This is a genomic window from Acidithiobacillus acidisediminis (assembly GCF_023277115.1).
Classification (GTDB): domain Bacteria; phylum Pseudomonadota; class Gammaproteobacteria; order Acidithiobacillales; family Acidithiobacillaceae; genus Igneacidithiobacillus; species Igneacidithiobacillus acidisediminis.
Genome location: NZ_JALQCS010000001.1, coordinates 1588783 through 1645038 on the forward strand (window position 1 = coordinate 1588783; position 56256 = coordinate 1645038).

Sequence of the window (56256 nt, forward strand, 5' to 3'; positions counted from 1 at the left end):
GTGGCGTTGACGTGATAGACGCCAGGCAGGGAGAGCAGGGCGGGGCGTAAGGTAAAGGCGAAGGTCGGCATCATGGCCGAACTGTCCAGGTGCTGGGAAACCAGGGCGTACTCCAGCAGGGGATAGATGTTGGGCGTCATCAAACGGACCGTCATCTTGGCCCCGGGGGGCAGCGGGATATGGGAAAGACGAGCCTGCAGGAGGAGATAGGCCTGCTCAGGGTTGCTCTGGGGATTGAAGTAGACGTGGAGCTTGCTCAGACCATTGCCGGTCTGGGAACGCACCAGGGTGACGCCTGGTTCGCCCTTGGCCGCCTGTTCCAGGGGACGAGTGACCTCTAGGAGCATGACCCGCACGGGCAGATCCTGGGTATGGACCAGGACTGCCACCTTGGGAAAGTCCACCGGCGGAAACACACTCTCTGGCATTCCGCGCAGGGTATAAACCCCCGCGGCCAACAAGATGGCCACCAAAAGCAAAAGTGTGGCGCGGGTTTCCCAGAGAAAGCGCAGATAGCGATGGCTCATTGCTGCGGATCCAGGGGGGAGCCGTTTTTCAGATGGGTGTTACCGCGCAGGACGATCTGCTCTCCAGCAGGCAGATTCCCCGTTACCGTGACTGTGTTCGGCGTGCTTTTCAGGACAGTGACAGGAATGGCAGCAGCGCGCCCCTGGTGATCCACCCAGACCTGGCTCTGCGCGCCTACCATGACGACGGCACGGCTGGGCAGGAGATAAGCCTTCTTGCCGACTTCCGCCCGAGCAAAACGCAAGTCTACCCATTGCCCGGGAAGCAGGGGACTATTGGCGGGTAGATGCAGAATCACGGCCACCAGGCCGGACTGCCGCGCATCCTGGCCGATGGAATGAATCATCGCGGTTCCCGCCCAAGCGTCGCTGTGGACCTGAACCTGGGCGCCTGCCGAAAGGCGTTGTGCCTGCTGCGGCGGCAATAGGGCCTGTATCCAGGGATGGCCGCGTCCGGAGATGCTGGCAATGGGCGTACCCGCAGCCACTACGCTGCCCGGCTGCACCTGATAGCGCAGTAGGCCCGTGATTGGGCTGCGTAACTGCAGCTGAGCGGCCTCCGCCTGCAGGGCCTGCAGCGACGCCCGGTTGGCTGCCAGGGTAGCCTGACTGGTCTCCAGGGTTTGCTGGGAAATTACGCCGTCCCGAAAGAGTTGGCGATCGCGCCGGCGATTTTCGGCGGCGAGATGAAGCTGCGCCTGCGCCGCCTGGGTCTGGGCCGCCAGGCCCGCCGGTACGATGCGGGCCAAGGGCGTCCCAGCCTGTACCATGCCAGTTGGGGCAAATGGGCCGAGAATAGTGCCGGTCACCGGCGCCGTCAGGGTCTGTGCAGGTATGCCCTGTACTTCACCCAAGGCAGAGAGGGTAATCGCCGGCGTCGTCGGCGCAGGGAGCGTGAGCAGGGTAATGGGTACACCGGTGCTGGCAACGGCTGCTGTGCAGCAGAACAGGCAGGCTATGCCGACGCTACCCAAGAAAATGTTTTTCATGGCAGTTTCCCTACATCGAGAGCAAGTTGGGTGGCCGCCATCTGTGCCCGGATCTGGGCGCGTATCAGGGCGAGGCGAGCCTGGACCCAAGCCTGATCGGCTTGCGCAAGATTCAAGGCATTCAATGCCCCCGCACGAAAGCCGGCACGCGTCATGTGGTATACGGCGCGGGCGGCGGCCAGGCTGTGGCGATCCTGCTGCAAGCGGGTGGATTCCTGCTGGTACACGCCATAATCCGTGTTGATGCGCGTTTGGATCTGCAAGAGCAGGGCGCGGCGGGCGGAGCGCAGGGCGGCCAACTGTTCCTGCGCCGCAGCAATACGGTCGTGCCGGCGGCCAAAACCGAAGAGTGGGAGATTCAAGGTAATACCTGCCTGCCAGCCCAGGGACTGGGGCCGGGGCACTTGGGTGCTGTCGAGTCCGTAAGCGGCCTGGACGTCGATATTAGGGGCGAGGCTGGCCCGCTGCACGGCCACCTGGGCACGGGCGGCATGCAGTTGCGCCTGGGCGACCTGCAGTAGGGGTTGCCTTTGACTGGCTTCTTGCCAGAGTTGCGGGAGTGGGGCCGGAGCCGCTAGCAAGGTGCTGGTGGGAGCCAACTGGACTGGGCTCCCAGCAGGCAACTGCAATTGCAGACGCAGATTGCGTCGCACACTGCCCAGAGCTTCTTGCGCCTGGGCCCTGGCACTGCGTGCTTGCAGCAGCAAGAGCTGGGTTTGCACCAGATTCAGGCGCGCCGTGGCACCGCTGCGGAACTGGTCGCGGGTGTCGTGGTAGAGCAGACGGTCTTGGGCGAGCACGCGTTGCCAGAGCGCGCTGGTATTCTGTGCCAACAAGACCGCATACCAGGCGTTGCTCAAGGTGGTGGCTACTTGTAGACGCACGGATTGGGTCTGGCTTTTGGCAACGGCGCTCTGGTCTTTGGCCAGCTTGGCCAGGGCCGACAGTTGTGGGGCATAGAGCGGGGCGGTCAGCACCGCTTGACCGATCACTTCTCGCTGCCCATTGGCGGCGGCAAAGATGGGTTGGCCATTGCGACTCTCGGTCCAGATACTGCCCGCGCGCAAGGATAATTGCGGGAGTCGATCCGCCTGGCTGGCCTGTGCCGTGTCGGCGGCGCTCCGTGCCAGCGCCTGTGCGGACTGCAAGCTGGCCTGCACCTGTATCCCCCGCTGCACAGCCTGCGCTAAGGACCAGTCTTCTGCCGCAGCAACGCGACAGAAGAGCAATGCGCTCATCCCCAGGGAGACGAGCCACCAGGCTGGTTTTTTGCGGGAGGTGGGTTGTTTTCTACTTTGGATTATCAAGCCGGTAAAACCGTAAATTGGCCCATCATGCCGTTGTCTTCATGTTCTAGCATGTGACAGTGATACATATAGGGGAAATCGTCGGGGGCGGTATAGCCATAGTGGGCAATAAAGCGCACCGTTTCATTGCGACGGATGAGCAAGGTGTCCTTCCAGCCCCGCTCTACGGCGGGCGGCTGGGCGCCATTGCGGGACAGGATCTGAAAGGAGGTCCCGTGGACGTGGAAGGTGTGCGCCATCTCCGCGGCATTGTGGATTTCCCAAATTTCCGTGGCGCCCAGCTGCAAGCGCTGGTTGATGACGCTCATGTCCATGTATTGATCATTGATCGAGAAGAGTTTCATTCTCCCCACGCCCATGGACATCTGCCCCGGCCCATTGTGTGCTGCCTCCGCCGACTGGTGGCGGATTGCCCTCATGTCGCTCATATTCATGCCACGCAGGACAAAGCGTCGTGGACCAGCGTTGGGATGAAGTGTGGGGATGCTTTGTAGACGATCGGGCAGGCGCCCAGCTGGCCCCTGCGCTGACCCCACGCGAATTTGCAAGAGATTGAAATTGCTGCGATCGAAATGGTCGCTGTCCATGGGTCGTAGACTGAGCTCCGGGATGACACTGGCGGAATCGCTGCGCAGATATAGGGTCTTGCCCGCGAGTCCGCGCAGATCCACCAGGATTTCTACTCGCTCGGCAGGGGCCAGGAGCTGCCGTTGGACCTGCACGGGCGATTCCAGATACCCGGCGTCACTGGCCACCACATAGAACGGGCGATCTTTAGACAGGGCAAAGTTGTAGACGCGCGCATTGGAAGCGTTCAATAGGCGCAGCCGTACCCACTGGGCTGGCGCCTCCCATACCGGGGACTCCCGACCATTGATCAGAAAGCGATTGCCCTTCATCCCCATCACATCCATGGGGGCTGGCATATAGTTCAGAATGCCCTGAGGGTCCAGAAGCCGGTCTTGGACGATGACGGGAATATCGTCCACGCCCCAATGTCGAGGCAATCCCAGGGCAGCGTCGGTCCCGTCCTGCACCAGATAGAGCCCGGCCAGTCCGGCGTATACATGGGGTCCCGTGCGCCCATCGGGATGGGGATGATACCACAGGGTGGCCTCGGGCTGATCGATGGTATACCCATAGGTCCAGGTCTTGCCGGACTCGATCAGACTTTGGGGGCCGCCATCCATGGTTCCGGGCACGTGGGCACCGTGCCAATGGGTCGTTGTCGTCTGAGACAAAGCGTTGTGCACGAAGATGCGCAAGGCTTTGCCGCGGGGGATTTGCAGGGCGGGCCCCAAAAGATTGCCGTTGTAGCCCCAGGTAGGGGTGCGTAGACCGGTGCTCAGAACGCTTTGTCCTGGGGCCATGCGCAGATGAAATTCGCGTACACCATCACGTCCGAGTTGCCCGGAATATAGGGGTGGGATGGGTAATGGGCTGGCGAAGGGGGGTGTCACCAGGGTCCCGCTCGACGCGCCCATCTTCATTCCCGTGCCCATACCCATCATCCCACCCATGCCGGCGTAGGCGGGTAGGGCAGCGACTGCCCCGAGGGCACCCATGCCGAGGGCCAGAAACTCCCGACGAGAGAGGGGGTGGATAGGTTCCTTTGAGCGGTCTTTTTCGGTGCTGTCGTCCATCTTGTGTTTTCTCCTTAAAAACGGGGGGCTGGGCCCCCCAAGCGCCTCAGAAATGGGCGGAAATGCTACCGTACACCGTGAGCGGCGCGCCTGGCAAAGCCAGCACCTGTCCGGCAGAATCTCCACCCAACAGACCTCCACCCGTGATGTACTGGAACTCGTTGTAGTGGTTGTTGGTCAGGTTCAGGATGTTCAAGCTCAAGTCTACCCGCTTGAGCATCGGGACCATACCGTGCATGGGCAGTTTGGCATCCACACCCAGATTCAAGGTGCCGTAAGCAGGCATCATTTGGGCACTCGGCGCGCCCGTATTGTTATTGAACATGCCCTGGGCACCCACGTACTGATACCAGAGTCGCGGCTGCAGGAGATTGCCAGCCAGAAGCGCGCGATAGGTCAGACCAATGTTGAAGGTCTTGTTGGGCACGTTGGAAACGGGTAGACCATCGTAGCTCACCCCACTGGTCACATAGTGGGCAAAGACCGCCTTCTCGAAATTCGCGTTCAAGAAGACATCCAGGTTATAGAGGAGGTTGTCTTCCAACGCCAGATTCACGCCCTGATAGATGGAATCACCATTGGCATCGCCAATATAGTTGCCATTACTATCATACAAAGGAATGTACTGATTGGTGTAGTGCAGGTGATAAAAACTGGCGGTAAACAGGAAGTGGTGCAAAAACGCCGCCTGCTGAAAATGAATCTTCACGCCGGCATTATAGTCTGCACTATGTTCCAGGTTATAGATGGGGGCCTTTTTCTGATACAGACCGCCACCACCGCCCACTTGCGGTTCCTTGTATGCCTGGGAGTAACTGGCAAAGAGGGCTAACCAGGGCATCGGCTGCCAGTTGAAGTCCACCGACGGCTCCACTTGGGTGAAGCTGGTATGGGCCGCCGGCAGTACGCCCTGATTGTTGAGCGGGTACAGTTGATAGGCCTCGGCAAAATCCGCCTGGGCCGCTGGGGTGTATTGAGTTTGGTAGTTGATGACGCGCACACCCGGGGTGATATGCAGATTGCTCATGGGACTGATGCGGTCCTGAATGAAGGCGGCCAGGTCAGTCTGATCAAAGTAATCGCTGCGATAATGGGCATTAGGCACAAGACGCGAGCCATAATACGGCGCATTGGTGTTGTAGAAGGCGTTGCGCGTATTGTAGCGACTGTTTAGAAAGAAACCCCCAAAGCTCACGAGGTTATAGGGTAGCTTTGCCGTAAAGAACAGCTTATCGCCATATACCGCATCATGGGGATTGTTGTACTCGTACAGGTTGCTGGGATTCGACAGGCCATAATTGTTGTAATGGAAATGCAGTCGATGACCATAGCGGTACCAGATCAGGTTGTGCACGGCCCAGGTCTTGTCGAGATCCACATTCAATTTGCTGTAGAGCAACCAAGTGCTATTACTGTCCTGCTTGAACCACACGCTCTCTGGCAGGGAAGAGTAGTAGCCGCTGCTGGTCTGGCTGTAGAGGGGCGAGTTGGCGGTGCCGTCCAGGGTTACGCCGGAAATAGGATTCACGGGGATCGGAACCGGGCGATAGCCAGAGCCTTTGGCCAGATAGGCGCCCAAGGAGAAATCACCGTTGCTGAAGGTCTTGCGGGTTTTTAGGAACCACGCATAACTGTAGCTGGGGTTATTGAAACCATCGGGGCTTTGTCGATAGCTGTTGGATGAACCGGCGCCGCCCGCTAGGATAGTGGACCAGCCGTCGATATTGCCGGTGCGGATGTTGAAGACAATATTTTTGGCGTTATAACTACCGTAAGTGAGTTTAACGTCGCCCCCCGGCTTGGCGGTGGGCTGCAGGGGAACAAAATTGATTTGACCCCCGATATTGTTATACCAGCGCTGCTCCGGGTTGCCCGGACCATAGGTGATGCCAATGCCTTGCAGGATGCCTGTTTGTGGCACCTGGGGCGATTCCCACAAGCCCGTGGACGGGTCGACCATGGGCACACCGTCAAAGGTCACCGAAAGACTGCCGTTATCGATCTGGCCGCCGGAGAAACCGCCCCAGCCCTGCTTGACCCCGTTGATGCTGATGGAGGTTTTGGTGGCACCAGAGGAACCATAGCCAGATACACCAACGCCGGGCGCATAGCTCAGGGCCTGGGCACTACCGCCCATGGGGCCAGCGGCCGCCATCTGCGCCTTGTCCAAGACCTTGATGGACTGACCGGACTGAAAGTTATGTTTCTGGGTCAATGACTTGGCCTCTTTGCTGCCGAGGTAGCTGCTGGCTTCCACCGCGGCGCTGACTTCGCCGATGGATACAGCGGACTGAGTAGGTGCCGTCACGCCATCGGCGGCATAGGCCGAGCCGGACAGCAGGACGCCGGCGGCCAACAAGGAACACTGTAGGCGCGACAGGCGCAAGTATTGCGGTAGCGCAAAAACAGAATTGCTCATCACATTCATCCTCTCGTAGGCGGTTGTAAAAAATAGGCCAATTTGGTGTGTTTAAGACCAAAAATGGCAACCCACGATAGCAAGTGAACGTGACACTATTATGGCAGTTTAATTACACTTTTGTGACATTACCCAATTGGGCATAACGCGTATCCATCTGCCCATAGTCAAGGATAAGGCCCGAGACTTTGCACAGAATTAGGAACGCGTTTCCCATTGCGGACCGAGTGGATAGGGTGCCCCGGAGATGCGCGATCGCTTCGTCCTCCGGGGCAGGAATTTACTGGGACGTCTTGGCTATACCGCCCAGCACAGGTTGGTAGACGTATACGGCATGTGCTTCGCCGGTATAGACAAAAATCCGGTGATTCAGCAGATCCACGGCCCCGGTATGGGTCTTGCCGTAGCCCGTGGAGACAAAGGTCACCGGCTTCAGGGTTTGGGCATTGTAGACATTGAAGCCCTTGGCATCGCTTTCAAAGGCGTACACCAGGTGATAGGTTGGATCGTAGGCCACCTGATCAATTCCCGCACGCGCCGGCAGGTGTGCCAACACCTTAAGGGACTTGGCATTAAAAACGAAGATTTGCCCACGATCGGTCCCAACCCACAGGGTATTGGTCTGGGGGTCGAATATCTGACCCTTGGTATTCACATGATGACCGTTTGGCGACGCCGGAAAATAGGGCGCTATATTAGTTTTGGCTTCGATATGATCATTGCGCAAGTTGATCTTCTCTTCCCAGGAGTCGTCTGGCATGTACAACACCTGTTGCGACGGAACGAGGACACCCAGATCCGGTCCGTCTCCGACCTTGGGGAACAAAGGAATGGTGCCCAAGAACTTGGGCTGTGCAGAAAGCGTGTATTTATCGACCCGATTGTTGTCGTCCATAGCTATGTACAGCCGATGTCGTGCCGGGTCGGTCCAGATGCCATCGGGACTGGTAACGACAGTCGAGAACTGATGGCGTACCTGCCAGCCCTGCTTGGCAATGACTACAATCCGGCCGACGCTTTTGCCGTTGACCTTGGGATTTGAGGTCCAATACACGTAATGTGCGTCAAAAGCCTGCCCGTCGGGATGACTGATACCCTGGCGAATGACCTTGACGATCTGGTCCGTGTCGGCGTTGATCACCACCGCTCCAGCATCCGCCTTGCCCATGGATACGTAGATCCGATGGTTGCCTGGATCATAGCTGACCGCATCCCCGCCCTGGTCGGTGGTGGGCAGGGGGATGACCTTGGTGAGCTGGAAGGAGACACCAGACGCAAGGGCCGTGATTGGCAGAAGAGATGCGACGGCGAGGATACTGAGTATTCTCTTTTGCACCATATGAAAATCTCCAAGTTTTTGCAGATAGGAATGTTACGCTTGCACTCAAATAACATGCACGACAAGCTCCCGCGTACGCGAGAGCGTTTCCAACGACAATAGTCTGAAGATTGGTGTATTCTCCAGTTCCATGCGCGCCACCATCCTCTCAGGCAGTTATAAAAACAGACCTGTTTGGCTTTTTTAAGACCAAAAGTGGCCCGTCACTATAGCAAGAGAATATGACACTATTATGACACTTTTGTGACGATTATCGGCTCGGTGTAACGCGAATCTACTTATCTATTGTTGAGCATAAGGCCCGTGACTTTGCGCATAATTAGGGGATGTTGCGATTCAAGTCATCAGGCGCGGGCCAGGAGCCGGTCCAGTGCATTCGCAAAGGCTTGGCGGTCCGCTTGACTCAGGGCAGCGGGGCCACCGGTGCGCACACCGGAGTCCCTGAGTTGCTCCATCATGTCACGAATCCGCAGGCGCTCGCGGATGGTTTCTGGAGAATAACGCTCCCCGCGCGGGCTGAGGGCGTGGCCGTTTTTTTCGAGTACGGCGGCGGCTAGCGGGATATCTGCAGTGATGACCAGATCACCTGCCACGATTTGCCGAACGATTTCCTCATCGGCTACATCAAATCCTTTTGGCACGACCATGGTGCGGATATAAGCGGAGCGGTGTGCGCGCAGGGCCTGATTGGCCACTAGGGTCAAAGGCAATTTCAGACGATCGCTGGCGCGGTATAAAATCTCTTTAATGACGTTGGGACAGGCGTCGGCATCAACCCAGATATGCATGGGACGGCTCTTGGGAGTCATTTGCGTGGCACCACCATGTCACAGTTGGGACTTCCCGACAATGGGTGGCCCCATGGCGGACATTCCTCAAAACAGACAGGAGAAGTCATGAAATTACATATTGATAGTCGCCTTCATCTGCGCCCAGCTCGGGAGTTTCACCTACGTCTATTACGTTATCTGGGGGCCGCGTTCTTGTTTTTGGGCGTTTCTCTGCTGATGGGTGTAACCGGATATCACAGCATCGCGCATTTGAGCTGGGTCAACAGTCTCTTGAACGCCAGCATGATCCTGAGTGGTATGGGTCCGGTTTCTAGCCTTCATGACACGGATGCCAAGTTGTTCGCCAGTCTTTACGCCTTATACAGTGGTGTGGTCTACTTGGCGGTTTCCGCGGTCATTCTATACCCCCTAGTAGAGCGTTTCCTGAAAGTTCTGCACTTGCAGGCTATCAATACCATGCAGGATTCGGGCGATTAATCTCCCTGAACCGAGGGACTGATGAACGCTTCGGCCTTCTGCGCTTGCGGCGCCACGGATTCGGGGACCGACATCAGAGCAGGCACCCTCATGCTTTCCTAAATCTTTGTAGGTAGGCTACGCAGAGATGGCATAGCGATTCTTGCTGGCGCAGGAAGGGAGCGGGGCGATGCGGGTGCTCTTGGTGGAAGACGATCGGATGTTGGCCGAGGCGGTGTTGACCGCCTTGCGCGATGCCGGCCATGCAGCGGACTGGGTGATGGATGGGCGTTCGGCCCGAGGGGCCCTGCAGCCCGTGGAGCACGAGGTCCTGCTGTTGGATCTGGGTTTGCCCGATGACGATGGCTTGCAGTTGCTTGCGGATCTTCGGCACAGCGGGGCATCTCTACCTGTATTGATCTTGAGTGCCCGCGACGCCCTGGATGACCGGATTGCCGGCCTCGATGCGGGGGCCGACGACTATCTGATCAAGCCCTTCTCAGCCCGGGAACTGCTCGCGCGACTGCGTGCCATACAACGTCGTCAAGGCGGGCAGGCGGGCCCGCTGCTGAGCAATGGCCTGATCACCCTGGATTTGAGTACCTATGAGGCCTGGCGGGAGGGTGAGGAGGCGCAGCGCCTGACGCCGCGGGAGTTCTCCCTACTCAGTGCCCTGTTGCAGCGCCCCGGGCGCATCCTCAGCCGGGAAGAGTTGGAGGGTCGCATCTATGCCTGGGGTGAAGAAGTGGAAAGTAACAGTATCGACTTTCTGATCCACGGGCTGCGCAAAAAGTTAGGTGCCAATGCCATCAAAAACCTCCGTGGTGCCGGCTGGCTGGTCGAGAAAGGGGCATGAGGCGCCAGAGTTTTTCTCTGCAGAGGCGGCTTCTGCTCACCCTGGTGGTTTGGGTGCTCGGGATCGGCGGGATAGCGACCGTCGTTATCTACTACCTGAGCTATCAGGATGCACGGAATTTTCAGGATGCTGACCTGGTGCAGGTGGCAGCCTGGGTGGATCCTCAAGCCTTGCCCGATCATCCTCTCAGCGCGCCGTGGTTTTTGCGGGAAAAAAAGCGCTTGCCCCGGGAAGAGGACTATGGCTCCATGGTGGTAGAGGTCATGACCCCAGGGAAGATCGCCCAACCCTTGGCCATCCCCGAAGACTGGCAGCCAGGCTTCCACCAATTCCACGATGCTGGCCAAGATTGGCGGGTCTTTGTGCGGCGCTTGGCAGATGGACGTCGACTGGCCGTAGCACAACCCTATTCTTTGGTCCGTGAGGCGGCGGGCGACGGGTTGCAGCGCACTCTCTGGCCGTTTTTGGCGTTGTTGCCTATCTTGTTGTTGGCAATCGCTTGGCAATTGCACCGGGGCTTCCTCCCCCTGCGCAGGTTGGCGAAGGAGATCCATGCCTTGCAGCCCCAGCAGGAGATGCGCCTGCCTGAGCGCGCCGTGCCCCAGGAAATACAGCCCTTTTGGGTCGCCATTCAGGAACTCCTGCAACGGGTGGAAATCTTGCTGCAGCGCGAACGGCGCTTTGTTGCCGATGCGGCGCACGAATTGCGTACGCCTCTTGCGGCATTGTCCTTGCAAGTGGAGAACGCCCGCGCCGCTCAGGATTTGGGCGTTTGCCAAGAGCGGTTGGCTCAGGTGGAATCTGGTCTTGGGCGCAGCCGGCGACTACTGGACCAGCTGCTGACCCTGGAACGGCAGGTTGCCAGCGCGGCGCAGGTGCGCTGCATCGATATGGGGGAATTGCTGCGGGAGATCCTGGCGGAGCGGGTCCCGGTGGCCGAGGCACGGGAGATGGAAATGATCCTGGAATTGACGGGGCCATTGCGCATTCTTGGCGATCTTTTGGCCTATCGGGTGTTGATCAGCAATGCCCTGGACAATGCCCTGCGCTATGCCCCCGCCGGAACTTCGGTCTGGCTGCGTTGGCGCTTGGAGAATGCATCTGTTGTCGTCGAAATCGAGGACGAAGGGCCGGGGATTCCTGCCGAGCAACGGGAGGCGGTCTTTGCGCCATTCCACCGGGGCAGCCTCCAAGGCGGCGAGGGCAGTGGTTTGGGACTGGCGATTATTGCTGCCGCTGCCCAGCGCCTGGGCGGGCAGTTGGCGCTCCGGGATGGACGCTCCGGTTCGGGTTTGCGTTTACAGTATCGTCAGCCCGCACCAGAGCTTTGTTGAGGACCTATGCGCCTGTCGATCCCCACACTATTCCTACTCCTGGCCCTCGCGGGCTGTGCCAGCTATCACCCTCTTCCCTTGGCGACCCAGGTGCCAATACCGTCGTCGACGCACCAGACCGTGGCTGCCGCTGGACAGGGTATCGACTTCCAGCAGCCACTCACGGGCACGGAAGTGGCGCAGATCGCGGTCATGCTCAACCCCAATCTGCGTGCGTTGCGCGCCGAACGCGGGGTGGCCCAGGCGCAGGTCTTTGCCGCTGGCCTCTTGCCTGATCCACAGCTCTCCCTGAGTGCCGATCTGCCGAGCAATGTCAGCCAAGGGTACTTCAATGCTTACGGCATCGGTCTCCAGTGGAACCTGGCCAGCCTGTTTACCCGCAGCACGCGTCTGGCCGCTGCCCGTGCTCAGCGGCGCTCGGTGCAATATCAGGTGGCTTGGCAAGAGTGGATGCTGGCCAACCAAGCCCGTATTCAGGCGCGGCGGTGGTACTATTTGCACCGGCAGGAGACCCTTGCGGCGGCCGCTACCCAGGTCAGCACCCAGCTGTACCGGGTGGCGCAAGAGAACTTGCAGCAGGGGGATACCACCATCAGCTCCGCCACCCTGCGCCAGATTGCCTATCTGGACAGCCAGGACCAGCAATTGGCCCTGCAGCGACAGCTGAGCAAGGCGCGTTTGCAGCTCAATCAGACCTTGGGTTTGCCGCCGGATTTTCGGGTGCAGGTGGCGGCCCCTCGGCCTCTGGGCCCAATCCCTCCGGTGTCGCAGCTCGTCGCTTTGGCCATCCAGCATCGCTTGGATTTGCGCGCCTTGCGTGCCGGTTATGCCGCCCAGGAGGCCCAGGTGCGCACCGCCATCCTCGGGCAATATCCGGCCTTCAGTATTGGCGTCAGCCATGCTGCGGATACCTCCAACATCCAGACCTTTGGGCCCAGCATCAACCTGAGCATTCCCCTCTGGAACCGCAACCGGGGTGCCATCGCCCAAGCCCGGGCTACTCGCGCCCAGCTGCACGCGGCCTACAGTGCCCGGCTGTTTCAGACCCGGGCGGAGATCAGTGCCCTGGTGCGCGATCTGCAGCGCCTGCAGGCAGAAATTACGCCCCTGGCGCAACAGGTCCCGGCCCTGCAAAAGGCGGAACAACGACTGCGGGTGGCTGCCAGCGAACATGATGTGACGCTGCTCGATTACGAAACCGTCCGTAGTCAAAGTTTGGCCAAAAGCCTGCAACTCCTGTCCTTGCAGGAGGCGCAATCCACCGAAGAGGCGGCTCTGGAAATGGCCGTGGGCATCCCTTGGCAAGAATGGAAGCAAACACCATGATCTCGTTTATCCGATCCGTGCAGTTCGCACTGCTGGCCATGGGCTTGCTGTTGGCGACAGTTGCTTGGGGTGGGGTGTCGGCCCTGGTACAGGTGACCCCGGCGCGCAACATGCACTTTGTGCAGCAGTTACGGGCCTATGGCAACGTGGAATTTGCCCCTGAGGGGGGGCGCAGCGTCAGTGTGCAGGCCGAAAGTCAGGTGCAGCACGTTTGGGTGGCTGCGGGCCAACGCGTGCGGCGGGGCGAACGTCTGCTGCAGGTGCAGCCGTCCGTTGCGGATCGGCTGCAATATCGGCAGGCGCAGATCGATGTGCACTTCGCCCAATCCGATCTGGATCGGCTGCAAACATTGCGGCAACGGCAACTCGCGACCAACGCCCAAGTACAGGCCGCGCAGCAGAGTGTATCCAAGGCCCAGGCCGTTCTGCAGGATTGGCGGTCACGCTTGGCTTCCATGGGAACTGGTGTATTGCGTGCGCCGATCGATGGCGTGGTGACTCAGGTTCCAGTAGAGGAGGGCGCGGTCATCGCTGCCGGTCAGCCGCTGTTACGCTTGAGTACGGGGAATGCCTTGCGGGTCGTCCTGGGTATAGAACCCGCGGACTTGGCGCGGGTGCAATCCGGTGACTCTGTGAAGCTACGGCCGGTCTATGGTTCGGGTCTACAGTGGACAGGCAAGATCAGCCAGATCTACGAACAGGTCGATCCGCAGAGTCGTCTGGCCCATGTGGTCGTTGCCCTACCGGCCAGTCCAGGGCTCTTGCCCGGCATGATGCTGCAGGCAGAAATCCAGTTGGGGCAAGAAGATGCCCTGGCGATTCCGGACCGTGCCGTTCTCTATGCGGGCAAGCGGGCCTACTGCTATGTGAATGTACAGGGGCGCGCGCAGAGGCGCTGGATCCAGATGGGCTCGCGCGAAGGGGATTGGATTGCCGTGCGGCAGGGGCTGCACGCCGGCGAATCTGTGGTGAGCCTGGGCAATTATGAGCTGCGTAACGGCATGGCGCTGCGGCTGCAGAGGGGCTCCTGATGGGCGACTGGCTGTTGCGGCATCGCCGCTCCGTACTGTTTTTTCTGACCCTGCTGGTCTTGGCCGGGGTCGCGGCGGCCCTCAAATTACCCGTGGCCCTGTTTCCCCAGGTGGCCTTTCCCCGCATCGAGGTGGCCGCAGATGCGGGCAATCTGCCCATCGCCCAGACCCAGCTCACCCTGACCCAGCCCCTGGAGCAGGCATTGCGGGGCGTGCCGGGGGTGGAAAAGATTCGTTCGACCACCTCCCGGGGTGCCACGGATATCTCGGTCCAGTTTGCCTGGGGCACGGCAATGAACACCGCCCTGCTGCAGGCCGAGTCGGCCATCAATCAGGTCTTGCCCAGTCTCCCTGCTGGAACTCAGTTCCGGGCACGGCGGATGGATCCTACGGTGGACCCGATTCTGGGCCTTGCCCTGACCTCCTCCAGCCTGAGTCCGGTAGCCCTGCGTCATTACGCCTACTACGACCTGCGTCCGCGGCTCCTGGCCATCTCGGGGGTGGCCCAGGTGGACGTCCAGGGTGGGGAGCAGGCGGAATATCAGGTGATTGTCGATCCCCTACGCTTGCAAAGCTATGGCCTGCATTTTCAGGATGTCTCCCGGGCCTTGGCGGATAGCAACATAATCACGGCGGTCGGGCGCATCCAGCGCCATTATCGGCTCTATCAGATTCTGAGCGAGAGCCCCCTGCGCACGGAACAGGAAATTGGCCAGACCATCCTCAAGAGTGGTCCCGATGGGGTGGTGGATCTTGCCGATGTGGCCCAGATCCGCCCGGGAGTGGTCCCCCAATGGACCACCGTGAGCGCCGATGGTAAGGCGGCGGTGCTGGTCAATATCAAGCAGCAGATAGGCGGCAATACCGTGGCCATTGATCATGCCCTGCGACGCTTGCTCCGGCAGGACGCCGCCAGTATTCCAGCGGGGGTGAAAATCAGTACCTGGTACGATCAAAGCCAGCTGATTACCGCTGCGGCTTCGAGTGTTCGCGATGCCATCCTCATCGGCGCCGTGCTTGCTGCTCTGGTGCTCTTGCTGTTCCTGCGCAATCTGCGCCTGACCCTCATTGTCGCCATTGTCTTGCCCAGCGTGCTGCTCGCCAGCGTCTTGCTCCTCTACGTCTTCCATCAGGGCTTCAACATCATGACCCTGGGGGGGATGGCGGCAGCGGTGGGTTTGGTCGTGGATGACGCGGTGGTGATGCTGGAACATATCATGCGGCGCATCAGTGAACATCCCGGCACACGGGTTCCCGTCCTGCACTCGGCGCTAGAGCTGAGCAAGCCGTTGGCGGGGTCTTCGGCGGCGACCATGATCATCTTTCTGCCGTTGGGTTTTCTCTCGGGGATTACGGGGGCCTTTTTTCAGGCCTTGGCCATTGCCATTGTCGCGGCCCTGACGGTGTCCTTTTTGGTCGCGTATCTGGCCGTGCCCCTGCTGGCCGAGGTACTGCTGCGCCAAAAAGATGCCGAACGTGCCGAGCACCAAGGGCCCTGGCTGATCTGGTTGGGCAAGCTCTATGGCCGAGTGCTGCACTATCTCTTGCCGCGACCGGCGTGGATTCTGGGCATCTTCATCGGGGTCGCCGCGTTGGGATTCTGGTCCTACACCCAAGTGGGGAGTGGGTTCATGCCGCGGATGGATGAGGGGGGCTTTGTCCTCGATTATCGTGCCCCGCCCGGGACCTCCCTGGCGGAAACCGACCGTCTGCTCGATCAGGTGCAGGATATTCTGGCCCATAACTCGAATGTCCTCAGCTATTCCCGGCGCACCGGCCTGCAACTGGGGGGCGGCATCACCGAGGCCAACACCGGGGATTTTTTCATCCGACTGAAGAGCCAGCGGCAAGATAACATCTGGCAGATCATGAGCGACCTGCGCCAGCGAATCCATGATGAGGTACCGGGTCTGCACGTGGAAACCGGGCAGTTGATGGAAGATCTGATTGGTGATCTCACGGCCGTGCCCCAACCCATTGAAGTCAAAATCTACGGAGGCAATCCCGAGACATTGGGCGCTGTGGCCCATCAAGTCGCACAGCGCATTGCCCAGGTGCCGGGCGTCACCGAAGTTTTTGACGGTATCACCATTGCGGGTGATGCGGTGGACATCCATATCGACCCCGTCCGGGCAGCCCTGGCAGGCATGAGCCCGGCCGATGTCACCCGCCAACTGCATACCCTGATGCAGGGGCAGGTGGTGACGCGCATCCCCACGGGTCAGGAAATGATCGGGGTGCGTCTGCGGGCGTCGCGCTCCTCCTGGTCGCAGATTCAAAAGCTGCGTCGCCTGCCGCTGCTGGCTCCGGATGGACATTACTTGCAGCTAGGGCAGGTCGCCGACGTCCGTCTTCAGTCGGGTCAGGCCGAACTCACGACGGAAAATCTCAAGCCGATGGTCGCGGTAACGGCGCGGATCGAAGGGCGCTCCATGGGCACGGTCATGGCTGAACTCAAATCCCGTTTGGCGCAGATGCGGCTCCCGGCGGGCGTCTACCTGCAATACGGGGGCCTGTATCAGGAGCAGCAACGCGCCATGCAGGCCTTGGCCCTGGTGCTGCTCGCGGCCATTCTCTTGGTGGCGCTCTTGCTCCTCTATCTGTATGAACGCTTCAGCGTGGTGGTCAGCATCCTGAGCACCGCCATTCTATCTTTGGGCTGCGTATTCTTTGGTCTTTGGCTCACCGGGACGGAACGCAACATCACCGCCATGATCGGGATGACCATGATCGTGGGGATCGTGACCGAGACGGCGATCTTTTTCTTTGCCGAGTTGCGGGATGTCACGCCCGTAGAACTCAGTCGCGCCGGTCAGGCGCGTTTGCGCCCAGTGCTGATGACAGCCATTATCGCCATTTTGGCCCTCTTGCCCCTGGCCCTGGGCTTGGGCGCTGGCGCAGAGATGCAGGCACCCTTGGCCATCGCTATCATCTCTGGTCTGGTCGCAGAGGTGCCTTTGGTCCTGTGGTTCATGCCCAGTCTGTATGGTTTTTTGGAAAACCTTCGTGGCCGCCGACCTGCGGCGCGTTTTTCGTAAAGTGAGAATGAGGAGAGCATCATGACTGCCGCAAATTCTGATAACCCCGTCCGACAGAAGGCCGTTGCCGCCGTACGCATCCTGTTTGGGGTGATTTGGCTGATCAATACGGCCCTGCAACTGAATCCCGCCTATCGCGCCCATTTTTTCGGGTCCCTCTCGGCCGACTCGGCGGCGGGCCAGCCCGCTTGGGTGGTTCATTATGGCCAATGGATGGCGGCCTGGGTGCAGCAGATCGGACCGCACGCCGTGGCCTGGGCCTGCGTGGTTCTTGATGCCCTCCTTGCTGTCTCTCTGATTACGGGATTGGGCCTGCCCTTCCTCGCCCTGGTTGGTGTTCTCTACAATCTCTGGCTGTGGAGCACCGTGGGAGGCTTTGGTGGACCCTACACCCAAGGAGCGACCGACCCAGGCACGGCGATCATCTATGCCCTGGTCTTTGTCTATGTGCTGACCACGCGCTCTTGGGAATATTGGTCGCTGGCGCCAGGGGTACGGCGGCCACTCTCGGCCCCGGCTATGCACATGGCGCGCATTCTGTTTGGATTGCTCTGGGCCTTTGACGCCTTCTGGAAGTGGCAACCCTATTTTCTCCATAACGCCCTGACCTATATGCAGCAGGCTTTGCCGGGAGAGCCCAGCTGGATTGCCGCCTATATATCTTTCTTCATTGTGCTGATTCAGGCCGTTGGCCCCGTGCTCTTCGGATACTTTGCGGCCATCGCCGAGAGTGTCATCGCCCTGTTTTTGCTTTTGGGCGTTGGATTGCGTTGGCTGATCCCGGTAGGTATCGCCTACAGCTTTGGGGTCTGGACCACCGCCGAGGGATGGGGCGCTCCCTATCTGGCCGGTAGCACGGCCAACAAGGGCGACGTCCTGGGCACGACCAACATTTACATTATTGCCTTTTTGTTTTTGGCCGCCTGGGTGTACTTCCCGCCGAAACGTCTACGCGATGGAGAGTCTTCTGCGCAATGACCTGCCCTAGATCCCCCTGGCTCGACAAATGTCTTCACCTTCCATTCCTGGAGCACCGTAGATGCTGATTCGATCGGCGTCTTTTCAGCGGCTGGCGCCGCGCCAGCGACGGACTGGGGTGGGTAGTCATGGTGTCCGCCCGGTGTGCAGCTTGGTCGTGCCTTTTCATAATGAGGCCGAGAGTATCCCCGCCCTGGTTGAACGCCTGCGCACGGTATTGGATCCGTTGGCCGTAACTTGGGAAATGGTTTGCGTGGATGATGGGAGCACCGACGATACGCTGTCCATGCTCCTCGCCCTGCATGAGCAAGACGCCCGCATTCGGGTTTTCGCGCTGTCGCGTAATTTTGGTAAGGAGGCAGCCCTGACCGCGGGTCTGGACAACGCCTGGGGGGCGTGTGCAATCCCCTTGGATGCAGATTTGCAAGATCCTCCCGAGCTGATTCCAGAACTCTTGGCCAAGTGGCAGGAGGGGTATGACGTGGTCAATGCCCGTCGCCTGAGTCGTAGCGGCGAGTCCTGGACGAAACGGAGCTCAAGCTATGGTTTCTATCGGCTCCTGAATCGACTCAGCCCGATGAGGATACCGGAAGACACCGGCGATTTTCGCCTGCTTTCCCGTCCGGTGCTTGATGCCTTGCGCCAGTTACCCGAGCGACGCCGCTTCATGAAGGGGTTATTCTCGTGGGTAGGTTTTCGTAGTACGGAGATCACCTATCACCGCCCCGCCCGGAGTCACGGTAAAAGCCGGTGGAGTTACTGGCGCTTGTGGAATCTGGCCTTGGACGGCATTACCTCGACAACCCAACTGCCCCTACAGATCGCGACATTGCTCGGTGTTGTGGTGTCGGTACTGGCATTTTTGTATGCCGTGTGGATGGTTATCAGCACCCTCATTTATGGTAACCCGGTAAAGGGATATCCTTCCTTGATGGTGGCCATACTTTTTTTGGGCGGCGTGCAGTTGTTGGCCTTGGGCGTCATTGGCGAATATATTGGGCGGATTCATGAAGAAACCAAAAACCGGCCCTTATATATCATTCGCCAACGTTGGCAGAAACGCCCTTTTCCGCAGGATGTGGAGTAAGCCGGAACAAGGTAATCGGCGTCTTACTGTAGATTTCGTAGCGCGTCAGTAAGGGTTGTATGGTAAATGCGTTGGATAACTGCGTGGCGATGGTTGAGTCGGCTTTTTGTGGGCAGACGAGATATACCGGGACCGTGGCATGCAGATCGACGATTTGCCGGAGATCTTTGGCGTGCAGAACCGTCATCGTACCGCGCCCAGCATAGAAGAGGAAGTCGGGCTGGTACCAATGCCAAGTCACCAAACGATAGGGCTCCGACCCTTGACGGTGCCGAATCAATGCGCCCATAGCCTGGGAAGGTTTCAAGACATTGAATTGCGGTGTCACCACCGCCACCAGGAGAACCGTCAAGGCAACGCAGCCGGTGCCCAAAACGAGGAGCGTGGCGGCCAGCGGCATTTTTCGGTACACCAAAATCAAGGCAATAATCCCGGCCAGCAGGTAGGGCAAACCCAAGATCCCCAGGCTAGGGATATGACTATCTTGGCTGGGAATGATCCATTGACCAAAAATCCCCAGCGCTATGCCGATGCTAGCGACAATGATCAGTGAAATCGTTGCCGTGCGTCGGTTCAGGCACGCATCCCGGGTCATCAGGTCGTCAAAATATAAGGCAAGGATGGTCAATAAGGGCGGGTAGGCCTCCCAGACGTAACTGGGTAATTTTGTGGCAGAGAGGCTGAAAAATGCGGTCCATACCACCGCCCAGATGACCAGAAAGATGCCCAGTGAATGATCAGTTTGGGACTTGCGTATTCTCTGAAAAAGATGCCTGAGCGCTTGCGGTAGAAAGACAGACCAAGGCAGCAGACCAACGCAGATGCTGATGAGGTAGTAAAAGAACGGCCCCTTGTGGCCCTGCATGCTGGCGTCAAAGCGGCCAATGTTCTGTTGTAAAAAGAATTCTGAATCCCACACCCAATGGGTCGTGAGACCGACGGCCAGGTACCAGGGCAGAACCAGCAGCAGGAACACCGGAACGCCAATGGCTAGGCGCCCTTGTTGTAGCAAGAAGCGTAAGTCTTGCTGGATCAATAGGAAAACGGTGATGATCAAGCCCGGCAATAAAAATCCAATCGGACCTTTGTCCAAGGTCGCCATGGCCATCGCACAGTAGAAGATCAGGAGATGAAACGATCTTTTTTTCTCCCGGATATAAGCGCTATAGAATTCCAAGAGCGCGACGCTGACCCATAAGATCAACAAAGGGTCGGGAGTCGTTCCGCGAAAAATTACGGTGCTATGCAACGCGGTCAGGGTCATGAGCGCCGTGATCAACCCCACGCGGCCATTACGGATTCGGCTCACGACAAGATACAGATAGGCTACCAGAGCAGCCCCCATCAGCGCTGAGCCAATACGCAATCCCAGGCTGTTCATGCCAAAAAAGTGCACACCCGCCCACATCAACCAATAATTCAGTATGGGTTTGTCCGGAAAAACCACACCATTCAACATGGGGGTGACCACGTCATGCCGAGCGATCATTTCTTTCAGGGCTTGGGCGTACATGGGCTCATCGATATCCCACAGACTGGTATTTCCGATATCGAAGGAAAAAAACACCGCTCCGACTGCAAACAAGATTATCGTTAGTAACCAATTAGTGCTCGGCGCCGGCCTATTTCTTCTCGCTAGACTGTCGATCATTTTGCTTCATTATCCGGTAGGTTTGGCGAAAATAATAACGGTAAGACGTCTCGCCAGATGATACGGGGTTCAGTGGATAGAATCCAGTTGGTTCAAGAGAGATCCTTGCACTTTTGAGCCATCTAATCGCTGGGCTCAGAATTCTGCGCCTGAGCACCTCGATGGAGGTGGCATCTGGCTAGGTTCTCTGCCTGCACCTGCTGATTTTGGGTGCTGAATAAATTTGGTATTCGATAGGTGAGCTATCGCTGGTACTCTATAATCTTCCCCGAGCATGGAGAATTTGCCGGTGTCCAAGATGCATCTCGCTCAACCAGGTGTTGTGGCCGCTCTGTTGGCCGCATTACTCTTTGGCGCTGGTACGCCCTTGGCAAAATTGCTGCTCACTGATCTTGATCCCTTGCTGCTGGCCGGCCTCTTGTATCTGGGCTCTGGGCTTGGCCTGACCCTGGTGCGCCGTCTTCGCCACGCTGAGCCGGTGCGGTTGGCTCCGGGGGAGTGGCCGTGGCTGGCGGGGGCGATTATGGCTGGGGGTATCGTTGCACCCGTACTGTTGTTGCTAGGTTTGCGCCATATGCCGGCGACGGGGGCGTCGTTGCTCCTCAATGCCGAAGGGATGTTCACCGCCCTGCTGGCCTGGTTCGCCTTTCGCGAAAACTTTGACCGACGCATCGCCCTGGGAATGGCGGCCATCATGCTCGGTGCGGTGATTTTGAGCTGGCCGGGGGAACTACGCTTTTCTGGTGTCTGGCCGGCCCTCGCGGTGCTGGGCGCCTGCTTGGCCTGGGGGATGGACAACAACCTGACACGTAAGGTGTCACTGTCCGACGCCAGCTGGATAGCGGCAGGCAAGGGCCTGGTGTCTGGGGTGATCAATCTGGGTTTGGCCTTTGCCCTGGGGGTTGCTCATTGGCCCAGTCTGCCAGACGTATCGGCGGCCATGCTGGTCGGTTTTGCGGCTTATGGCGTCAGTCTTGCCCTCTTTATTGTTGCTTTGCGTCACTTGGGTACCGCGCGCACGGGTGCGTATTTTTCCGTGGCACCCTTCATTGGTGCGGTATTAGCCGTGGCCCTGGGCGAACCGATCACCTGGCCGCTGCTGGTGGCCGGTGCCCTCATGGCCTTGGGCGTCTGGCTGCATCTGACCGAGCAACATGCCCATGTGCACACGCACGAGCCACTCTCCCATGAGCACTGGCATGCGCATGACGAGCATCATCAACACGAACATGACGTCCCGGTGGCCCCCGGCACTCGTCACCGTCATCCGCATAGCCATGCGCCCATCACTCACAGCCACGTTCATTTTCCCGATGTGCACCACCGCCATCGCCATTCGTGAGCGTCAGGAGATACTTCCGCAAGACCAAAGCGGCATTATGTTTGGCATCGTGGGCGGAGTAGAGCAGAACGAGGTCGCGGTTGCCAGCATCTTGCAGTAGCTCGCGAGCGGTTTTTTCCTGCTGCCGCAATTCCGCGTGGTAGCGTGCTTGAAATTCTGCCCAGAGCTCTGGGTCGTGGTGAAACCACTGACGTAGGGCGGCGGAGGGCGTGAGTTCCTTGGGCCAGGCGTCGAGTGCCAGATCCGTTTTGCGGATACCGCGTGGCCAAAGGCGTTCCGCCAATACGCGATAGCCATCGGGGAATGGATGATCATAGACACGCCAAGTGGTAATTTGCATGGCACGCTCCTACGGATGTGCGCGGCGCCGTTCGACCATCTTGGCACCAAGGACCTGGGCTGTCTCCTGATCCAGTAACTGGCTGGCGACCGAAAAGATCTGGTCGTTTTCGCGCTGGACATGCTGCCGGCTAAGATCGACAAAGTCTTGCTTGCGCAAACTGGAGTCAGAGAAATGGCCATCACGAATTTGGCAGAGCTGCTCTGCCAATAGTGCCCAACAGGCATCCAATGATGCGTGCTGCTCCCTGAGCTCCAGAATGGCGGTGCGCGTATTCTCTGGCAGATCTTTATGCGTCAACAGCCACGGAAACAGTTGCAATTCTTCGTCGGCATGATGGGGTGGCCCAGAAAGCGTGAAATAGCGATGGATCCGTGCCGCCGCCTGTTGCATTTGCGGATCAACAGCTTGTGTTTGCAGTTGCGCATCCAGCCAATCGAGTAGCCGACAGTGTTGCAGAATCCGCTCATGGCAGGCCCGCAAGAGCTCTATGGGGGTGTCAAAGCTCGGTGTGGGGTCGGCAAGCAGGTTCACGGTACGGATTTCCCTCTAATCGGAGCAGCGCATACATTGCACGTCATAGCGCTGAATCCAGGCCTGTAAAGCGGCTATGGCGTCGGGTCCAGTGTGCAAGTTGGCCAATGCCTCGCTGGGATTATCTGCCCGCAGGCGCGCGATCCCGGCGTCGCCGTAGGGATCGATATTGATCAGGTGCGGATTGTCCAGCAAGGATTCATTTCGGGCGACCACTTCGCCAGCGAAGGGGGTTGGGACACCGCCAGCCCACTTGCCACTTTCTAAGGTTGCCACATGACGACCGGCGTCGAGTTGCGTTCCTACTTTCTTGATGCGCGCCTTTTGTAGCCGGCCTGACATGGTTTGCGCGGGATCGGTGACACCAATAGTGAACAGTCCATCGTCATCGGGGCGAACCCAGACGTAATCCAGATCATAAAAGAGGTCTTCGGGAAGTTCACAGCCACGATATTCACTCATGTTTATTACTCCCCAACAGTGTCCATTCTCTGACGAATGATGTCCATCTGGCCCGGCAGTGCCGCGTCAAGATGCGGATATAGTTCATTTTCTTCTTTGGCATCATGTTGCTGGAGGATAATTTTCACCGTGCTGAGTAGATCCGAAAATTCTTCGGCATCGTGCTGCTGCAGACTCTCCTCGATTTCTGCAAAAAATACGCGCAGATCCTGATGCCCTTTTCGTAATAGGGAGGTGAGAGGGTGGTCTGCTTCCTGTGACCAGCGTTCAAAGGCAGGGAATAATAATTCTTCCTCTGTTTTCATGTGGGTGGACACAGTGCGGTCGCGAAATTGCGCAAACAGGCGTTCCGCTCCCTGCCAATCCTGATTTTTTAATGCCGTTTCCACGCTGAGTAATAGCGTATCCAGGTGTTCGTGATCGTTCTGCATGATCGCTTGAATGGACTTCATCGCCTTTCTCCCGCAACCATCTCGTCCAGCAGAGCCAAGACATTGCTTAAGGGCTGCACGCCAACGGTTTTCAGTGCACCATCGATGACAATGGCCGGTACGGTACGGATGCGCAGTCGACTCACGATCTCCCGTCCGGCCTTATCGCCTACGTCCAGAATTTCCAGTTCTGCCGGTCTTTTCTGCACAGCTTCTTGCCAAATCGTTTCTGCTTGCGGGCAAGTGGGGCACCACTTGGAAACCAGCAATTGTATTTTCATGAGAAATCCTCCTAGCCATTGGGCGCGAAGCTGTCAAAGTGGATCTGCCCGCTCGGCAGGCCGTGGGACAACAGGAGATCGATGGCGGCTTCTACCATGCTGGGGCTACCACAGAGGTACGCCTCATGCCCTTGCCAGTGGCTCATTTGCGCCACACTGGGTAAGAGTCGGCGTGCCCCGGTCCAGCTTTCATCGTCCTTGTCGGACAATGTGGGGATGAACTGAAAATTCGGGTAACGCTGAGCCCAGTTGGACAATAATTCTAGATGATAAAAATCCTGACGTTTGCGGGCGCCAAAAAACAAGGTCATGGGGCGCTGCCAGCCGGACTGAAAAGCCTGCTGCAGAACGGCCTCGATGGGTGCGAGCCCGGTACCTGCGGCAATGCACAGCAATGGCCGGTCATTGTCTTCCCGGAGATAAAAATCTCCTTGCGCTGCGCTGAGTTGCAGTATGTCGCCCAGCTGCGCCTGGTGAAAGAGCCATTCCGTGAAGAGGCCACCGGGAGCGGCACGGACGTGAAAGACAAGCTCATGATCATCCCCAGGAGGGCAGGCCAGAGAATAGGAGCGCCAGGTCTCGGCCTGGCCTGGAACGGCAATACGGGCATACTGACCGGCCCGATAGGGATATTCGCGCTCCAGTTGCAGGCGAATTTCCATGACCGACGGAGCAAGGCGGGACAAGGCATGGATCCTCCCCTGCCAATGACCCGGGGTGTCAATCTGCGCCTCGATGCGCATGTCACTGCGTGGCTGTAGCTTGCACAGGATGGCTTTGCCGGCACTGCGCTCCTGGGGGGTGAGCAGGAGGGGCATGAAGGGGAGTTGTTCATACTCGCCGGCGAGTACCGTCCCCTTACAGTCGCCACAGGAGCCATTGCCACAGCCATGATGGATGGCGACGCCCTGCTCGAGGGCGGCAGCCACCAAGTTCTGCTCGGCGCGTACACGTAAGGTACGCCCCGATGGCTCCAGGGTAATTTCATAGTCCATGGTTATCCTCCCGCTGTGCTGCCCCGACCCATCGGCAGGCCGAGGCGGAAGAGGTCAGGCCCCCACGGGCGGTACATCGTCGAGGGTCAGCGGGACATAACGACCCGCCGCCATGGCATCACAGGCCGCCTGGATGCAGACCGTCGAGGCCAGGTTGTAGGCCTCTACCCAGGACTCTGCCATTTCCGCGGTCCAGGCGGATCCCAGAAAATGCTTTAGGGTGAGCAATAGACTCTTCCCGACGATTGGATAATGCTCCGGGCGGGTGTCATATTGGATGTGCCCCACGCCCAATTCCTTCAGATAGGGCACCAACATGTCGGTGTTGTCGATGTTGGAGGCAATGAGGATCACCGAGTTGAACAGCCGTACCCGCTGCTCGGTCATGTCGCCGGGGAACATCTTGCGCACTTCGGGATAGTGCTGGAACATCGTTTCATAGAAATGGGCGGCGACCTGCACGCCCAAGTCCTGCACCGCCTTACCGCTGTTTTTGATCAAATCGATGTTGATGCTCATCTGCTACTCCTTGGCTGAAAGAGACTTCCAGAGCACGGTAGCATCAGCAGATGAGCGATTCCTTGATTTCGGTCAAGAAAACTCAGCCCAGAATCTCGGCGATCCGATTCTTCAGGGCCGGGAGGACGTCGTCGCTGAACCAGGGGTTACGGCGCAGCCAGAGGGTGTTGCGCGGACTGGGATGGGGCAGAGGGATCAGGGCGGGCCCATAGTGTCGCCAATCGCGCACCAGCGCTTGCAGGGAGCCTCGGCTCTCGGGCAAATGATAGCGGCGCGCATACTGGCCAATAACCAGGGTCAATTCTACCTGTTGCAGATGAGCGAGGAGGGGTGTGCGCCAGCGCGGTGCACACTCTGGGCGTGGCGGAAGATCGCCAGCGCGCGCCTTGCCGGGATAGCAGAATCCCATGGGTACCAAGGCAAAGAACTGGGGATCGTAAAATTGGCTGCGACTGACCCCGAGCCAATCACGCAGGCGATCACCGCTGGGATCGTCAAAGGGTAAGCCACTGGCCTGGGCGCGCCGCCCCGGCGCCTGGGCGGCGATGAGGATTCGGGCGCGAGGGTGGATCTGCAGGACCGGGCGTGGTTCCTGGGGCAGATGCTCTGCACAGAGCCGGCAGTGCTGCAGTTCTGCCAGCAAGGGTTCCAGATCGGTTTCAGGTCCCTTGGGACACATGGGCTTCCAGTCCAATCTGTTGTAGAAAGGCGTTCAGGGTATGGGAGCGGTAGGGGGCTTCGGGAACGGCGAGGTGGAGGGTCCAATGAATGCCTTGAGGAGCCGGGAGGCGTCGGGTGCAGAGCGCCCAATCGGGGCGATAGCGCAGCGCGGTGCTGGTAATGAAGCCGATGCCCAGACCAGCTGCCACCGCATTCCCCATGGCCTCGACGCCATTGACTTCGATGCGGATGGGCACGTCCAGGCCCTGGCGGGTGAACTCCTGCAGTACTCGCGCGCGCACGCCTGAATGGTCTTCCCGCCAGACCATGGGAAAGGCCAGCAGGTCTGCCAGGCCAATGGTCTCCCGGTTGGCCAAGGCATGATCCTGGGGAAAGATGGTGAGAATCTCATCTTGCAGCCACGGGTGCCGCTGATAATAGCGGGGTAGGGGGATGTCCTCGCTCCCCTCCTCGATGAAGAGCAGGTCCCAATCCCCCAGCGCATATTGGGTCCAGTCACTGATGCCGCCTTTCAGGATGATTTCGATATCGGGATAGCGACGACGAAACTCGACCAGGTGGGAGGGTAAAAAATAATTGGCGATGGTGTTGGTGGCGGCAATCTTCAGCACCCCCTCCTGCAGGTGCGAGCGCCGGTACAACCGATCGGACACCTCGTTCTTGAGTTCCTGCAAACGCCGCGCGGGGGCTAGATACGCCTCACCCGCAGCGGTCAGGCGCACACCGCGACCATGGGGCAGATAGAGCACCTCACCGACGATGTCGTTCAGCCGCTGCAAGCGCTCGCTGATGGCGGGCTGGCTGCGATGCAGGCGTTTGGCAGCTGCGCTGACGCTGCCGGTTTCGGCGACGGCCCAAAAGGTTTCCAGGAGTTCCAGGGAGGGGGTAGAGAGCGGCATGGCGGACATCTTATCAGATGCCTGGGGCTTGTCAGGTGCCCATGGCCTGGTAGAGGGCGACGGTATCGCTGAGGCGTTGCGCTTGGGCTGCCAGCAATCCGAGTCGTGTTTGCTGTGCCTGTTGCTGGGCGACGAGGACTTGCAGATAGCTGGCTGCGCCCAGTTGATATTGCCGCTCGACCGAATGCAGCGAACCCTGGGCAGCCCGATCCGCAACGGCCAGGGCGGCCAGGGTCTGGGCGTCGTTATCCATCGCGCGCAGGCTGTCGGCGACGTTGCGCAGGGCCTCCAGCACGACGTTTTGGTAGTTTGCGGCGGCAGCGTCGAAAGCAGCTAGGGCGGCACGCTTTTCCGCCGCCAGCCCGGGACGGAACAGCGGTTGGGTGAGCTGTCCGAGCAGGCTCCAAACTGCGGAGCCTGGCCCGAAGAGGGCAGCGCTGCTGAGGGCCTGACTGCTCAGATTCGCGCTGAGGTTGATCTGGGGATAGAACTTGGCCACGGCCACGCCGTAGTCGGCATTGGCCGCATGCAACAAGGCTTCCGACGCCTGGATGTCCGGACGGTGGCGCACCAGCTCGGAGGGCACGACCAGCGGAAGCGCCTTGGGCAGGGTGAAATCCGTCAGGGTGAAGGCGGGAATGCCGCCCGCACCCGGCGCGCGGCCAGCCAGCGCGGCAAGCAGATGCTCGCTCTGCTGCATCTGCTGGCGCAGGGTGGGCAGGCTGGCGCGCGTCTGCTCGGCCTGGGTGGTCAGGGACAGCACTTCGTCCGGTGAGGCCTGGCCGAGATGCACGCGGCCCTGGGCGAGTTCAATCTGTTCTTCCTGCGCCCGCAGTATGGCGCTGGTGGCCTTGATCTGCGCAGCCAGCCGGGCGCGCGTAATGGCGGTGCCGGCGATGTTGCCTGCCAGACTCAAGCGCGCGGCTTCCAGTTCAAAGCGCTGATAGTCGGCCTTAGCGGCAAGGGCCTCCAGAGCCCGACGGTTGCCGCCGGCAAGGTCAAGATTGTAGCGGACGCCAACACCGGCATTCAGCAAGTTGAAGGTGCGTGCCCCCGTGCTTTGCCCGAGGGCAATGGGATTGAAGCGTTGACGTTCGGCACTCAGCCCGGCGTCCACTTGTGGATACAGTGTCGATCCAGACTGAGCGGCATACAGCTCCTGCGCTTGGCGCAAGGTGGCGCGGGCGGCGGCGAGGGAGGGGCTGCCCTGCAGCGCCTCGTCGATGAAGTGGTCGAGGGCGGGGGATTGAAAGCTGCGCCACCACTGGGCATCAACTACCATGCCAGGGTCGAGGCGCTGGGCCGATCCCAGGTTGGTGGCCGCAGAAGCCGTCTGATGCGGAAGCGGAGCAGCGGTGTAGGCGGCAACCTTGGGGGGTGCCGGACGCTGGAAATCTGGCCCGGCGGCGCAACCAGCGAGCCCCATGGCGAGGGCCAACAGGACGACGGTTCGCAAAGGCCGTGGCCGGGGGTTCTGCTTCAAATCTTTACTTTCCATGATGGTGTTCCTTCAGGCGTGGGGGTCGCCCGCTTGCGGTGCGGCGGCGTGGAATTCGACGTAAAACCGCACCGGCCCGGGCGGGATGCTCGCTTCGGTGAACTCGGGGGTGCGCCGGTAGGGGCGCACATCGGCAGGCAGCTGTTTCATCGCGGGATCTCCTCGGTGTCCATCAATCGAAGTCGCGGCCTTCGCCCGCTTCTTCGTGGGTCACGCCGTCGCGGATGTGATAGATGCGCTTGAAGGTGGGGATGATTTTTTCGTCGTGGGTGACGACGATGATCGCGGTCTGGTACTTCTTCGCCATGTCGTTGAGGATGCGGATCACCGCCATCGCGCGCTGCGAGTCGAGCGGCGCGGTGGGTTCGTCGGCGAGGATCACCGGCGGGTGGTTGACCAGACCGCGGGCGATGGCCACGCGCTGCTGCTCGCCGCCCGACAACTGCGAGGGCATGGCGCGCGCGCGGTGCTGGACGTCCAGCGCGGTGAGCAGTTCGAGCGCGCGCTGGCGGGCCTCGGCATTCGGCCGCCCCGCGAGCATGGGCAGCAGCGCGACGTTGTCGGTCACGTCGAGAAACGGAATCAGGTACGGCGCCTGGAACACGAAGCCGATCTTGTCGCGGCGCAGGGCGCGCAGGTCGCGCACCTTCCAGTCCGCGTCGTAGATCACCTCGTCGCCCAGGGTCATGCGCCCGGCGGTCGGGTCGATCACCGCGCCCAGGCACTTGAGCAAGGTGCTCTTGCCCGAGCCGGAGGGGCCGATCAGTCCGACTACCTCGCCGGGCTCGACGTGCATGTCCACGCCCTTGAGGGCGTCGACGGCGGTATCGCCGCTGCCGTAGCGTTTTTTCAATCCTTCGATGCGTATGCCTTTGCCCGCCATGATCAACCTCCGATGGCTTCGGCCGGATCGACCTTGAGCGCCATGCGTATGGCGATGACGCTGGCCGCGGCGCAGATGCCCATGACAGCGAAGAAGCCTGCGACCGAGTCTTGCGGCATCAACAGCACGTACTTGGGAAAGACCGGCGCGGCGAAGGTCGCGGTGATCTTGCCGACGGCAAAGCCGATCAGGCCCAGCGCCAGCGCCTGCTGCATGATCATGGACGCGATGGTGCGGTTGCGCGTGCCGATGAGCTTGAGCACGGCGATCTCACGGATCTTGTCCATGGTCAGGGAGTAGATGATGAAGGCGACGATGGAGGCGCTGACCACGGCCAGAATGACCAGGAACATGCCGATCTGCTTCGATGACGTGGCGATCAGCTTGGCGATCAGGATGTTCTCCATCTGCGCGCGGGTGTAGACGGTCAGGCGCTTCCAGCGCCGGATCGGCTCCGCCACCTCGTCCTGGGTGTAGCCGGGGGCGACGCGCACCAGAATGGCGTTGACGTAGTTGTTGGTCGTCTGCGAGGCGATGATGGCGTCGAGCAGACCCGGCACGCCGGGGCGGTTGAGCGTGGGGCTGGCCTCGGTGCGGCGGCGCTGCATCAGGATGGCGTCGTTGTTCTTGAGGAACTGCGCTTCCTGCGCGTCCTTCAGGGGGATGAACACCATCGGGTCGCCGCTGGACGACACCATGCGCCGCGTCAACCCGACCACGGTGTACTGGTTGCGGCGAATCTTGATCACGTCGCCGAGTTTGAAGCCGGTGGCGATGTCGGCCACCGCCTCGTAGTGGCCGCGGGTGATCTGACGGCCGGCGACCAGATACGGCGGCCAGCCCGGAACACCCGGCTCGCCCGCCATGATGCCGACCACCATGGCCCGCACATCGTGATCGCCTTGGCCGACCTGCATGGTCAGGTAGGTGATGTTGGCCGCCGCCGCCACGCCGGGCATGGCGCGGATGCCGCGCCACAGGTCGTCGTACACGCTGGACGACTCGGCGTAAGGCCCCAGGGTGTCTTTCTGCACCACCCAGAGATCGGCGCCACTGTTGTTCAGCACGGCCTCTCCGTCGGCCACCATGCCGCGGTACACCCCGGCCATGGTCAGGGTCACGCCGATGAGCAGGCCCAGTCCAATGCCGGTGAAGACGAACTTGCCCCAGGCATGCAGGATGTCGCGCCCGGCCAGGCTGATCATGGCGAGACTCCGGGAATGCGCTCGACGATGTGGATGGCGCTGCCGCGGTGCAGGGTTTTTTCGCTGTACACGACGACGCGGTCGCCGTCCTTGAGCCCCTGGCGCACCTGCACCCAGCCGTTGAGGTCGGAGCGCCCCAGCGTCACCGGCGTGAAGGCGAGCTTGTTGCCGTCGAGCGTCCAGACACCGCGCTGGCCGTTCACCTCATGGATCGCCGCATTGGGAATGACCGGGGCGGCGGACAGTTCGGGCAGTTGCACCGTGACCTCGGCCAGTTCCCTCAGGGGCGGCAGCGGCGCCGGGATGCGGTCGAACACGATCCTGGCCACGGTCTCCTCGGTCACTGCGTCGGCCAGCGGATCGACCCGCAACACCCGACCTTGCAGCGGCTGGCCCTGGCGCGAGCGCAGCACGATCTGCACCGGCAGCCCGGCGGCCAGGCCGGTAGCGGTGATCTGGTCGAAGCGGGTGTCGATCCACAGGCTGTGCGGGTCGATCAGTTGCACCACGGCCTGACCCGCAACCACAGTAGTGCCGGGGTCGGCATCGCGCGCCGCCACCAGTCCGCCCACCGGCGCGACCAGCCGCAGATTGGCCCGCTGTGCCTGCAGACCTTGCAGATCGGCGCGCTGGCGCGCCAAGTCCTCGCGCGCCGCGGCCAGCGTGGCTTCGGCCACCGCCTGATCCTGCCGCTTGGTGGCCACGGTTTCCTCGCTGGTGCTGCGCAGAGCCATGAGTTGTTCGTAGCGCTGCGCCTGGGTCTGCGCGTAGGCGCGTTTGGCTTCGGCCTGACGCACGCTTGCCGTACCGGCCTGGATGGCGGCCTGCTGCGCGGCAATGCGCTGGTCGAGGTCCACCGGGTCCATCTCGCCGATGACCTGCCCGGCCTTCACCGTGTCGCCCACATGCACGTCGAGCCGCTTGAGCCGACCTGCCGCTGTGGGCCCGATCTGAAAGGTGTAGCGCGCCTGCACCGTGCCGATGCCGAACAGCGAAGGCGCCAGCGCGCGCTTTTGCACCTCGGCCACGGTGACCGCCACTGGCGCCAGCGGCCCCGAGCGCAGCGCCACATAAGCAAGCAGCAAGGCCAGCGGCACGATGACCGCAACCAGCGCCAGGGTGCGGCGCTGCATGGCAGGAAATTTCATGGTTTTCTCCCGATGCCGCGCCGATACAGGGCAAACACCCCCAGCGCCTGTTGCTGCATGAACTTGACGTCACCCGCCAGCAAGGACTGCATTACCAAGCCCTGGATACTGCCGATGAAAGACACCGTCGCCGCCTCTATATCTAGCCCTGCGGCCAGTTCCCCTTGTGCCTTGCCCGCCTCGAGCAGTTGGCGCAGCCGCTCGCCATAGCGGCGGAGTAGGGTCTGGGCCATCTTCTTGGGCAGGGAGTCGTTCTGGTTCTGCAATTCGCCAAACAACATCCGCGGCACCCCAGGGTGCTCGCTGACGAAATGGATATGGGTCATGAAGGTAGCCTCCAGTGCCGCCAGGGGGGAGGGGGCTGCAGCCGCCGCCTGATCCACGCGTGCCAGCAGGTGTTCCGCCACCCACTCCATTACGGCCTCCAGGATCGATTCCTTGCTCGGGAAGTGTTTGAACAGAGCACCTTGGGTCACACCCATGTGCTTGGCGATGGCCGCCGTGGTGATTTCCTTGGGATTCTGTGTCGCAGCGAGCTCGACGACGGCCTGAACTGTCTCGGCCCGGCGCTCGTCCGCCGGTAGGTGCTTGGGGTGCATAGGCATAGTGACCCGATTAAGTGAGTATCCGATTACTATCGTATCTGACGCTCAACATCTGTCAAGGGGTGGTCTGGAAGGCGATCTCTCGCGTTTTGTTTAAGAAGCGGTGCTTTGGCGCTTCGGACATGGACAGTGACGAGCTCCAAGCAGCCATAGAGGCCGAAGTGATGGCGGAACGTCGCTCAACATGCGAGTGATCCTGGATACGAATATTTTCTTATCTGCTACCCTAGTGCGTGGGAGCGTGCCAGACAAACTGTATGAATCGTGGAGAAAAGGACGTTACCTTCTGATTTTCTCCGAGCAGCAGATTGACAAGATCAAGGCCGTCCTCCGTCGTCCGTTTTTTCGCGATCGGGTTCTGTCACGCTATCCACCTTACCGATAGCTTGTATCCAGATAACCAATTTGTCCCGATAGCTTCGTCGCTGCTAGTCTGCGCTACGTTTTCCTAATAGTCGGATAAGGATGGGCCAGTCTGCACCTGAAGTCGCGCGGCAGTGGAGTCGTCACGGTAGCGCCAACCGCTTTCTGGCTGCCAATCTTAGCATCGGCCTGGGTCATTTCCTGGTGCTTTTCAATGGCGGGGCCTATCTGCCGATGATCCCCAAGATCGCCGGCAGCCTCGGCTGCAATCCTGGCTACGCGGATTGGACTCAGGACTTTTATTTCCTCGGTTTGGGTCTGGCCTTCCCCCTCGCTCCCTGGATGCGCAGTCGCTTGGGAGATAAAGACGGTTTGCTGCTGGCCTTTGCACTCTTTGCAGGCGCTTCTATGGTGAATGCGATCAGCACGGACTACGCGTGTTTCCTGTTGGCCCGTATTGTCGCTGCCCTGGCGGGTGGTTTGACCATCCCCTTATCCCTCAGCTTGCTGCTGTCTCACTATCACGAATCGAGCAAAAGCCGCGGTCTCTTCCTCTGGGGCTGGGCGTCCATCACGCCTTTTGCCTTTGGACCATTTCTGGGCGGACTCCTGGCGGATACCTGGGGTTGGCGTTGGCTATTTATGCTCAACATACCCCTCGCAGTGCTGGTATTCCTGGGCATCTGGGCCTGGGAAGACGCAGGTCATAATCGCGGAAAGTATGACATGGATTGGCTCGGCTATGGCTTTCTCGTCGCCGCCTTGGGATGCGCCGTGATGCTGGGAAACTTTTGGGACGTCGACGGGTGGTGGGATACCCCACGCAGCCAGTGGCTGGTCGTAGGCTTGGTGACTTCTCTGTCGGCACTGTTTCTCTGGGCCTGGCCCCATCCTCAGCCGGTCACGGATTTACGCCTGCTGCGCCAGCGGAACTTTGCCCTCGCCGCCCTGGGTATCCTACTCACAGGATTTTTCTTTCAAGGCCTGCTGGCCGCCTTGGTTGTGCTGTACCAATTGCAATTTGGCTTCAGCGCCTATCGGCTTGGGCTGCTTTTGCTCCCCATGGCCATTTTCGCCCCGCTGAGCGCGGCCTTCAGTCACTGGTACCTGCGCCGTCATGATCCGCGCTGGCTGGGCCTGATAGCCATGGCCTTGCTGAGCATCGCCGCCTTTTGGATGTCCTCTTGGGACTTGCCGGTTTCACCGGACACCCTGCACGGGCCGCCACTCCTGGTCGGGCTTGCCCTCGGCGCGGTCTTTGGCGTTTGGGCACGTATCGGGCTGCTGGGTTTGAGGATAGCTGAAGAACAGCGAGCAGCATCGCTGCTGAATCTGTTGCGTAGCAGCGGGCAGGCCCTGGGGATTCCCGCTATCGCCGTGTTTTGGGAACGGCGCAGCGACTTGCATCGGCATTTTCTGATTGCCGATCCCAGCCAACAAGCCCTGGCCTGGGATGCCAGCCTCCGTGCCTTGTCTGCTCGATTGACGCCAGCTGGTGCCCAGGACTATTTGTCCGGGCAGGTGGCGTTACATGCCAGCAGTCTGGCCTTCAACGAGATCTTTTATGTGGGGGGGTGGGCCTTTCTGGGGCTCGCGATACTGGTGCTGTTCACCCACCCCGCTCCAGCATCGGCGGAACTCATGGCGGAACATTTGGCCGTTGCGGAAATGGTGGAGCCATGAGCCGCGTTCAGAAGCTGGCCATCCTGGCCCTGATATTGCTGCTGTTGGGCGGCCTTTGGCTCTTGTGGTGGGTGCTGGTGGGCAGCCAGCGGATAGAGAGCAACGATGCCTACGTCACCGGCAACATCGTCCCCGTTCCGGCCCAGGTTGATGGCACCGTGCGGCGGGTCTTTGTGCAGAACACTCAGTATGTCCACGCCGGAGAGCTCCTGGCAGCCCTGCAGGGGGATCGTAGCACTCTCGCTATGCAGGCCAAGGCGGCGGCCCTGGGCTGGACGGTTCGCCAACTCCGCCAGGAGTTTGCCCAAGTACCAGTGGTGCAACACCGCATCCAAGCACAGCAAGCAACCCTGCACAAGCTGCAGGACAACCTGCAACGCTATCTTCAGGCCCAGGCGAGCGGCTCGGTGGCTGCCATCCAGATCAGCGATACTCAACAGGACATCCTCAGCGTCAAGGCACGAATTGCTACCCTCCAGGCCCGCTTGCGCGCCGCCCGTGCCTTGGTGGCCAAGACGGAGCTCGCCAACAACCCGCAGGTGCAGGCGGCCGCCACCGCCTTTGAGCTGAGTTACGTCCAGTGGCTGCGACGCGACATCCGTGCCCCCATCAGCGGCTATATCGCCCAGCGCGCGGTACAGGCCGGACAGATGGTGCAGGGCGGGGAACGCCTGTTTTCCATCGTCCCCCTTCAACCCCTTTGGGTGGTCGCCAATATCAAGGAAACGGAGATGGCCCAGGTGCGGCCAGGCGATCCCGTGACCCTGCACAGCTACTATTACGGCGGCAGCGTGCGCTACCATGGCAGGGTAGAAGGCCTGTTGCCCGGTGCGGGCAGTGCCTTTTCCATCCTGCCCCCGGAGAATGCCACAGGGAATTACATCCACATTGTCGAGCGGGTGCCGGTACGCATCTCGCTGCCGGCCAAGGAATTGGAAAGGCACCCTCTGCGCCCCGGCCTATCCATGGTGGTACAGATCCAGATTCATGGGCATTCTGGGCGCAGTGTTCTACAGCCCCTGACCCGCACGCCGGCCAAAGGATACGAAACGACACTGTACCAACAGGAATTGCAGCAGGCGCGACAGGCCGCGCAGAGGATCATTGCGCAGAATGCGGGAGAAGGAAAAACATGAGCTCAGAAGTTCAGGAAGAGGATCAGCAACGGCTCCGGCAAACCCCCATCTTTGCCGCATGGCCGCCGCCCTTGTTACAGGAGCTTTTGGCCCAGAGCCATCAGCGGGTTTTGTCGGACGGAAATATCCTCTTTACCGAAGGCGCAAAGGCAGATGCATTTTATTTGCTCCTCTCGGGCGGCATTCACCTCATTGCCGCTGCCGCCAGTGGTGACGAAAAAATCATCGAAATCATGCAGCCCGGCGATTTATTTGCCGAGGCCGTCGCCTTCCTGGGTGGGCGCTATCCGGTCACGGCGCAAGCGCAAAGCGCTACTTGCGTGCTGGAAATCCCTTTGGCGCTTTTCGTGCAACAAATGGAAGCCAGGCCACAATTGATGCGCCAGATGTTGGCCCGCCTGAGTATGCGCCTGCATTTTCTGGTCAAGGAATTGCGCCAATTGAGTGTCGAAAATGCCGAGCAGCGCGTCGTACATTACCTACTGGAACTGACCCCCGAAGGGCAGGGCAGGGTGCAGATCGAACTCCCCGCCAAGAAGTCCGCCATCGCCACCCGCCTCGGCCTGACCCCCGAAACCCTCTCGCGGGTCTTGCGCAAGCTGCAGAACAAAGGGCTAATCCGCGTACAGCAACGCCAGCTGGAAATCCCTGACCTGCAGGCCCTGCAGCGCGCGCTATTGACGGTTTGATGGGGGTAGTGTTTGCCAGGGGTGCTGGAATCGCTCTATTATCAAGACGATGCAATGGCGTAGCCGCGTGAGGTCGGGGATGTTATACGGCAAAGTTGGATGTTATGCTGCAACGCTTGTGCAGTTGAATATACGTTAGGAGCCTCAATTGCCGCTATCGAATATTGCAAATCTTGTCGCTCAGGGTGCATCTGAGCGAGAGCTCCAAGCAGAACTTAAGCGCGACCTCTCGATACTCGGGGCAGCATGCGCACATCCGGCGATAAAGCGCGAGTACATAGCTTTCTCCGAATTTCCAATTGCTCATGGCAACGTTGATTTCGTCGTCTTTACTGACCGCTCGCGCATGGATGTCATACTCATAGAAGTGAAAGGTGCCAATTTCAACTACCTGAACGCCGATGGTGCTGTTGCCGCAGATATCAACTATGCCGCACAGCAAATTCGAGAACGCTTCTATCAAATCCAGTCGAACTACGAACCCTTCCGCAGGGAGGTGCATATAATTCGTAAAGCTGTTGAGAGTGGCACCCAAAAATACAACTCCGTTTTGGGGCCAAATGGCTATCTCCATGTAGACCCGGAAAAGGACATTGATGTTCGCGGTATCGTTATCGGTGGGCGCACAAGGAGTGACCCCGACGAAAGCCGCGCAAGGCATCAACTAGAAATGGCGACACCTAGGGTTATGTTTGAGTCTTGGGACAGTTGGCTGCGCAAGCATGTTCCCGCTCCATAAGGCTCCTAACATGGCGTTCGAGAGGGACGCGCCAAAAGCGGCGCGCCCCTCAACTTTATGTTGGGCGGCTCATTCAAACGGGGAAGTTATATGAACAACTACTCATCTCAAGCCAATGAGGATTCGGAAGATACTGTTGAGAAAGAACATGGCGACAATTTGCCAGAAGGCGCAGAGGCCCTTATCGGTGGATTGATAGGCACCATATCAAAAAAAAAGGGGTTCGTTTCTCCAGGTCAGGTGGATTTTGATGGTGAAATTGGCTCTGATGAGCCAATTGGTGCGCCTGACATTGATATTGCACTATATCCATCACGCGAAATACCAGTCGCAGGGGAGCTTTGGTCTGTGTCTGGGCATTTATCCAACAGATCAACAAAACCCATATGGATAGTGGACCAGGCATGTACATTATCATTGGCACCAGAAATATATGGTCAAAATAGTCGAACAGGATCAATAGGCGCTTTCTTTCCTACCATTCAAAGTAGACCTTTTTCTGAAATTGTAAGAATCGACCCAGGTGCCACCTATTCTGTTGTATGGAAGATTGATCCACACTCAAGCAAAGACGGAGGATCAGGGGCCGACCTAGGTGTCGTAACTCGTGTTTATAGAACAATTAGGTCTTATTTATTTTTTTCGCCCGGAAAATTCAAAGTTAATGCCAATGTCCACATTTGGCCGTTCAAGCCAGCAATCGGCAATAGAGGGAATGTCACAAACTACGGTAGTTCATTCGTAAAGACAATTTCTACTGATATTCAGATGGACGCTTCTCCATGGGTTCTAATTCTTGGGGCTGCGATCGGCGGTATTCTCTGCTTTATTCTACAAATGCTATTCGGAGATGTACATCTAGGCCCAGACGTCTTTGTAGTTATGAAAGCCATTGCCGTTGGATTAATGTCCGCCATATTGCTTAGTGGTGTCATGACTGTGCTGTTATCAAGACTGGCTACAACAGATTTCTTGTTAGTGGTTAAAGTCAAGGATGTTTGGGGTGCAGTTGCAACCGGGTTTATCGTGCAATGGTTTGGTTTTCCCATGCTTCAAACAATAATTACTAATGCAGGCAAATAGGGGCGTTGCGCCTGTCGCCTAACAATCGCTTCGAGTGGGACGCTCCAACAGCCGGCTTCGCCGCCTGTTTCCGCGCCCCTCAAGCTAAACGTGTGCGCCGGGCATGGCGCGTTACTTCATAGGTGAAAGTCCTATGGCCAGGTTTGCAGAGCCGAAGGCAAGGAGAAGGGCAAGGGCGTCGTCGTGAGATGGGGGTCTGAAGGAAGCCCAATCCGAAACGGCAGGGCGATGAACAAAAACCGGATATGAGGCGTGATGCATTCGGGACGAGCGGGCACGTGACCGCAAAGTCCTCCATCTGCGATTGGGTGAATTTTGTAAATCCGGCGTCTATGCCGCGAAGGTAACGTGTCTTACCCCGGGAGATCTCCCCGGTGCTTCAAGAGATCGAAGCGGGGCGCCTGGAAACGGGCGCTGAATACCGTGGAGAAGTCAGCAGAGGGCATAGTAGGCGGCGCCCCCGCTGAAGGCCCGAACGATGGAAGACAAAGGACCATGAGATGAGCAACGGGACCGCATCAGACCCCCAGCGCAAGCTGGCGGCGGCCATGCCGCCGGATGAACCCGTGGCTGGATCGGATGGACCACCCGAGTCGATTCCTCCCCGCGCGTTGCTGGCCCAAGTGTTGGACCGGGCCAATCTGCAACGCGCCTTGAAGCAAGTGCGCCGGAACCAAGGCGCGCCGGGCATCGACGGCATGACGGTCGATGAATTACCGGAATACCTCAAGCACCACTGGGTGGACATCCCCAAGGGCGACGGCAAGACGCGCCCCCTTGGCATCCCCACGGTGCTCGACCGCTTTATCCAGCAAGCCATCGCGCAAGTGCTGTCCGCGCAATGGGAACCCCACTTCCACCCGCACAGCTACGGCTTCCGCCCCAACCGCTCGGCGCACCAGGCGATCCGCCATGTGCAAGCCACGATTCGGCAAGGCTACGGCTGGGTGGTCGACATGGACCTGCAAAGCTTCTTTGATCGGGTCAACCACGACCGGCTCATGGCGCGGCTCAAAACCCGCACCCAGGACGCCGACGTGCTACGCCTGATCAACCGCTTCCTGAAAGCGGGCGTCGTGGTGGACGGCAAGATCGAAGCCACGTCGACCGGGGTGCCGCAAGGCGGCCCGTTATCGCCCCTGCTGGCCAATGTGGTGCTGGACGAACTGGATTGGGAACTGGACCGGTGCGGCCACCGCTTCGCCCGCTATGCCGACGACTGCAACATCCTGGTCAGAAGCAAACGCGCGGGCGAGCGGGTGATGGCGAGCGTGACACGCTGGGTAAGTGACTCACTGAGGCTCACAGTGAATCCGCTGAAAAGCGCGGTGGACCGACCCTGGAAGCGCAAGTTTCTGGGCTTCACGGTCAGCCGCAACGACAAGAAGCTGAAGGTGGCCGACAAGGCCCTCGACAAGCTGAAAGATCGGGTGCGGGAACTGACCCGTCGTACACGAGGCAACCGCATAGAAGTGATCGCGGCGGAGCTGAGAGAAAGCCTGCTTGGTTGGAAAGCGTATTTCGGCATTGCCGAGGTACTGAGCCCTCTGCGCGACATCGACAAGTGGATACGACGCAAGTTACGCTGCTACCTCTGGAAACAATGGGGGCCGGCGGGCTACAGGGAACTACGCAAGCGCGGGGTAACGGTGCGCGAAGCGTGGAACACCAGCAAGTCGGCGCATGGGCCGTGGCGATTGTCGAAGACACCCGCCTTGGCTCTGGCGTTACCCCTGCGCTACTTTGAGACCCTGGGAGTACCGAGCCTTGCAGCACGGTAAGAATTCAATCCATCGAACCGCCGGATACGTGATCCGAACGTCCGGTGGTGTGGGAGGGAGGGGCCGTGAGGCTTCTTCCTATCCCGATTAGCGCGCACAAGGGGAAAACTATGGCTAATCAGCACGGGCTCGATAGCGCAGCGGAAGTCTTGAAGCAACTGATCGGTCTTAGTACGGGCATCATCGCGGCAACGTTCGCGTTGCTCATTGCCTTCAAAGTTACACATGCACATCAAAACTGGGCTATTGCATCAGCAGTCGCGGGCGGCCTTTGTATCCTAGGTGCCTTGTTGTTCCTCACGGATGTCGCTGCCAATTCCCTAGGCACAACGGACCACAGCACCCATTTCCGCCTTTGGCTTTTCGTCATTACATGGGCTCTATTTCTTCTATGCGCAATCACGTCGGGGGTGTACGCCCTCGAGATAGCAGGTGTGCTCTAACGATCAAGGTTAGATCGTGATCGCGCAGCGAGTCACGATCTGAACCGGTTGTTGGACGAGCCCGGCGTGCTGAACGATACCCCGTGAAAATATCTTTTCGCTGCTCTGGGCGAATGCGGGAGCTTGGCTTCCGCGAATCCATTATAGATACCCAACGACACGGTCATTGTGGCAGTTCGTTCCGTCCGCGGACGGTGTAACCTGTTGAAACCCTTAGTTGTTCCTGTTTCTTGGCAGAGCACAGCCGTCGCGCCGAACAGCGCGCCCGCGAAGCCGAGTTGATGGCTATTACCCAGTCACGCCCTCAATGGCTTCCACCTCTGGTGGATGTGGCACTGCCGACGGTGGGATCTGTCGCCGCAGCACGCGCATCGGCGCGCCATAGCATGGGCAGGTCAATGGCGGGCGCGGCATTATCCAGCACGGGTTCGGCGCCACCTTCAGCAGCACCTGCAACAAGGCAATCAGATGTTTGCTATTGGGATGCAGAAAGCCGTAGTTGCGCGCTCGCCGGAAGCCCTTGGGTGGCAAATGTTGCAGGACCAGGTGTGGGAAGGCCGTACCGCTTAGGATGCGGTCCATCCGTTTGCCGGTCTTACCGTCCAGATAGCGGAAGCGCACTTGGCCATTCTCGCAGGCGAGGATGGCCTTTTACTGAATTACCCCGCGATACAGATAGCGGCCCAGATTGACCAGGGCCTTCTCCCCGTTGCCCACGCCTTTGCAGTCGACCACCCAGGTCGTCGCCAGACCGGGCGGCGGTTTCAGGTCAGTCTGTTCGAGGGTGGCCTGCACCTTGCGCGAAACACCTTGGCCAAAGCCCGGTGGTGGAACAGGTGGCACGGCCTGTTCTTTCGAGTCTTGGTCCGCCAACTCCGCCCCTTGGCATCCAGGGTTGTCGCCGGCATGGCGAGATGGATATGGGGATGGTAATCGAGTCGCCGGGAGTGGGCGTTCAATACTGCCACTGCGCCGGGCGTGCCTTGCAACTCTCGGTCGTTTCTGCTGAAGGTACGCAGCGTTGCCCACGCGCAGTCGAACAAGATGGCGTAGAGCGTGCATTGATGCTGCCAGGCCAGTAGCCTCAGTTCTGCCGGCAACGTGAAGGTGAGCTGGAAGTGGTCGGCCGGTACCTTGCGCTTGCGTTGCCGTTCAAGCCAACGCTGGCTTTCGTGGTGTTGGCAGTGCGGGCAACTGCGAGGGCCGCAGGAATGGGGCAACAGACGGATCTCATCACAGGCGCTGCATGCCGCCAGAAAAAGTGGCGCCAAGGCGGTGCGGCACTGCTTCATGGCGGCAAGGGCCTGACGCTGGCTGGGCAACAGGGACCGGCCATACCGCCGCAGGTAGTCTGCCTCGAAGCGGGCAATAATATCGTCGAAGGGAATCATTGTACCGTCCTCCACTGGATCGAGAACCGGCTCATCAAGGCATTGATGCAGGCATGCGCTCGTTCGTGGGTGTGACTGGTGAGGTGGGTGTATTGGGCCGTGGTCAGAACCGAATGATGGCCAAGGATCTTCTGGACTTCAAGCAGGTCGACACCGGCTTCGATCAGGTGCGTCGCATAGCTATGCCGCAGGCTGTGTGGGGTGCTCTTTTTTTAGGCCGCAATTGAGGACAACTTGGCGTAAGGTGGCCTGCACGCCAACGCGATCCAGGGGCGAGTGAGCCCGATCCGCCGCCTTCAGACCGCCCTGCCGGTTGGGGAAGAGGAGTGCTGGATGGCGGTGGAGTTGCCAGAACTGTCGTAAGGCGGCGAGTGTGGCTGCCGGTAAAGGCACGAAGCGATCCCGGTTGCCCTTGGCATCGCGGATATGCACCCGACGACGCCCGGTGTCAATGTCGCCAACCTGAGGCGCCAGGCCTTCGCCCAGGCGCAGACCCAGGCTGTAGAGGATGAAATAGAATACCCGGTAGCTCGGGGTACGGGTCGTGGCAAAAAGCTGCTGGGCTTCGTCGACAGTAACAATGTTGGGCAGACGTTGGGCTTTGGGCGGCTTGATCAGGTGGGGCATGGCCTAGCGTTGATGCAGAACGTGGGTGGTATAGAACTTCAAGCCATAGAGGTCGAGCTTGACCGCGCTCTAGGAGTGGCTCTCAATCAGGTCGCTGAAATAATTGGTCAACTGGGCCTCGGAGAGGTCATCGATCTGGTGGCTGAAGTAGTCGCCCAAGCGCCGGATGGCGCGGGCATAGGCGTCGATGGTCTTGGGCTGCAGACCTTTGAGCTTGAGGTGCTTGAGATGGATCCGGTATTGCCGGTTGAAGTGCTCGTTGGTGGTGCAGGTCATGCTGGTTCCTCCTCACGAAATATTGCAGAATCGTCCCAGAGGACCCTCAGGTGGATGAACATGCAGAGTAATTCGTGTCAGGCCAGTCGGCGACTCCTCCGCGCAGCGGCTTCGTCCAACATAGCGCTCAACCTAGCTCGCTTCGGCGAGCCGGTTTGCTCTACGTTAGCCATATGACAAACCATCAGCGTACCGGAGCCGTTTCCAACGCACATGCAGGCCGTGAGTTTGAGGCAGATGCATTGGCTTATTTCATCGATGAAGAAGGCTTGACCCTTACGACATCATTTTCTGTGCAGCTCGGCGTCAATGACCTTCGAAAAGCACATCGTTTCGACTTGGGTTGTAAAGAACCGGCAGTATTAGTCGAATGCAAGTCTCACAACTGGACAGAAACTGGAAACATGCCAAGCGCAAAGATCACTGTGTGGAACGAAGCAATGTATTACTTCCTTCTGGCACCGGCGCACTTCAGGAAAATCCTCTTCGTTCTTGAGGCTCGGCACGCCCGCCAATCAGAAACCTTGGCCGAGTATTATACCCGTGTCAATGGGCATCTCATTCCACGAGATGTTTCTATTGTTGAGTTCAACCCTACTTCAAAAAGCGCTAGTTATGTCAAAGCTGCTGGCTAACAGGCGCTTCGACTGGAGCGTTCCAACTGTTGGCTTCGCTGCATGTTTTCGCGCCCCTCAAGCTAAATGCTGGGCCTCTTGAGATGACCACACTCACGCACTGTCCAGAACTTCTTCCGCCTGACCTCACGGCCCTGATTGATAGCTTCGCTCAGGCGTGGGCAAATAGCCCCTCCCGTCCTCGTCCATCGGACAATGCCATTGCCCATTGGTCAGAATTATTGGCCGCATGGGTGGCCGCCGACGACCTGCCTCTGTTTGTCCGCAAACACTCCAACAATCGCGGCTCCGTTGTTTCTCACTTATCTGGACGTCCTCTTGTTCCCTGCGACAACAGCCCCGCCCACTGGGCTTACGTTATGGCATCAAACGGCGAATGCCCCTCGCTTCAAGACATCAGAGCGTTCCTCGCCAAAGACGTGATTCCTGTCGCCATGATTCAAAAGGCTGTAGAAAAACCTATTGCCAAATACCACTGCACGCTTACGAAAAGGTTCAACGTCAATGAGTATGGTTGGAAACTCGCCCATATTCGAGGTGTCGGGTTGAAAAACCGCACTCATATCACCGAGCTTCCCCCTGAGCGGCTGATCGCTCAATTTCTCTCGCTCATGGCACCTGCGAATATGTTTGTTATTCCTCTACCTTGGGCAGGCATCGCGGAAATTGAAACAGTCATTCAAGCTGTGGCATCCGCGCAATGAACCAACGACACCCAGCCCATCATTCCAACGGAAGCTGCGCGATGAATCCGCGCAGCGTCCAGTAAAGTTAGACGTTATGCGTCCGATGTCACCAGGAGGATTTCATGAATGCAAAATATTCCGGAAAGTGTCTTTGTGGGAAAGTAAGTTATTCAGTAAATGCTGAGCCGATGTTCTCGGGAAATTGCCATTGCAAAGATTGCCAACGTTCATCTGGAAGCGCTTTCATTCCAGCGATGATTTTTCGTGAAAAAGATGTGGATATCATTGGTGAAGTGAAGTATTTCGAGTCTCAAGCGGATAGCGGAGATACGCACAGTAGAGGCTTCTGCCCAAATTGTGGTTCGCAGTTGTTCGCTCGTTTCAGCGGCATGGCAGGAGCGCTTGGCGTGAAGGCGGGAACCTTAGGGAAGCTCTGACCTAGCCTAAAAAGGTGCGCCTTGTCCCCAGTATTGACCTAAGCACGTTGCTATCAGGTCACTTATCCGTCAAATTCCCCCATTTTCTGGAGAATTATTGGATATTGGGCACACCACTCCCTACGCGGCCAGGAGATATCTCCTCAGCATGTACAGATTGGCCAAGGCAAAGAGCGTGGTCAGTTGAGCACCGTTCTTGGCCAGACCCCGATATCTGGTTCGCTGATAACCGAATTGGCACTTCAGCACCCGGAAGGCGTGTTCTCCCCGGGCACGGATCCGGGCAATGGCGCGGTTGTAGCGCTTGAGGGCCGCCAAGCCGGTTTTCTGCCCAGGATAGCGTCGCCGCGCTACCGCGTTCCGTATGCCTCGGGCCACCAGCGTGTCATGCACCTGGGGATAGTCATAGCCCCGGTCAGCGAGGACCACCGACTCCTCTCCGGTAAGGAGCCCCTCCAGCCGCTGATGATCCGTAAGCGATCTCTGACCGGCGTTCTTCCCTTCTGAGCAGGCATTGCCCAGCATGGCGCCATCGTTCTTGTAAAGGATTGGCGTCATGGAAAACACCCCAGAAGATAGCGGCAAGGTTCAGGCCCGGACGGAGGTCTGGCAGCAACGGATGCAGGAATACGAGGCTTGTGGCCTTTCTGCCCGACAGTTCTGCGCAGAACACGGACTGTCCCTGCCGCAGTTTTATTATTGGCGGCGTCGCCTGCGCCTGGAGAGCGGTGGCGTGGTAGCTCCCGGGGATGATGGGGAGGCGATGGCTCCTGCCTTCGTGGAATTGGGCCTGGGTGCTGTGCCACCATCTGCAGCGCGGGCGCTGCCCCTGGAGATTCGCCTCGACCTGGGGGGTGGCTGCGTCCTCTCGATTCGGCGAGGCTGAGGGATGTTCTTTCCGGAAGGACGCATCCGGGTCTTTCTTTGCCGGGTGCCGGTGGACATGCGTAAGTCCTTCGACGGGCTCTCGGCCTTGGTGCATCCGACCTTCGCCCAGGATCCCCTGTCCGGGCATTGCTTCGTCTTCGTGAATCGCAGGGCGACCCAGATGAAGGTGCTGTATTGGGATCGAACGGGATACTGTCTCTGGGCCAAGCGCCTGGAGCGGGGTGGCTTTTGGTCGTGGCGGCATCCCCCCAAAGCGGAGATCGACTGGACCGGTCTCAAACTCCTGTTGGAGGGCATCGATGGCGTCCAAAAAAGGCGCCGTTATCGGCACCAAAACGGAGAAAAATTCTCCTGAAACCCGCTGAAATGCTTGCGATATTAAGCAGTTAGTGTTATGATTCTGCTATGGATTTGGCAGAATCTCCCACCCCCAGAAACTACCCCGAAGCCCTCGCTGCCTGGCAGCTGCAGGTCGAGATCAATGCCACCATCCACAAGAAATTTGAAGCCCAAATCCAAGGGCTCCAAAGCCAGCTCGATTGGTTCCGCCAGCAGTTCTTCGGCCAGAAGAGCGAACGGCGCGTCCCTCCGCCTCCGGTCGAGCAGCTGAGTCTCGGTCAGGAGTTTTCTCCGGCGGAAGTCGCACCTGCGCCTCTTCGTATCGTCGCCGCCCATACTCGCGCCGCGCCCAAACGGCCGGAAGATCGGGCCGAAAGCCTGCCCTTCTTCGATGAGAGCCGGGTACCTACCGAAACCATCACCCTCCCGGCTCCCGAGATCGCAGGCCTCGATCCCGACGCCTGCGAGATCATCGATACCAAGGTCAGCTACCGCCTGGCCCAGCGGCCAGGCAGCTATGTCGTCCTCAAATACGAGCGGCCGGTGGTCAAGCTCCGGGAATCGGAGACCCTGCACACCGCCCCGGCTCCCATGGGGGTTCTGGACGGCAGCCGGGCCGATGTCAGCCTGCTGGCGGGAATCCTGACGGATAAGTTCCTGTACCACTTGCCGCTCTATCGGCAGCATCAGCGGATGGTGGCCCAAGGCCTGCGGGTCAGTCGCTCTTGGCTCACCGATCTCGTGCAACGGTCCATTCTGCTCCTGTCCCCCATCTATACGGCCCAGTTTGAGAGCATTCGCCAGTCTCGCGTGCTGACTATGGACGAGACCCCCATCAAGGCGGGACGCCGGGAAAAGGGCAAGATGCACCAAGGGTACTTCTGGCCGGTCTTTGGCGATGCCCAGGAGATCTGCTTTCCCTATGCCGAAAGCCGGGGCACCATCCACATCCGGGAGCTCTTGGGCCCCTTGGCGCCGGGTACGGTGCTCCTGAGCGATGGCTATGCCGCTTATGCCCGCTTCCAGAAAGAAAACGCGGGGCTGATCCATGCCCAGTGCTGGGCCCACAGCCGACGGGAGTTCGTGCGTGCCGAGGCCCACGCCCCGGAAAGGGTGGCCGAGGCCCTGGAGCAGATCCGGGCGTTCTATCGCGTCGAAGATGAGATTCGCAGCCAAGGATTGAGCGGTGCGGACAAGCGGCACTATCGCTATACCCATAGCCGCCCCCGGGTCGCCCAGTTCTTCACTTGGGTCGAACAGCAGCTGACGGATACGGCCTTGCTACCCAGCAATCCCTTCACCAAGGCCCTCGCCTACGTCCACAGTCGCAAGGGGCCGCTGCAGGTCTTTCTGGAAGAACCTGACGTGCCCATCGACACCAACCACATCGAGTGCCAGATCCGACCCATTCCCTTGGGGAGAAAAAACTGGCTCTTCTGCTGGACTGAACTTGGTGCAGAGCATCTCGGTATCATCCAGAGTCTGCTCAGTACCTGCCGCCTGCAGGGGATCGATCCCTACGATTATCTCGTAGACGTCCTGCAGCGGGTCGGTCAGCATCCGGCCAAGGACGTGGCCCAACTCACCCCTCGTCTGTGGAAAGAGCACTTTGCCCAGGCACCCCTGCGCTCCGATCTGCACCGCTTCCAGCAACACCGCTGATTCCACCGCCCACCTCAATCCCGACCAGGCAATAAGCCATCCTGCCTCATGCCAATGGAGGGGGGAAGAACGCCGCTGAGAGACCGGTTACGATGATCCGGTACCTTGGCCGCCGTGAAGTCCACCGCCTGTACGATACCTTGGAGATCCGTTGCCACATGCGCCTTCATCCCGAAATACCACTGATTCCCTTTCTTGGTGGAACTCATCTCTGGATCCCGCTTGCGGTCTCGGTTCTTGGTGGAGCTCGGGGCGTGAATCAAGGTGGCATCCACGGTCTTGCCTTCCTGCAGCAAGAGCCCTTTCTCCTGCAACACGGACTGCACCTCGGCAAAGATGGCCTGGGCAAGCGCATGGCGCTCCAGTAAGCGGCGGAACTTCAGGATCGTGGTCTCATCGGGAACGAAGTCCCGACCCAAGTCGATACCGACGAATTGACGGAGCAGAGGAACCTCGTACAGGGCCTCTTCCATCCCCGGATCGGAGTAGCCGAACCATTGCTGGAGAAAGTGGATCCGCAGCATCCGCTCCAAAGGCATAGGTTTGCGGCCGCTGCCCCCCTTGGGGTAGTGCGGCTCGATCAAGGCCACAAGCCTGGCCCAGGGAACCACGGCATCCATCTCGGCCAGAAAGCGTTCTCGCTTGGTCTGCTTGCGGCGTCGCGACAGGCTGGGCTCCTCGGCAAAGGTTATCTGTCCGGACATGGATAGCATCTCCTCGCTACTCGGTCAGCCCATTGTATCAGATGGCTAAATCAGAGACTCCTTAGATGACTCATCGAATTACGCGCCAAATTTAGATTTCTATGTAGGCAGTGCTGCGCCTTGGGACTTTATGGACCCACAATTACCCAAGAAACAAGGGGCGGCTCGGGGCTAATATTGATGCATAATAATTCATTGCAGCCCACCCTCACCACTGGCAGATTGACGCTTAGGCCTCTCTTGCTCAGTGACGCAGGGACTGTGCAAGGGCGGGAGATTTACAAGGGCGGAAGATAGTTCTAGCATCAGTACCGTGGAATGGAGTGTATTACATGACGTGACAAATGTTCAATAGCAATAATGGGTGTAATGTTGCAAAGCCTTTGCAGTTGAATATCCGTCTGGGCTTCGGTAAATCACTGTGAATTTCCGTATAATATTGATATTGTTAGCCTCGCCTATCACATTTTATGCCATTGAGCCATATACTTGTAGAAATGGTGCGTTCCCATCTTATACAGAATTAAATCTCGGTGAAATTGTCGCAGGAGCAGGTGAGCGAGTTCATGCGAGGGATGACTCTGAGGGCTGCCCCAACCAAACAAAATGCATTCAAAAGGGATATTTGGTGAATGGAGACAGGGTGCTTACCGCACATCCTGCAGACGGATGGGTCTGTATTTATTATTTTGGTAAGAACACCGACTATACGGGCTGGGTATCGCAAAGAGATGTGAGAGCAATTCCTTACCCAAAGAAGCCAGCGCTTCAGGACCGGCTGTGAAGTTGGGTTCCTGTAGCGGGACCAAACAACATTGGAATAAAATTGGCGCCAAAAGGCATGCTGGAAATCGGCGGTGAGGCGTATTGGTATGGAGCAATCGTAGATGGCGAGCAGGTCATCCACAATGGTGAAGTGGACGGAATTGCTGCTCCGATGGGAAACAAGCTGACGGTTCGGGGCGACGATCCATATAGTTGTGCCGTTAAATTTGAACTCATCGGTCCATACTTGGCTGTCACCGACAACAATCAATGCGGTGGAATAAACGTCCGCTTCAATGATGTGTATCGCCGCAAGCGCTAACGATTGAAGTGAGATCGTGATCATGGAACGAGCGACGATCTCAACAGTTGCTTCGACGAGCCCAGCGTGGTGTCAGTAGCAGAAGCGCAATTGCGCGATTTGCAGTTGATCGCCTTCAACCCGATACACCATGCGGTGCTCGTCGTTGATCCGGCGTGACCAAAATCCTGAGAGGGCATTTTTCAGTAGTTCCGGTTTGCCGAGACCACTAAACGGCTCGCGCTGGACCTCACGAATCAGTTTGTTGATCCGCTCGACCATCTTTTTATCCTGCTTCTGCCAATACGGGTAGTCTTCCCGAGCCAGGTCAGCGAAGACGAGCTTCACTCTGCCAGCGTCCGTTCCACTCCCTGGCCGGCGTTCAACTGCGCCGCTGCCGCAAGAAGACGCTTGGCGTTAGTGGGGGTGCGGAGTAGGTATGCGGTTTCTTCCAGCGCCTTGTAGTCTTCGAGCGAGAGCATGACTACCGCTTGCTCTCCGTTGCGGGTGATGATCAACGCTTCATGATCTTCGCAAACGCGGTCCATCGTACTAGCTAGATTGGCGCGAAGGGTCGTGTAGGTCATGGCATCCATTTTCGAGCTCCGTTTTTGTACGCGATTCTGTACATATATTCTGGCTGGGTGCCTAGTACTGACCGCTATGAGCCGTGCCGGGCTTACCGCCAAACGTCAGTGTGGGTGGTATTGAGCCTGGAGCCGCTGCGATAGTGCCTGCAATTGTTGCAGGCCAGCAGGTACCCCAGGCTTTTGCAAAACCTGGGTCTGCGTTTTGGCCAATCGAGGAGGGCAGGTGGGCGATAGCCAGCGTCCCCGTTGGCGGTAATGCTCGTTCAATTGTGGCGTGGCGGAGAACTGCAAGGAACCAGAGCCCTGCATGGTCGCGCGATGCAGTACGCTTCGATCGTCACTGAACACCAGGCGAATCCGCTGGGTGCCCGTGCCATTGGGGAGGATTTGGACACTGTGGAGCTGCACCGTACTGTGGCTACCATGGTTCCGCACCTGAGTTTCGACATTCGTGCTGTTGTGATCGCCGATGTTGGGGATAAAGGCTTGAATCTTACCAGTCCTGGCTTCCCAGCATTGCTCTTGGGTGATGCGGCTTTCGGCACCCATGGGTCCGTAAACAAGGGAGACGACCCGCCATAGGCCTGGAGCGATCATGGGTTGCGACAGTGTCTGTGCGAAAGCCCCGGTGGCAGAGGATCCCAGCAGCAATCCACTGAAGAAAGCCACCCATGTGCGCGAAATCATCATGACACCAGCAGGATAGGATAAGATTCCAGTATCGGGCGCGTGCCAGGGGTGGTCAATACAAACGATGGACACGGGAAATACCCTGATGGCAAAACTCCCAAAAATCGGCGCCCACAGAACCATCCATTGAGCTGACCACTCAATTATTTGATTGGCTTTGGTCAGAACACGGATAATTTTTGCGTCACTTGGTGAGCTGGTGCAGCAAAGGAACCTTTATTTGATCCAATAGCAAGGTGTAGATCAGGGTAAACAAAAGCAGTGCGCCAACCAGGTAGGCTGGGACCGGTGCGAGCAGCCAGCCAAAGATTGCCAAGACGCTCACGATAACAATATCGGCCAGACTCGCCAAGGCCAAAAATTTGCCTGGGCGTGCCGCCCATAGATGGCCGCGTTCCCGTACCAGAAACACATTGGCTAGCCCTGAGTAGACCAAACCAACAAAACCCAGGCTTTGGACCGAGCCTTCCGGTAGATGCAATAGAAATCGTGCCACCATATAGACAGCAAAGATATAGAGCAGCCATGCGCCGGCAACGGCGAGGGAAGACCAGACCAGGCTTCGCACATTCCAGCGATCCGGCTTCGTTGATGGGCGGACATTGTCTTCGGCCAGAGACATGGTGACGAAATCATTGGCGAAGAGGAGAAGTAGGACAAGGAGGGGGGTCACCACGAAGCGGTCAAAGAGCAGAAACCCCAGGCTCAGAAATAGGGCTACTTGAAAGACCTTGATGATCTTGTTCAACGTGTAGGTCAGCATGCGCTGATATACCCGCCGACCCGCCATGACCGCCGTGAGTACGCCCTCCAGACCGGGGGTGGTGAGTACGATACTGGCTGCGGCCTTGGCCACGTCCGTGGCACTTTCGACAGCCACCCCCATCTCGGCCTGCTTCAAGGCTGGGGCATCATTGACGCCATCGCCCGTCATGCCGACGATCTTCCCTTGTTTTTGCAATGCCTGTACCAGGTGAAATTTATCTTCTGGAAAGACCCCGGCATACACCGCGCAATCTTGGTTTTGGGCATCCCGCGCACAGACTGGGCCACGAATCCCCAGGATCTGGGCGACATGGCTGGCTGTGGCCGCACTATCGCCGGTGATCATGCGCACGGGTACGCCAAAGTTTTCTAATTCCTGGATCACCTTCGCAGCATCAGGACGGACCGGATCGGCGAGGGCCAACAATCCCAAAAAGCGTGGCGCCCCCTTCGGCCCGGCGGCAACGGCCAGGACACGCGCGCCGTTGCTGGCGAGATCTTGGGTAGCCCTTTCCCAGTCCTTTTCGCCACAGAGCATCGCCACCGTCTGTGGTGCGCCCTTGATCGCCTCCCAAGTATCCTGGTCTCGGGTAAACTGACCTGCCGATCGCTTACTGCTGGGGTCAAAGGGGAGAAATCCGTTGCGCTCGGGCAAGGTGACCCCAGCGCCAGTAGCGGCCGTCAGGATGGCGAGATCTAAAGGATCCTGTGTCGAATCATCACTGGCGATGGCGGCCATGGCCAACAGCTCATTGCTTTCCACCTGCGGCCAGAGCGATGTTTTTTCCAAGTGAAGCTGATTCTGGGTCAACGTTCCCGTCTTGTCGCTGCAGAGCACCTGCATTGCCGCGGCTTCCTCGATTGCTGCCAGGCGCGTCACCAATACCCCCTGTCGGGCAAGGCGTACAGCGGCCAAGGCAGTGGCCAGAGTAAAGGTGGCCGGCAAGGCAACCGGTACGGAAGCGACGAGCAAAATCAGCGCGAAGGGAAGAATGGTCGCAATGCTGAGGCCCTGCACCATGGCGTAAGCAAAAATGGCAACCACCAACAAGACATCCATGGCCACCAAATAGCGAACGATATGCAGCACCAATTCTTCCAAATGGCTTTTGGCACCCGCGCTGCGCACCAATTCCGCGGTTTTGCCAAAGTAGCTGCGCGTCCCAGTGGCGGTCACGGTACCACTGGCCTCACCGCGGCGGATAATGGAACCAGAATATATGGCGTCTCCTGGATTGCGATCCACCGGGATGGACTCGCCAGTGAGGGCAGACTGGTCTACGAGGATAGTACCCTCTTCCAGCTTGAGATCGGCGGGAACAATATCTCCAAGGCGCACATGTATGAGATCGCCGGGGACCAATTCCGCAGCGGCTATCACCTGCCAGGAGCCATCGCGGCAGACGCGGGCCTGAATACGTAAGCGCTCGCGCAGCATATCTAAGGCGTTCTGCGCTTTGCGTTCCTGACTGAAGCCCAACACCGCATTGAAAACCAACAATAAGCCAATGATGATGGTCTCGGGCCATTTGCCAAGAATGGCCTCCAGGAGCAACGTCACTTCCAACATCCAGGGCACTGGTGCCCAGAATTTGCGCAGGAGTACGAGAAACGTGTTCGGGGCCTTGTCGACGACCTCATTGCGCCCATATTGGGTGAGAAGACGAGTCGCTTCGTCGCTGCGCAACCCCTTACAGTGGGGCTGTGGGGTAGACTCTGTCATGGGGCGATTTTTGTCTGGAGTAAGTGGTAACTATGTTCCGCAATCTGGCGATCCTCATCAGTGGGGATGCAGAGGATTTCGATGGGGCTATCAGGCTCGGAAATCTGCTTCTCGTTTCTGGCGTTGCTTGCCGCATCCAGATGGAAACCGAGGCCGTGCAGGGGGGTGCAGATCCTTTCCCGCACCGCTGCCGCGTGCTCGCCAATTCCTCCCGTGAAGACCAGGCGATCCACACCACCCAGAACGGCCAGATAGCTGCCGATCATCTTGCGCACGCTGTAGGCAAAGGCGTCGATGGCGAAGGCGGCATGGGGATCCCGATCTGCGGCCTCGAGGAGCACCTGCAGGTCTCCGCTGAGACCGGAGAGGCCGAGCAAACCCGACAGATGATTCAGCACCCGCTCCAGCTGATTGGCGCTATAGCCCTTTTCTTCCAGCAGGTACAGCAAGACTCCGGGATCGAGATCGCCGCTGCGCGTACCCATGACGATACCGCCAGTGGGGCTGAGGCCCATGCTGGTATCGAGGCATTGTCCATCACGCACGGCGGCCAAGCTCGCACCATTGCCCAGATGGGCGATGATGCTGCGCCCTGCGGTTGGGATCTGGGTGAGGATGTACTCATAAGACAGCCCATGAAAGCCATATTTTCGTACCCCCTCCTGCCAGAGATTGCGGGGCAGGGGATAGCGTGCGGCGAGCTCTGGAATGTGGCGATGAAAGGCGGTATCAAAGCAAGCAAATTGCGGCGTTTGTGGCCAATGCTGGCGAGCGGCTTCCATGACGGCGATCTCGGCGGGAAGATGCAGCGGCGCGAAGCGCAGGGAGCCGCGCAGGACCTGCAGCACGTCTTCGTCGATGGCGCAGTGTTCGCGCAGTTGCGGCCCACCAGAAACCACCCGATGACCAATGGCAGCGAGCTCCTCCGTCGCACGCTCGCGGAACAGCTGCAACACTGCAGCCAAGGCGGCAGCAGCGTTGGGAAAGGGCGCAGTCCGATCGCAAGGATCCTGTCCGTGCCACCACAGCCGCCCGACGGTTTGCCCAATCCGCTCCACCGCTCCCTCGCCCTGGCGCTCCACGACCCCGTTCGTAGCCGTATAGAGGGCGAACTTGAGGGAAGAAGAGCCGCTGTTCAGCGCCAGGATTTGTTCGCTCATGCAGACAACCAGGAGGGGTCGGCGAGGCGATCTCGCAAGCGCTGTAAAAACCGTGCGGCATCGGCACCAAAGATGACGCGATGGTCACAGCTCAAGGTGAACTCCGTGCCGCCATCGGCTTGGCTTGCCGCTACGGCGAGAATGGCGGCGGCGCCCAAGGGGACGATGGCATCAAAGTTATGCACGACGTCAAAGACCCCAAGGTTGGAGAGGTAGAATGTGCCCCCACGATAGTCCTCGGGGGCCAGTCTCCCTTTTTTGATTTTAGCCAAGAGAATTCGCCAGTCTTCTGCTAGTTCATTGATGGGACGGCCTGCCATGTCGCGGAGCACGGGCGTCAGTAGGGCATCGCCGGTATCCACGGCAATCGCCACATTCACCCGCTCCCGCTTGGCCAGTCCTTGCGGTGTCCAGAGATGATTGAACCAGGGGTCTTCGGCGACGGTGAGGGCGCAGGCACGGGCGAGGGCAAGGGTCAGGCTGAGGCGGGCTGCTTTGGCCTGTCGGTGGAGATCGGTGAGGGCAATGTGGGCGCTGATCTGAAAGCTGGGGGTAGAGACGGCGTCCTGCATGTTACGGGCCGCCGCAGCGCGCATGCCGGACAAGCGTTCGATCCGATATGGAGGTCCGGCGCTGAGCTCTGGCGCGGCGCCACGCAGGGCAGCGGCGAGTACGGCGCGACTGTTGATGGGACCTTTGCCCAAGCTGGAAAGCTCCACCCCCAATTCCTGGGCGAGGCCACGGGCATAGGGGCTTGCCAGGATGCCATCGGGCACTCCAGGAGCTATGGAGGGCGCGGCCGGCACTGCCCTCGGGACTGCAGGGGGAGGGGCCGACTCCGCCTTGTTTTGGGGGGGCAGCACTGGCGCTGCTGCTGCCGTCGATGCGGGCGATGGTGCGATGGCAGGCTTGGCGCTAGCTGCATTCTCTGCCGCCGCGCCCAGCTCTTCGCGGCTATCTACCAGCCAGGCTATCACCGAGCGCACCGGAATGTCTTGCTCCACTGGAGCCAAGGGACCGGCCAGATAGCCATCCTGAAAGGCTTCCACATCGAGGATGGCCTTGTCGGTTTCCACCTCGGCCAAGGCATCACCTTTTTTCACGGCTTCGCCCACGGCCTTGTTCCAGCGGGTCAGGCGTCCGGTCTGCATGGTATCCGACAGGACCGGCATGGTGATCTCGTGTTTCATGCAGATTTCCCCTCTCTTGTGTTGCCCAGTAGAGTGCGCGCGGCGACGATGAGCTCTTCGGTACTGGGGATGCTGTTTGCTTCCAACTCGGCATTGAATGGGGTCGGAAGATCCAGCCCGGCGAGGCGCTGGATGGGGCGGTCCAGGAAATAAAAACAGCGTTCCTGCAGGGTGGCCACGATCTCTGCCCCGGCTCCGGAAAAGCGGCAGTCCTCTTCCAGAATCAGTGCGTTATGAGTTTTAGCAATGGATTGCACGCAGGGCTCCCAGTCGATGGGGGAGAGGCTGCGCAGATCCACGACCTCCATCTCGATGCCCTCCTGGGCAAGTTCTTCCGCCGCCGCCAGCGCGACCTCCACCATGCGCGAGTAGCTGATACAGGTCAGATCACGCCCGGATCTTCGGACCGTGGCCGCATGAATGGGCAAGGGGGAACCCATGCTGTCCACCTCAGCTTTCCGAAAATAGAGCAGCTCATGTTCCAGGACGATGATGGGGTCGTCGGAACGAATCGCCTGCCGCAGTTGCCAATACGCATCCTGGGGCATGCTGGGGACGACAATGCGCAAGCCCGGACAATTCATCAGGGTATGTTCGAGGCGCTGGGAATGTTGGGCACCCAGCTGCCGAGCCACACCGCCCGGCATGCGCACCGTGAGCCCCATGGGAAACTGGCCGCCGGACATGAAGGGCACCTTGGCGGCCATGTTGATCAAAGCATCCAGAGCCAGGAGGGCAAAATTGATGGTCATGATTTCAACGACGGGACGCAAACCGAGCATCGCCGCCCCTACCCCGAGGCCGGTGAAGCTGTTTTCTGAGATTGGGGTATCGCGCACCCGCCACTCGCCGTACTTTGCGAGTAAACCCTCACTCACCCGATAGGTGCCACCAAAGAGGCCCACATCCTCGCCC

Annotated in this window: 54 protein-coding genes and 4 pseudogenes (2 of these 58 cut by a window edge); 23 read left to right on the forward strand and 35 right to left on the reverse strand. The window is 59.1% G+C overall.

Annotated features, from left to right (window positions below):
* The 7 genes from M5D89_RS07990 to M5D89_RS08020 all read right to left on the reverse strand — a co-directional run.
* A protein-coding gene (locus M5D89_RS07990) for an efflux RND transporter permease subunit (protein WP_248885296.1) crosses the window boundary here: on the reverse strand, positions 1-527 show its start. It extends 2545 nt beyond the left edge of the window; only the first 527 of its 3072 coding nucleotides appear in the window; the start codon lies at positions 525-527; the stop codon falls past the left edge of the window.
* Entirely contained in the window at positions 524-1516 is a 993-nt protein-coding gene (locus M5D89_RS07995; protein ID WP_248885297.1) for an efflux RND transporter periplasmic adaptor subunit, read from the reverse strand. Before M5D89_RS07995 ends, M5D89_RS07990 begins: the two co-directional genes overlap by 4 nt.
* Positions 1513-2745: a TolC family protein gene (locus tag M5D89_RS08000; RefSeq protein ID WP_248885298.1), complete on the reverse strand. Its 1233-nt coding sequence runs from the start codon at positions 2743-2745 to the stop codon at positions 1513-1515. Before M5D89_RS08000 ends, M5D89_RS07995 begins: the two co-directional genes overlap by 4 nt.
* Positions 2746-2819: 74 nt before the next feature.
* Positions 2820-4466: a multicopper oxidase family protein gene (locus M5D89_RS08005; protein WP_248885299.1), complete on the reverse strand. Its 1647-nt coding sequence runs from the start codon at positions 4464-4466 to the stop codon at positions 2820-2822.
* A gap of 46 nt (positions 4467-4512) precedes the next feature.
* Entirely contained in the window at positions 4513-6885 is a 2373-nt protein-coding gene (locus tag M5D89_RS08010; protein ID WP_248885300.1) for a TonB-dependent receptor, read from the reverse strand.
* Positions 6886-7165: 280 nt separating this feature from the next.
* On the reverse strand, positions 7166-8224 hold the full coding sequence (locus M5D89_RS08015) for a YncE family protein (RefSeq protein ID WP_248885301.1): 1059 nt from the start codon (positions 8222-8224) through the stop codon (positions 7166-7168).
* 344 nt (positions 8225-8568) lie between these two features.
* Positions 8569-9012, reverse strand: a complete 444-nt coding sequence (locus tag M5D89_RS08020) for a YaiI/YqxD family protein (protein WP_248885302.1) — start codon at positions 9010-9012, stop codon at positions 8569-8571.
* Positions 9013-9120: 108 nt separating this feature from the next.
* Here M5D89_RS08020 and M5D89_RS08025 point away from each other — a divergent pair, with 108 nt between their 5' ends.
* The 8 genes from M5D89_RS08025 (at position 9121) to M5D89_RS08060 (ending at position 19121) form a co-directional block, all read left to right on the forward strand.
* Complete coding sequence (locus M5D89_RS08025) at positions 9121-9492, forward strand: hypothetical protein (RefSeq protein WP_248885303.1); 372 nt, start codon at positions 9121-9123, stop codon at positions 9490-9492.
* A gap of 169 nt (positions 9493-9661) precedes the next feature.
* A complete protein-coding gene (locus M5D89_RS08030) occupies positions 9662-10327 on the forward strand; it encodes a response regulator (RefSeq protein ID WP_248885304.1) in 666 nt (221 codons plus the stop codon).
* The gene (locus tag M5D89_RS08035; protein WP_248885305.1) at positions 10324-11661 is read left to right on the forward strand and encodes an ATP-binding protein; all 1338 of its coding nucleotides are present in this window, start codon (positions 10324-10326) and stop codon (positions 11659-11661) included. Before M5D89_RS08030 ends, M5D89_RS08035 begins: the two co-directional genes overlap by 4 nt.
* A 6-nt stretch (positions 11662-11667) precedes the next feature.
* On the forward strand, positions 11668-12987 hold the full coding sequence (locus M5D89_RS08040) for a TolC family protein (protein ID WP_248885306.1): 1320 nt from the start codon (positions 11668-11670) through the stop codon (positions 12985-12987).
* On the forward strand, positions 12984-14018 hold the full coding sequence (locus M5D89_RS08045) for an efflux RND transporter periplasmic adaptor subunit (RefSeq protein ID WP_248885307.1): 1035 nt from the start codon (positions 12984-12986) through the stop codon (positions 14016-14018). Before M5D89_RS08040 ends, M5D89_RS08045 begins: the two co-directional genes overlap by 4 nt.
* On the forward strand, positions 14018-17056 hold the full coding sequence (locus M5D89_RS08050; RefSeq protein WP_248885308.1) for an efflux RND transporter permease subunit: 3039 nt from the start codon (positions 14018-14020) through the stop codon (positions 17054-17056). The genes M5D89_RS08045 and M5D89_RS08050 overlap by 1 nt, the downstream gene beginning before the upstream one ends.
* Before the next feature lie 21 nt (positions 17057-17077).
* On the forward strand, positions 17078-18034 hold the full coding sequence (locus M5D89_RS08055) for a hypothetical protein (protein ID WP_248885309.1): 957 nt from the start codon (positions 17078-17080) through the stop codon (positions 18032-18034).
* A gap of 61 nt (positions 18035-18095) precedes the next feature.
* The gene (locus tag M5D89_RS08060) at positions 18096-19121 is read left to right on the forward strand and encodes a glycosyltransferase family 2 protein (RefSeq protein WP_248885310.1); all 1026 of its coding nucleotides are present in this window, start codon (positions 18096-18098) and stop codon (positions 19119-19121) included.
* Here the strand turns inward: M5D89_RS08060 and M5D89_RS08065 are convergent.
* Positions 19072-20688 (reverse strand): glycosyltransferase family 39 protein, encoded by a 1617-nt coding sequence (locus tag M5D89_RS08065; protein WP_248885311.1) that lies wholly within the window; start codon positions 20686-20688, stop codon positions 19072-19074. The genes M5D89_RS08060 and M5D89_RS08065 overlap by 50 nt on opposite strands.
* A gap of 382 nt (positions 20689-21070) precedes the next feature.
* Between M5D89_RS08065 and M5D89_RS08070 the strand changes: the two genes are divergently transcribed.
* Positions 21071-22114 carry a DMT family transporter gene (locus tag M5D89_RS08070; RefSeq protein WP_248886453.1) on the forward strand — a complete coding sequence of 348 codons (1044 nt, stop codon included), beginning with the start codon at positions 21071-21073 and terminating at the stop codon, positions 22112-22114.
* Here M5D89_RS08070 and M5D89_RS08075 read toward each other — a convergent pair.
* The 15 genes from M5D89_RS08075 to M5D89_RS08145 all read right to left on the reverse strand — a co-directional run bounded on the left by M5D89_RS08075 (position 22059) and on the right by M5D89_RS08145 (position 32595).
* Positions 22059-22454 carry a DUF488 domain-containing protein gene (locus M5D89_RS08075; protein ID WP_248885312.1) on the reverse strand — a complete coding sequence of 132 codons (396 nt, stop codon included), beginning with the start codon at positions 22452-22454 and terminating at the stop codon, positions 22059-22061. The two genes, M5D89_RS08070 and M5D89_RS08075, sit on opposite strands and share 56 nt — an antisense overlap.
* A gap of 9 nt (positions 22455-22463) precedes the next feature.
* Complete coding sequence (locus M5D89_RS08080; RefSeq protein WP_248885313.1) at positions 22464-22988, reverse strand: hemerythrin domain-containing protein; 525 nt, start codon at positions 22986-22988, stop codon at positions 22464-22466.
* 15 nt (positions 22989-23003) lie between these two features.
* Positions 23004-23450 (reverse strand): biotin/lipoyl attachment domain-containing protein, encoded by a 447-nt coding sequence (locus M5D89_RS08085; protein ID WP_248885314.1) that lies wholly within the window; start codon positions 23448-23450, stop codon positions 23004-23006.
* Positions 23451-23455: 5 nt separating this feature from the next.
* Positions 23456-23902, reverse strand: coding sequence for a hemerythrin domain-containing protein (locus tag M5D89_RS08090; protein WP_248885315.1), 447 nt, complete (start codon positions 23900-23902; stop codon positions 23456-23458).
* On the reverse strand, positions 23899-24162 hold the full coding sequence (locus tag M5D89_RS08095) for a thioredoxin family protein (RefSeq protein WP_248885316.1): 264 nt from the start codon (positions 24160-24162) through the stop codon (positions 23899-23901). The genes M5D89_RS08090 and M5D89_RS08095 overlap by 4 nt, the downstream gene beginning before the upstream one ends.
* Before the next feature lie 11 nt (positions 24163-24173).
* Positions 24174-25157, reverse strand: a complete 984-nt coding sequence (locus M5D89_RS08100) for a 2Fe-2S iron-sulfur cluster-binding protein (RefSeq protein ID WP_248885317.1) — start codon at positions 25155-25157, stop codon at positions 24174-24176.
* A 54-nt stretch (positions 25158-25211) separates the two neighbouring features.
* The gene (locus M5D89_RS08105) at positions 25212-25676 is read right to left on the reverse strand and encodes a globin domain-containing protein (protein ID WP_248885318.1); all 465 of its coding nucleotides are present in this window, start codon (positions 25674-25676) and stop codon (positions 25212-25214) included.
* An 82-nt stretch (positions 25677-25758) separates the two neighbouring features.
* A complete protein-coding gene (locus M5D89_RS08110) occupies positions 25759-26355 on the reverse strand; it encodes a uracil-DNA glycosylase family protein (protein WP_248885319.1) in 597 nt (198 codons plus the stop codon).
* The gene (locus tag M5D89_RS08115; RefSeq protein WP_248885320.1) at positions 26336-27256 is read right to left on the reverse strand and encodes a LysR family transcriptional regulator; all 921 of its coding nucleotides are present in this window, start codon (positions 27254-27256) and stop codon (positions 26336-26338) included. Before M5D89_RS08115 ends, M5D89_RS08110 begins: the two co-directional genes overlap by 20 nt.
* A gap of 31 nt (positions 27257-27287) precedes the next feature.
* Positions 27288-28754: an efflux transporter outer membrane subunit gene (locus M5D89_RS08120; RefSeq protein ID WP_248885321.1), complete on the reverse strand. Its 1467-nt coding sequence runs from the start codon at positions 28752-28754 to the stop codon at positions 27288-27290.
* A gap of 12 nt (positions 28755-28766) precedes the next feature.
* Positions 28767-28904, reverse strand: a complete 138-nt coding sequence (locus tag M5D89_RS08125) for a hypothetical protein (RefSeq protein WP_248885322.1) — start codon at positions 28902-28904, stop codon at positions 28767-28769.
* 22 nt (positions 28905-28926) lie between these two features.
* Positions 28927-29637 (reverse strand): ABC transporter ATP-binding protein, encoded by a 711-nt coding sequence (locus M5D89_RS08130; RefSeq protein WP_248885323.1) that lies wholly within the window; start codon positions 29635-29637, stop codon positions 28927-28929.
* A 2-nt stretch (positions 29638-29639) separates the two neighbouring features.
* Positions 29640-30842, reverse strand: a complete 1203-nt coding sequence (locus M5D89_RS08135; RefSeq protein ID WP_248885324.1) for an ABC transporter permease — start codon at positions 30840-30842, stop codon at positions 29640-29642.
* Positions 30839-31990 (reverse strand): efflux RND transporter periplasmic adaptor subunit, encoded by a 1152-nt coding sequence (locus tag M5D89_RS08140; protein ID WP_248885325.1) that lies wholly within the window; start codon positions 31988-31990, stop codon positions 30839-30841. Before M5D89_RS08140 ends, M5D89_RS08135 begins: the two co-directional genes overlap by 4 nt.
* Complete coding sequence (locus M5D89_RS08145; RefSeq protein WP_248885326.1) at positions 31987-32595, reverse strand: TetR/AcrR family transcriptional regulator; 609 nt, start codon at positions 32593-32595, stop codon at positions 31987-31989. The genes M5D89_RS08140 and M5D89_RS08145 overlap by 4 nt, the downstream gene beginning before the upstream one ends.
* A 184-nt stretch (positions 32596-32779) precedes the next feature.
* On the opposite strand from M5D89_RS08145, the gene M5D89_RS14420 reads away from it, so the two are divergent.
* The 7 genes from M5D89_RS14420 to ltrA all read left to right on the forward strand — a co-directional run bounded on the left by M5D89_RS14420 (position 32780) and on the right by ltrA (position 40069).
* A complete protein-coding gene (locus M5D89_RS14420; RefSeq protein ID WP_431307149.1) occupies positions 32780-32980 on the forward strand; it encodes a PIN domain-containing protein in 201 nt (66 codons plus the stop codon).
* An 80-nt stretch (positions 32981-33060) separates the two neighbouring features.
* The gene (locus M5D89_RS08150; protein ID WP_248885327.1) at positions 33061-34641 is read left to right on the forward strand and encodes an MFS transporter; all 1581 of its coding nucleotides are present in this window, start codon (positions 33061-33063) and stop codon (positions 34639-34641) included.
* Positions 34638-35777: an HlyD/EmrA/EmrK family protein gene (locus tag M5D89_RS08155; protein WP_248885328.1), complete on the forward strand. Its 1140-nt coding sequence runs from the start codon at positions 34638-34640 to the stop codon at positions 35775-35777. Before M5D89_RS08150 ends, M5D89_RS08155 begins: the two co-directional genes overlap by 4 nt.
* Complete coding sequence (locus tag M5D89_RS08160; RefSeq protein WP_248885329.1) at positions 35774-36466, forward strand: Crp/Fnr family transcriptional regulator; 693 nt, start codon at positions 35774-35776, stop codon at positions 36464-36466. The genes M5D89_RS08155 and M5D89_RS08160 overlap by 4 nt, the downstream gene beginning before the upstream one ends.
* Positions 36467-36614: 148 nt before the next feature.
* The gene (locus tag M5D89_RS08165; protein WP_248885330.1) at positions 36615-37205 is read left to right on the forward strand and encodes a Shedu anti-phage system protein SduA domain-containing protein; all 591 of its coding nucleotides are present in this window, start codon (positions 36615-36617) and stop codon (positions 37203-37205) included.
* A 90-nt stretch (positions 37206-37295) separates the two neighbouring features.
* Positions 37296-38288, forward strand: coding sequence for a hypothetical protein (locus M5D89_RS08170; RefSeq protein WP_248885331.1), 993 nt, complete (start codon positions 37296-37298; stop codon positions 38286-38288).
* Between the two features lie 500 nt (positions 38289-38788).
* Entirely contained in the window at positions 38789-40069 is a 1281-nt protein-coding gene (gene ltrA / locus M5D89_RS08175; RefSeq protein ID WP_248885332.1) for a group II intron reverse transcriptase/maturase, read from the forward strand.
* A 731-nt stretch (positions 40070-40800) separates the two neighbouring features.
* On the opposite strand, the pseudogene M5D89_RS14425 reads toward ltrA, so the two are convergent.
* The 3 genes and pseudogenes from M5D89_RS14425 to M5D89_RS08200 all read right to left on the reverse strand — a co-directional run bounded on the left by M5D89_RS14425 (position 40801) and on the right by M5D89_RS08200 (position 42806).
* Positions 40801-41903 (reverse strand): annotated as a pseudogene (locus M5D89_RS14425) (IS91 family transposase).
* Positions 41900-42530: pseudogene (locus M5D89_RS08195) on the reverse strand (tyrosine-type recombinase/integrase). Before M5D89_RS08195 ends, M5D89_RS14425 begins: the two co-directional pseudogenes overlap by 4 nt.
* 69 nt (positions 42531-42599) lie before the next feature.
* A complete protein-coding gene (locus M5D89_RS08200; protein WP_248885337.1) occupies positions 42600-42806 on the reverse strand; it encodes a phage integrase N-terminal SAM-like domain-containing protein in 207 nt (68 codons plus the stop codon).
* Positions 42807-42961: 155 nt separating this feature from the next.
* Here M5D89_RS08200 and M5D89_RS08205 point away from each other — a divergent pair, with 155 nt between their 5' ends.
* From M5D89_RS08205 to M5D89_RS08215, 3 genes are all read left to right on the forward strand, one after another.
* Positions 42962-43441 carry a hypothetical protein gene (locus tag M5D89_RS08205; protein ID WP_248885338.1) on the forward strand — a complete coding sequence of 160 codons (480 nt, stop codon included), beginning with the start codon at positions 42962-42964 and terminating at the stop codon, positions 43439-43441.
* An 83-nt stretch (positions 43442-43524) separates the two neighbouring features.
* Positions 43525-44145 carry a hypothetical protein gene (locus tag M5D89_RS08210; protein WP_248885339.1) on the forward strand — a complete coding sequence of 207 codons (621 nt, stop codon included), beginning with the start codon at positions 43525-43527 and terminating at the stop codon, positions 44143-44145.
* 104 nt (positions 44146-44249) lie between these two features.
* A complete protein-coding gene (locus M5D89_RS08215) occupies positions 44250-44564 on the forward strand; it encodes a GFA family protein (RefSeq protein WP_248885340.1) in 315 nt (104 codons plus the stop codon).
* Between the two features lie 120 nt (positions 44565-44684).
* On the opposite strand, the pseudogene M5D89_RS08220 reads toward M5D89_RS08215, so the two are convergent.
* Positions 44685-45035 (reverse strand): annotated as a pseudogene (locus tag M5D89_RS08220) (transposase); the annotation flags it as partial.
* An 85-nt stretch (positions 45036-45120) separates the two neighbouring features.
* Here M5D89_RS08220 and tnpA point away from each other — a divergent pair.
* Genes tnpA through tnpC form a run of 3 tightly spaced genes read left to right on the forward strand, consistent with a single transcriptional unit; the run spans position 45121 to position 47453 of the window.
* Positions 45121-45450, forward strand: coding sequence for an IS66 family insertion sequence element accessory protein TnpA (gene tnpA / locus M5D89_RS08225; protein ID WP_248884015.1), 330 nt, complete (start codon positions 45121-45123; stop codon positions 45448-45450).
* 3 nt (positions 45451-45453) lie between these two features.
* Positions 45454-45807: an IS66 family insertion sequence element accessory protein TnpB gene (tnpB, locus tag M5D89_RS08230; RefSeq protein ID WP_248884014.1), complete on the forward strand. Its 354-nt coding sequence runs from the start codon at positions 45454-45456 to the stop codon at positions 45805-45807.
* Positions 45808-45857: 50 nt separating this feature from the next.
* Entirely contained in the window at positions 45858-47453 is a 1596-nt protein-coding gene (gene tnpC, locus M5D89_RS08235) for an IS66 family transposase (RefSeq protein ID WP_248884013.1), read from the forward strand.
* Between the two features lie 95 nt (positions 47454-47548).
* On the opposite strand, the pseudogene M5D89_RS08240 reads toward tnpC, so the two are convergent.
* Positions 47549-48157: pseudogene (locus M5D89_RS08240) on the reverse strand (IS5 family transposase); the annotation flags it as partial.
* A gap of 841 nt (positions 48158-48998) precedes the next feature.
* Between M5D89_RS08240 and M5D89_RS08245 the strand changes: the two are divergent.
* Entirely contained in the window at positions 48999-49244 is a 246-nt protein-coding gene (locus tag M5D89_RS08245) for a hypothetical protein (protein ID WP_248885341.1), read from the forward strand.
* Between the two features lie 72 nt (positions 49245-49316).
* On the opposite strand, the gene M5D89_RS08250 is transcribed toward M5D89_RS08245, so the two are convergent.
* The 7 genes from M5D89_RS08250 to M5D89_RS08280 all read right to left on the reverse strand — a co-directional run.
* Positions 49317-49571, reverse strand: a complete 255-nt coding sequence (locus M5D89_RS08250) for a Txe/YoeB family addiction module toxin (RefSeq protein ID WP_248885342.1) — start codon at positions 49569-49571, stop codon at positions 49317-49319.
* A complete protein-coding gene (locus tag M5D89_RS08255; RefSeq protein WP_248885343.1) occupies positions 49568-49810 on the reverse strand; it encodes a type II toxin-antitoxin system Phd/YefM family antitoxin in 243 nt (80 codons plus the stop codon). The genes M5D89_RS08250 and M5D89_RS08255 overlap by 4 nt, the downstream gene beginning before the upstream one ends.
* A 105-nt stretch (positions 49811-49915) precedes the next feature.
* Positions 49916-50503: a hypothetical protein gene (locus M5D89_RS08260; RefSeq protein ID WP_248885344.1), complete on the reverse strand. Its 588-nt coding sequence runs from the start codon at positions 50501-50503 to the stop codon at positions 49916-49918.
* A 184-nt stretch (positions 50504-50687) separates the two neighbouring features.
* On the reverse strand, positions 50688-52991 hold the full coding sequence (locus M5D89_RS08265) for a plasma-membrane proton-efflux P-type ATPase (protein ID WP_248885345.1): 2304 nt from the start codon (positions 52989-52991) through the stop codon (positions 50688-50690).
* Positions 52988-54151, reverse strand: coding sequence for an acetate/propionate family kinase (locus tag M5D89_RS08270; protein WP_248885346.1), 1164 nt, complete (start codon positions 54149-54151; stop codon positions 52988-52990). The genes M5D89_RS08265 and M5D89_RS08270 overlap by 4 nt, the downstream gene beginning before the upstream one ends.
* On the reverse strand, positions 54148-55341 hold the full coding sequence (locus M5D89_RS08275) for a 2-oxo acid dehydrogenase subunit E2 (protein ID WP_248885347.1): 1194 nt from the start codon (positions 55339-55341) through the stop codon (positions 54148-54150). The genes M5D89_RS08270 and M5D89_RS08275 overlap by 4 nt, the downstream gene beginning before the upstream one ends.
* Positions 55338-56256, reverse strand: partial view of an alpha-ketoacid dehydrogenase subunit beta gene (locus M5D89_RS08280; protein WP_248885348.1) — the 3' portion only. The gene runs 80 nt beyond the window's last position; the window shows 919 of its 999 coding nt (coding positions 81-999); its start codon lies off the right edge, out of view; the stop codon is at positions 55338-55340. Before M5D89_RS08280 ends, M5D89_RS08275 begins: the two co-directional genes overlap by 4 nt.

What these genes read in the sequence shown, in the direction of transcription:
- M5D89_RS07995 (WP_248885297.1), bottom strand. Translation starts at nt 1,516, where the DNA reads ATGAAAAACATTTTCTTGGGTAGCGTCGGCATAGCCTGCCTGTTCTGC.
- M5D89_RS08005 (WP_248885299.1), bottom strand. Translation starts at nt 4,466, where the DNA reads ATGGACGACAGCACCGAAAAAGACCGCTCAAAGGAACCTATCCACCCC.
- M5D89_RS08010 (WP_248885300.1), bottom strand. Translation starts at nt 6,885, where the DNA reads ATGAGCAATTCTGTTTTTGCGCTACCGCAATACTTGCGCCTGTCGCGC.
- M5D89_RS08015 (WP_248885301.1), bottom strand. Translation starts at nt 8,224, where the DNA reads ATGGTGCAAAAGAGAATACTCAGTATCCTCGCCGTCGCATCTCTTCTG.
- M5D89_RS08020 (WP_248885302.1), bottom strand. Translation starts at nt 9,012, where the DNA reads ATGCATATCTGGGTTGATGCCGACGCCTGTCCCAACGTCATTAAAGAG.
- M5D89_RS08025 (WP_248885303.1), top strand. Translation starts at nt 9,121, where the DNA reads ATGAAATTACATATTGATAGTCGCCTTCATCTGCGCCCAGCTCGGGAG.
- M5D89_RS08030 (WP_248885304.1), top strand. Translation starts at nt 9,662, where the DNA reads ATGCGGGTGCTCTTGGTGGAAGACGATCGGATGTTGGCCGAGGCGGTG.
- M5D89_RS08035 (WP_248885305.1), top strand. Translation starts at nt 10,324, where the DNA reads ATGAGGCGCCAGAGTTTTTCTCTGCAGAGGCGGCTTCTGCTCACCCTG.
- M5D89_RS08040 (WP_248885306.1), top strand. Translation starts at nt 11,668, where the DNA reads ATGCGCCTGTCGATCCCCACACTATTCCTACTCCTGGCCCTCGCGGGC.
- M5D89_RS08045 (WP_248885307.1), top strand. Translation starts at nt 12,984, where the DNA reads ATGATCTCGTTTATCCGATCCGTGCAGTTCGCACTGCTGGCCATGGGC.
- M5D89_RS08050 (WP_248885308.1), top strand. Translation starts at nt 14,018, where the DNA reads ATGGGCGACTGGCTGTTGCGGCATCGCCGCTCCGTACTGTTTTTTCTG.
- M5D89_RS08055 (WP_248885309.1), top strand. Translation starts at nt 17,078, where the DNA reads ATGACTGCCGCAAATTCTGATAACCCCGTCCGACAGAAGGCCGTTGCC.
- M5D89_RS08060 (WP_248885310.1), top strand. Translation starts at nt 18,096, where the DNA reads ATGCTGATTCGATCGGCGTCTTTTCAGCGGCTGGCGCCGCGCCAGCGA.
- M5D89_RS08070 (WP_248886453.1), top strand. Translation starts at nt 21,071, where the DNA reads ATGCATCTCGCTCAACCAGGTGTTGTGGCCGCTCTGTTGGCCGCATTA.
- M5D89_RS08075 (WP_248885312.1), bottom strand. Translation starts at nt 22,454, where the DNA reads ATGCAAATTACCACTTGGCGTGTCTATGATCATCCATTCCCCGATGGC.
- M5D89_RS08085 (WP_248885314.1), bottom strand. Translation starts at nt 23,450, where the DNA reads ATGAGTGAATATCGTGGCTGTGAACTTCCCGAAGACCTCTTTTATGAT.
- M5D89_RS08090 (WP_248885315.1), bottom strand. Translation starts at nt 23,902, where the DNA reads ATGAAGTCCATTCAAGCGATCATGCAGAACGATCACGAACACCTGGAT.
- M5D89_RS08095 (WP_248885316.1), bottom strand. Translation starts at nt 24,162, where the DNA reads ATGAAAATACAATTGCTGGTTTCCAAGTGGTGCCCCACTTGCCCGCAA.
- M5D89_RS08100 (WP_248885317.1), bottom strand. Translation starts at nt 25,157, where the DNA reads ATGGACTATGAAATTACCCTGGAGCCATCGGGGCGTACCTTACGTGTA.
- M5D89_RS08105 (WP_248885318.1), bottom strand. Translation starts at nt 25,676, where the DNA reads ATGAGCATCAACATCGATTTGATCAAAAACAGCGGTAAGGCGGTGCAG.
- M5D89_RS08110 (WP_248885319.1), bottom strand. Translation starts at nt 26,355, where the DNA reads ATGTGTCCCAAGGGACCTGAAACCGATCTGGAACCCTTGCTGGCAGAA.
- M5D89_RS08115 (WP_248885320.1), bottom strand. Translation starts at nt 27,256, where the DNA reads ATGCCGCTCTCTACCCCCTCCCTGGAACTCCTGGAAACCTTTTGGGCC.
- M5D89_RS08120 (WP_248885321.1), bottom strand. Translation starts at nt 28,754, where the DNA reads ATGGAAAGTAAAGATTTGAAGCAGAACCCCCGGCCACGGCCTTTGCGA.
- M5D89_RS08125 (WP_248885322.1), bottom strand. Translation starts at nt 28,904, where the DNA reads ATGAAACAGCTGCCTGCCGATGTGCGCCCCTACCGGCGCACCCCCGAG.
- M5D89_RS08130 (WP_248885323.1), bottom strand. Translation starts at nt 29,637, where the DNA reads ATGGCGGGCAAAGGCATACGCATCGAAGGATTGAAAAAACGCTACGGC.
- M5D89_RS08135 (WP_248885324.1), bottom strand. Translation starts at nt 30,842, where the DNA reads ATGATCAGCCTGGCCGGGCGCGACATCCTGCATGCCTGGGGCAAGTTC.
- M5D89_RS08140 (WP_248885325.1), bottom strand. Translation starts at nt 31,990, where the DNA reads ATGAAATTTCCTGCCATGCAGCGCCGCACCCTGGCGCTGGTTGCGGTC.
- M5D89_RS08145 (WP_248885326.1), bottom strand. Translation starts at nt 32,595, where the DNA reads ATGCCTATGCACCCCAAGCACCTACCGGCGGACGAGCGCCGGGCCGAG.
- M5D89_RS14420 (WP_431307149.1), top strand. Translation starts at nt 32,780, where the DNA reads ATGCGAGTGATCCTGGATACGAATATTTTCTTATCTGCTACCCTAGTG.
- M5D89_RS08150 (WP_248885327.1), top strand. Translation starts at nt 33,061, where the DNA reads ATGGGCCAGTCTGCACCTGAAGTCGCGCGGCAGTGGAGTCGTCACGGT.
- M5D89_RS08155 (WP_248885328.1), top strand. Translation starts at nt 34,638, where the DNA reads ATGAGCCGCGTTCAGAAGCTGGCCATCCTGGCCCTGATATTGCTGCTG.
- M5D89_RS08160 (WP_248885329.1), top strand. Translation starts at nt 35,774, where the DNA reads ATGAGCTCAGAAGTTCAGGAAGAGGATCAGCAACGGCTCCGGCAAACC.
- M5D89_RS08170 (WP_248885331.1), top strand. Translation starts at nt 37,296, where the DNA reads ATGAACAACTACTCATCTCAAGCCAATGAGGATTCGGAAGATACTGTT.
- ltrA (WP_248885332.1), top strand. Translation starts at nt 38,789, where the DNA reads ATGAGCAACGGGACCGCATCAGACCCCCAGCGCAAGCTGGCGGCGGCC.
- M5D89_RS08200 (WP_248885337.1), bottom strand. Translation starts at nt 42,806, where the DNA reads ATGACCTGCACCACCAACGAGCACTTCAACCGGCAATACCGGATCCAT.
- M5D89_RS08210 (WP_248885339.1), top strand. Translation starts at nt 43,525, where the DNA reads ATGACCACACTCACGCACTGTCCAGAACTTCTTCCGCCTGACCTCACG.
- M5D89_RS08215 (WP_248885340.1), top strand. Translation starts at nt 44,250, where the DNA reads ATGAATGCAAAATATTCCGGAAAGTGTCTTTGTGGGAAAGTAAGTTAT.
- tnpA (WP_248884015.1), top strand. Translation starts at nt 45,121, where the DNA reads ATGGAAAACACCCCAGAAGATAGCGGCAAGGTTCAGGCCCGGACGGAG.
- tnpB (WP_248884014.1), top strand. Translation starts at nt 45,454, where the DNA reads ATGTTCTTTCCGGAAGGACGCATCCGGGTCTTTCTTTGCCGGGTGCCG.
- tnpC (WP_248884013.1), top strand. Translation starts at nt 45,858, where the DNA reads ATGGATTTGGCAGAATCTCCCACCCCCAGAAACTACCCCGAAGCCCTC.
- M5D89_RS08245 (WP_248885341.1), top strand. Translation starts at nt 48,999, where the DNA reads ATGCTGGAAATCGGCGGTGAGGCGTATTGGTATGGAGCAATCGTAGAT.
- M5D89_RS08255 (WP_248885343.1), bottom strand. Translation starts at nt 49,810, where the DNA reads ATGACCTACACGACCCTTCGCGCCAATCTAGCTAGTACGATGGACCGC.
- M5D89_RS08260 (WP_248885344.1), bottom strand. Translation starts at nt 50,503, where the DNA reads ATGATGATTTCGCGCACATGGGTGGCTTTCTTCAGTGGATTGCTGCTG.
- M5D89_RS08265 (WP_248885345.1), bottom strand. Translation starts at nt 52,991, where the DNA reads ATGACAGAGTCTACCCCACAGCCCCACTGTAAGGGGTTGCGCAGCGAC.
- M5D89_RS08270 (WP_248885346.1), bottom strand. Translation starts at nt 54,151, where the DNA reads ATGAGCGAACAAATCCTGGCGCTGAACAGCGGCTCTTCTTCCCTCAAG.
- M5D89_RS08275 (WP_248885347.1), bottom strand. Translation starts at nt 55,341, where the DNA reads ATGAAACACGAGATCACCATGCCGGTCCTGTCGGATACCATGCAGACC.